General features: G+C 56.2%; 52 protein-coding genes. 35 read left to right on the top strand and 17 right to left on the bottom strand.

Annotated elements, in window-relative coordinates; translation table 11 throughout:
- Window positions 1-46 precede the first annotated feature (46 nt).
- Window positions 47-967 carry a Kdo(2)-lipid IV(A) acyltransferase gene (locus OQV00_RS16660; protein ID WP_004860485.1) on the bottom strand — a complete coding sequence of 307 codons (921 nt, stop codon included), beginning with the start codon at window positions 965-967 and terminating at the stop codon, window positions 47-49.
- Between the two features lie 210 nt (window positions 968-1,177).
- Here OQV00_RS16660 and trhO point away from each other — a divergent pair, with 210 nt between their 5' ends.
- Entirely contained in the window at window positions 1,178-2,242 is a 1,065-nt protein-coding gene (gene trhO, locus OQV00_RS16655) for an oxygen-dependent tRNA uridine(34) hydroxylase TrhO (protein WP_004860488.1), read from the top strand.
- Here the strand turns inward: trhO and OQV00_RS16650 are convergent.
- The 7 genes from OQV00_RS16650 to mdtH all read right to left on the bottom strand — a co-directional run bounded on the left by OQV00_RS16650 (window position 2,228) and on the right by mdtH (window position 7,676).
- The gene (locus OQV00_RS16650) at window positions 2,228-2,341 is read right to left on the bottom strand and encodes a YceO family protein (protein ID WP_004860490.1); all 114 of its coding nucleotides are present in this window, start codon (window positions 2,339-2,341) and stop codon (window positions 2,228-2,230) included. The two genes, trhO and OQV00_RS16650, sit on opposite strands and share 15 nt — an antisense overlap.
- Window positions 2,342-2,415: 74 nt before the next feature.
- On the bottom strand, window positions 2,416-3,534 hold the full coding sequence (gene solA / locus OQV00_RS16645; protein ID WP_015584656.1) for an N-methyl-L-tryptophan oxidase: 1,119 nt from the start codon (window positions 3,532-3,534) through the stop codon (window positions 2,416-2,418).
- A 125-nt stretch (window positions 3,535-3,659) separates the two neighbouring features.
- Window positions 3,660-3,914 carry a biofilm formation regulator BssS gene (bssS, locus tag OQV00_RS16640; protein WP_004860493.1) on the bottom strand — a complete coding sequence of 85 codons (255 nt, stop codon included), beginning with the start codon at window positions 3,912-3,914 and terminating at the stop codon, window positions 3,660-3,662.
- 386 nt (window positions 3,915-4,300) lie between these two features.
- Window positions 4,301-4,552, bottom strand: coding sequence for a DNA damage-inducible protein I (gene dinI, locus OQV00_RS16635; protein WP_004860494.1), 252 nt, complete (start codon window positions 4,550-4,552; stop codon window positions 4,301-4,303).
- 72 nt (window positions 4,553-4,624) lie between these two features.
- Window positions 4,625-5,671: a dihydroorotase gene (gene pyrC, locus OQV00_RS16630; protein ID WP_004860495.1), complete on the bottom strand. Its 1,047-nt coding sequence runs from the start codon at window positions 5,669-5,671 to the stop codon at window positions 4,625-4,627.
- 122 nt (window positions 5,672-5,793) lie between these two features.
- Window positions 5,794-6,354 (bottom strand): lipoprotein, encoded by a 561-nt coding sequence (locus OQV00_RS16625; RefSeq protein ID WP_004860496.1) that lies wholly within the window; start codon window positions 6,352-6,354, stop codon window positions 5,794-5,796.
- A gap of 113 nt (window positions 6,355-6,467) precedes the next feature.
- Window positions 6,468-7,676, bottom strand: a complete 1,209-nt coding sequence (mdtH, locus tag OQV00_RS16620) for a multidrug efflux MFS transporter MdtH (RefSeq protein WP_004860497.1) — start codon at window positions 7,674-7,676, stop codon at window positions 6,468-6,470.
- Between the two features lie 229 nt (window positions 7,677-7,905).
- Here mdtH and rimJ point away from each other — a divergent pair, with 229 nt between their 5' ends.
- The 4 genes from rimJ to murJ all read left to right on the top strand — a co-directional run bounded on the left by rimJ (window position 7,906) and on the right by murJ (window position 11,721).
- Window positions 7,906-8,490 carry a ribosomal protein S5-alanine N-acetyltransferase gene (gene rimJ, locus OQV00_RS16615; RefSeq protein WP_004860498.1) on the top strand — a complete coding sequence of 195 codons (585 nt, stop codon included), beginning with the start codon at window positions 7,906-7,908 and terminating at the stop codon, window positions 8,488-8,490.
- Window positions 8,491-8,499: 9 nt separating this feature from the next.
- Window positions 8,500-9,147, top strand: coding sequence for a YceH family protein (locus tag OQV00_RS16610; protein WP_004860499.1), 648 nt, complete (start codon window positions 8,500-8,502; stop codon window positions 9,145-9,147).
- 2 nt (window positions 9,148-9,149) lie between these two features.
- A complete protein-coding gene (locus OQV00_RS16605; RefSeq protein ID WP_015584654.1) occupies window positions 9,150-10,073 on the top strand; it encodes a Gfo/Idh/MocA family protein in 924 nt (307 codons plus the stop codon).
- A gap of 112 nt (window positions 10,074-10,185) precedes the next feature.
- Entirely contained in the window at window positions 10,186-11,721 is a 1,536-nt protein-coding gene (gene murJ, locus OQV00_RS16600) for a murein biosynthesis integral membrane protein MurJ (RefSeq protein WP_071359292.1), read from the top strand.
- A 54-nt stretch (window positions 11,722-11,775) separates the two neighbouring features.
- Here murJ and OQV00_RS16595 read toward each other — a convergent pair whose 3' ends face one another.
- Entirely contained in the window at window positions 11,776-12,990 is a 1,215-nt protein-coding gene (locus OQV00_RS16595; RefSeq protein WP_004860502.1) for an MFS transporter, read from the bottom strand.
- Between the two features lie 16 nt (window positions 12,991-13,006).
- Between OQV00_RS16595 and OQV00_RS16590 the strand changes: the two genes are divergently transcribed.
- The gene (locus tag OQV00_RS16590; RefSeq protein ID WP_160873617.1) at window positions 13,007-14,035 is read left to right on the top strand and encodes a LysR family transcriptional regulator; all 1,029 of its coding nucleotides are present in this window, start codon (window positions 13,007-13,009) and stop codon (window positions 14,033-14,035) included.
- A gap of 696 nt (window positions 14,036-14,731) precedes the next feature.
- On the opposite strand, the gene rne is transcribed toward OQV00_RS16590, so the two are convergent.
- On the bottom strand, window positions 14,732-18,028 hold the full coding sequence (gene rne / locus OQV00_RS16585; protein ID WP_069476086.1) for a ribonuclease E: 3,297 nt from the start codon (window positions 18,026-18,028) through the stop codon (window positions 14,732-14,734).
- A gap of 828 nt (window positions 18,029-18,856) precedes the next feature.
- Between rne and rluC the strand changes: the two genes are divergently transcribed.
- The gene (gene rluC / locus OQV00_RS16580) at window positions 18,857-19,810 is read left to right on the top strand and encodes a 23S rRNA pseudouridine(955/2504/2580) synthase RluC (RefSeq protein WP_015584649.1); all 954 of its coding nucleotides are present in this window, start codon (window positions 18,857-18,859) and stop codon (window positions 19,808-19,810) included.
- 465 nt (window positions 19,811-20,275) lie between these two features.
- Here the strand turns inward: rluC and OQV00_RS16575 are convergent, their stop codons facing one another.
- Window positions 20,276-20,860, bottom strand: coding sequence for a Maf family protein (locus tag OQV00_RS16575; RefSeq protein ID WP_015584648.1), 585 nt, complete (start codon window positions 20,858-20,860; stop codon window positions 20,276-20,278).
- A 141-nt stretch (window positions 20,861-21,001) separates the two neighbouring features.
- On the opposite strand from OQV00_RS16575, the gene yceD reads away from it, so the two are divergent.
- The 14 genes from yceD (at window position 21,002) to ptsG (ending at window position 33,618) form a co-directional block, all read left to right on the top strand.
- Entirely contained in the window at window positions 21,002-21,523 is a 522-nt protein-coding gene (yceD, locus tag OQV00_RS16570; RefSeq protein ID WP_004860507.1) for a 23S rRNA accumulation protein YceD, read from the top strand.
- A gap of 16 nt (window positions 21,524-21,539) precedes the next feature.
- Window positions 21,540-21,713, top strand: coding sequence for a 50S ribosomal protein L32 (gene rpmF, locus OQV00_RS16565; protein ID WP_000290724.1), 174 nt, complete (start codon window positions 21,540-21,542; stop codon window positions 21,711-21,713).
- Between the two features lie 201 nt (window positions 21,714-21,914).
- Entirely contained in the window at window positions 21,915-23,012 is a 1,098-nt protein-coding gene (gene plsX / locus OQV00_RS16560; protein ID WP_071824628.1) for a phosphate acyltransferase PlsX, read from the top strand.
- Window positions 23,013-23,065: 53 nt separating this feature from the next.
- Window positions 23,066-24,019: a beta-ketoacyl-ACP synthase III gene (locus tag OQV00_RS16555; RefSeq protein WP_004860509.1), complete on the top strand. Its 954-nt coding sequence runs from the start codon at window positions 23,066-23,068 to the stop codon at window positions 24,017-24,019.
- Window positions 24,020-24,034: 15 nt separating this feature from the next.
- On the top strand, window positions 24,035-24,964 hold the full coding sequence (fabD, locus tag OQV00_RS16550; RefSeq protein ID WP_004860511.1) for an ACP S-malonyltransferase: 930 nt from the start codon (window positions 24,035-24,037) through the stop codon (window positions 24,962-24,964).
- 12 nt (window positions 24,965-24,976) lie between these two features.
- On the top strand, window positions 24,977-25,711 hold the full coding sequence (gene fabG, locus OQV00_RS16545) for a 3-oxoacyl-ACP reductase FabG (protein WP_004860512.1): 735 nt from the start codon (window positions 24,977-24,979) through the stop codon (window positions 25,709-25,711).
- Between the two features lie 210 nt (window positions 25,712-25,921).
- Complete coding sequence (acpP, locus tag OQV00_RS16540; protein WP_000103754.1) at window positions 25,922-26,158, top strand: acyl carrier protein; 237 nt, start codon at window positions 25,922-25,924, stop codon at window positions 26,156-26,158.
- Between the two features lie 86 nt (window positions 26,159-26,244).
- The gene (fabF, locus tag OQV00_RS16535; RefSeq protein WP_004860514.1) at window positions 26,245-27,486 is read left to right on the top strand and encodes a beta-ketoacyl-ACP synthase II; all 1,242 of its coding nucleotides are present in this window, start codon (window positions 26,245-26,247) and stop codon (window positions 27,484-27,486) included.
- Window positions 27,487-27,618: 132 nt separating this feature from the next.
- On the top strand, window positions 27,619-28,428 hold the full coding sequence (gene pabC, locus OQV00_RS16530) for an aminodeoxychorismate lyase (protein WP_004860517.1): 810 nt from the start codon (window positions 27,619-27,621) through the stop codon (window positions 28,426-28,428).
- 2 nt (window positions 28,429-28,430) lie between these two features.
- Window positions 28,431-29,453 carry a cell division protein YceG gene (yceG, locus tag OQV00_RS16525; RefSeq protein WP_266279053.1) on the top strand — a complete coding sequence of 341 codons (1,023 nt, stop codon included), beginning with the start codon at window positions 28,431-28,433 and terminating at the stop codon, window positions 29,451-29,453.
- Window positions 29,443-30,084 carry a dTMP kinase gene (gene tmk / locus OQV00_RS16520; protein WP_004860521.1) on the top strand — a complete coding sequence of 214 codons (642 nt, stop codon included), beginning with the start codon at window positions 29,443-29,445 and terminating at the stop codon, window positions 30,082-30,084. Before yceG ends, tmk begins: the two co-directional genes overlap by 11 nt.
- Window positions 30,081-31,085: a DNA polymerase III subunit delta' gene (gene holB / locus OQV00_RS16515; protein WP_266279051.1), complete on the top strand. Its 1,005-nt coding sequence runs from the start codon at window positions 30,081-30,083 to the stop codon at window positions 31,083-31,085. The genes tmk and holB overlap by 4 nt, the downstream gene beginning before the upstream one ends.
- 10 nt (window positions 31,086-31,095) lie before the next feature.
- The gene (locus OQV00_RS16510) at window positions 31,096-31,881 is read left to right on the top strand and encodes a metal-dependent hydrolase (RefSeq protein WP_004860525.1); all 786 of its coding nucleotides are present in this window, start codon (window positions 31,096-31,098) and stop codon (window positions 31,879-31,881) included.
- 303 nt (window positions 31,882-32,184) lie between these two features.
- Window positions 32,185-33,618: a PTS glucose transporter subunit IIBC gene (gene ptsG / locus OQV00_RS16505; RefSeq protein WP_004860526.1), complete on the top strand. Its 1,434-nt coding sequence runs from the start codon at window positions 32,185-32,187 to the stop codon at window positions 33,616-33,618.
- 174 nt (window positions 33,619-33,792) lie between these two features.
- Here the strand turns inward: ptsG and fhuE are convergent, their stop codons facing one another.
- Window positions 33,793-35,988: a ferric-rhodotorulic acid/ferric-coprogen receptor FhuE gene (gene fhuE, locus OQV00_RS16500; protein WP_015584644.1), complete on the bottom strand. Its 2,196-nt coding sequence runs from the start codon at window positions 35,986-35,988 to the stop codon at window positions 33,793-33,795.
- A gap of 359 nt (window positions 35,989-36,347) precedes the next feature.
- Between fhuE and hinT the strand changes: the two genes are divergently transcribed.
- The 8 genes from hinT to OQV00_RS16460 all read left to right on the top strand — a co-directional run bounded on the left by hinT (window position 36,348) and on the right by OQV00_RS16460 (window position 42,489).
- Window positions 36,348-36,704, top strand: a complete 357-nt coding sequence (gene hinT, locus OQV00_RS16495; protein WP_004860530.1) for a purine nucleoside phosphoramidase — start codon at window positions 36,348-36,350, stop codon at window positions 36,702-36,704.
- A gap of 3 nt (window positions 36,705-36,707) precedes the next feature.
- On the top strand, window positions 36,708-37,082 hold the full coding sequence (locus OQV00_RS16490; protein WP_015584643.1) for a YcfL family putative periplasmic lipoprotein: 375 nt from the start codon (window positions 36,708-36,710) through the stop codon (window positions 37,080-37,082).
- A gap of 21 nt (window positions 37,083-37,103) precedes the next feature.
- On the top strand, window positions 37,104-37,739 hold the full coding sequence (gene lpoB, locus OQV00_RS16485; protein WP_160873623.1) for a penicillin-binding protein activator LpoB: 636 nt from the start codon (window positions 37,104-37,106) through the stop codon (window positions 37,737-37,739).
- Window positions 37,720-38,538, top strand: coding sequence for a thiamine kinase (gene thiK / locus OQV00_RS16480; RefSeq protein WP_015584642.1), 819 nt, complete (start codon window positions 37,720-37,722; stop codon window positions 38,536-38,538). Before lpoB ends, thiK begins: the two co-directional genes overlap by 20 nt.
- A 20-nt stretch (window positions 38,539-38,558) precedes the next feature.
- On the top strand, window positions 38,559-39,581 hold the full coding sequence (gene nagZ / locus OQV00_RS16475) for a beta-N-acetylhexosaminidase (RefSeq protein ID WP_015584641.1): 1,023 nt from the start codon (window positions 38,559-38,561) through the stop codon (window positions 39,579-39,581).
- 26 nt (window positions 39,582-39,607) lie between these two features.
- Window positions 39,608-40,150, top strand: coding sequence for an alpha/beta hydrolase YcfP (gene ycfP / locus OQV00_RS16470; protein ID WP_004860539.1), 543 nt, complete (start codon window positions 39,608-39,610; stop codon window positions 40,148-40,150).
- Window positions 40,151-40,390: 240 nt separating this feature from the next.
- Window positions 40,391-41,695 carry an NAD(P)/FAD-dependent oxidoreductase gene (locus OQV00_RS16465; RefSeq protein WP_004860540.1) on the top strand — a complete coding sequence of 435 codons (1,305 nt, stop codon included), beginning with the start codon at window positions 40,391-40,393 and terminating at the stop codon, window positions 41,693-41,695.
- A gap of 254 nt (window positions 41,696-41,949) precedes the next feature.
- On the top strand, window positions 41,950-42,489 hold the full coding sequence (locus tag OQV00_RS16460) for a glycine zipper 2TM domain-containing protein (protein WP_004860542.1): 540 nt from the start codon (window positions 41,950-41,952) through the stop codon (window positions 42,487-42,489).
- Window positions 42,490-42,544: 55 nt separating this feature from the next.
- Here the strand turns inward: OQV00_RS16460 and OQV00_RS16455 are convergent, their stop codons facing one another.
- The gene (locus tag OQV00_RS16455; protein WP_004860545.1) at window positions 42,545-44,731 is read right to left on the bottom strand and encodes a TonB-dependent siderophore receptor; all 2,187 of its coding nucleotides are present in this window, start codon (window positions 44,729-44,731) and stop codon (window positions 42,545-42,547) included.
- Window positions 44,732-44,975: 244 nt separating this feature from the next.
- Window positions 44,976-45,611: a TetR/AcrR family transcriptional regulator gene (locus OQV00_RS16450; RefSeq protein WP_015584639.1), complete on the bottom strand. Its 636-nt coding sequence runs from the start codon at window positions 45,609-45,611 to the stop codon at window positions 44,976-44,978.
- A 248-nt stretch (window positions 45,612-45,859) separates the two neighbouring features.
- Here OQV00_RS16450 and bhsA point away from each other — a divergent pair, with 248 nt between their 5' ends.
- Window positions 45,860-46,117 carry a multiple stress resistance protein BhsA gene (bhsA, locus tag OQV00_RS16445; protein ID WP_004860548.1) on the top strand — a complete coding sequence of 86 codons (258 nt, stop codon included), beginning with the start codon at window positions 45,860-45,862 and terminating at the stop codon, window positions 46,115-46,117.
- A gap of 213 nt (window positions 46,118-46,330) precedes the next feature.
- Here the strand turns inward: bhsA and ldtC are convergent, their stop codons facing one another.
- Both ldtC and mfd read right to left on the bottom strand, forming a co-directional pair.
- A complete protein-coding gene (gene ldtC / locus OQV00_RS16440; protein ID WP_064357790.1) occupies window positions 46,331-47,293 on the bottom strand; it encodes a L,D-transpeptidase LdtC in 963 nt (320 codons plus the stop codon).
- 169 nt (window positions 47,294-47,462) lie between these two features.
- On the bottom strand, window positions 47,463-50,909 hold the full coding sequence (gene mfd / locus OQV00_RS16435) for a transcription-repair coupling factor (RefSeq protein ID WP_004860551.1): 3,447 nt from the start codon (window positions 50,907-50,909) through the stop codon (window positions 47,463-47,465).
- Window positions 50,910-51,473: 564 nt separating this feature from the next.
- On the opposite strand from mfd, the gene lolC reads away from it, so the two are divergent.
- The 5 genes from lolC (at window position 51,474) to cobB (ending at window position 56,517) form a co-directional block, all read left to right on the top strand.
- Entirely contained in the window at window positions 51,474-52,673 is a 1,200-nt protein-coding gene (lolC, locus tag OQV00_RS16430) for a lipoprotein-releasing ABC transporter permease subunit LolC (protein ID WP_015584636.1), read from the top strand.
- On the top strand, window positions 52,666-53,367 hold the full coding sequence (lolD, locus tag OQV00_RS16425) for a lipoprotein-releasing ABC transporter ATP-binding protein LolD (protein ID WP_004860555.1): 702 nt from the start codon (window positions 52,666-52,668) through the stop codon (window positions 53,365-53,367). The genes lolC and lolD overlap by 8 nt, the downstream gene beginning before the upstream one ends.
- Window positions 53,367-54,611, top strand: a complete 1,245-nt coding sequence (gene lolE / locus OQV00_RS16420) for a lipoprotein-releasing ABC transporter permease subunit LolE (RefSeq protein ID WP_004860557.1) — start codon at window positions 53,367-53,369, stop codon at window positions 54,609-54,611. The genes lolD and lolE overlap by 1 nt, the downstream gene beginning before the upstream one ends.
- A 155-nt stretch (window positions 54,612-54,766) precedes the next feature.
- Window positions 54,767-55,678, top strand: coding sequence for an N-acetylglucosamine kinase (nagK, locus tag OQV00_RS16415; RefSeq protein ID WP_004860559.1), 912 nt, complete (start codon window positions 54,767-54,769; stop codon window positions 55,676-55,678).
- Window positions 55,679-55,692: 14 nt separating this feature from the next.
- A complete protein-coding gene (cobB, locus tag OQV00_RS16410; RefSeq protein ID WP_004860561.1) occupies window positions 55,693-56,517 on the top strand; it encodes a Sir2 family NAD+-dependent deacetylase in 825 nt (274 codons plus the stop codon).
- 182 nt (window positions 56,518-56,699) lie between these two features.
- On the opposite strand, the gene OQV00_RS16405 is transcribed toward cobB, so the two are convergent.
- On the bottom strand, window positions 56,700-57,662 hold the full coding sequence (locus OQV00_RS16405; protein WP_004860563.1) for a sugar-binding transcriptional regulator: 963 nt from the start codon (window positions 57,660-57,662) through the stop codon (window positions 56,700-56,702).
- Window positions 57,663-57,671: the final 9 nt, after the last annotated feature.

Here is a 57,671-nt window from a genome sequence, read left to right as displayed (position 1 = left end):
GCGGAAAGTGCCTCCGGCCAGCATCGGGCTGCCGGAGGAAGCACACTTAATAGCGTGAAGGTACGCCGGGCGGGCGGGTCTTAAAGCGGCGGTGCAGCCACATATATTGCTCCGGCGCCATCAGGATGCATTTCTCGACGATGCGGTTCATCCAGGCCGCGGTCGTTTCCGCATCATCAAGCGGCGGATCGCATTCCGGCGGCAGAATAATCAGCTCATAACCTTTACCGTCGGGTTTACGCCGCGGAACGAACGGAACAATGCAGGCTTTCGACATCTTTGCCAGCATCCAGGTCCCCGACGTCGTTGCCGCCTGGTCGACGGCAAAGAGCGGCACGAATACGCTGGCGGTCGGGCCGTAGTCGTGGTCCGGCGCATACCAGATCACTTCGCCTTTTTTCAGCGCGCGAATCATCCCTTTCAGATCTTTACGGTCGATCATGTCTTTATTCGAGCGCAGCCGGCCCCAGGTTTGCAGCCAGTCAATGACCGGATTGTCATTTGGACGGTAGACGCCGATGCCGGGTTCGTTGATACCAAACATCCGCGCCCCCATTTCCAGCGTGAGGAAGTGAATGCCGATCAGCAGAATGCCGCGCTGTTGCGCCTGAACGTCCCGGATATGCTCAACGCCGATGGAGTCGGTCCAGCGCGCAATACGCCGGGTCGGCCAGAACCAGGCCATCCCGGTCTCCATTAACCCCATCCCCACCGATTCGAAGTTTTGCACCACCATCTGATGGCGCTCTTCTTCGCTTTTGTCCGGGAAGCACAGCTCCAGGTTACGGTAAGCGATTTTGGCGCGGCGTTTCATAAAGCGCATTGCCAGGCGGCCAATCGCATTGCCAAGGCGGTAAATCAACGGATAGGGAAGCTGAACAACCAGCCACAGCAGGCCAATACCTAGCCAAAGCAGCCAGTAACGCGGATGCAGCAGCGCCGCGGAAAATTTAGGTAAATGGGTCATCTCATACCTGTTTAAATAAGCAACTCATTCTATTATCGCATTTTTTCATGCTTCAGCCAAAACGGCTGTCCCAGGTGGCATTTATTGTTAAACGCGAACGAACGGGAGTGAAATGAATGTAGCGCAAAATGTGGGGATGTAAATTAACGTCGTTTGCTATATGATGCCGGCCGTTTATTTACCTCATTTCCTATGTCGAGCAGGTACACCATGCCAGTGTTACATAACCGCATTTCAAATGAGACGTTAAAAGCGCAGATGTTAGCTGAGAGCGAACCGCGTACAACGATCTCGTTTTATAAATATTTCACCATCGTGGATCCAAAAGCCACGCGCGATGCATTGTGGATTGCCCTCACCAAATTAAACGTGTTTGGTCGTATCTATCTGGCCCACGAAGGGATCAATGCCCAAATCAGCGTGCCAGAAAGTCAGGTCGATGCGCTACGCGAGTTTCTCTACGCCTTCGACCCGGCGCTGGATGGCCTGCGGATGAACATCGCGCTGGACGACGACGGAAAATCCTTCTGGGTGCTACGCCTGAAAGTCCGCGATCGTATCGTGGCGGATGGGATCGATGATCCGACGTTTGATGCCTCAGACGTGGGTGATTATCTGAAAGCGGCGGAAGTGAATGCGATGCTGGACGATCCCGATGCGGTGTTTATCGATATGCGTAACCACTATGAATATGAAGTGGGCCATTTTGAGCAGGCGCTGGAAATCCCGGCGGACACGTTCCGCGATCAGCTGCCGAAAGCGGTCGAGATGATGCAGGAACATAAAGATAAAAAAATCGTTATGTACTGCACCGGCGGTATTCGTTGTGAAAAAGCCAGCGCTTGGATGAAGCACAACGGCTTCAGTAAGGTCTGGCACATTGAGGGCGGGATTATTGAATATGCCCGTCGTGCGCGCGAACAGGGGCTGCCGGTACGCTTTATCGGTAAGAACTTTGTCTTTGACGAGCGGATGGGGGAGCGGATTTCCGATGATGTGATTGCCCATTGCCATCAGTGCGGTACCCCGTGTGATAGCCATACGAACTGCCTGAATGACGGCTGCCATCTGCTGTTTATCCAGTGCCCGAGCTGCGCCGAGAAGTTCGCCGGCTGCTGTAGCGAGGCGTGCATGGAAGAGCATAAGCTGCCGGAAGAGGAGCAGCGTCAGCTGCGTGCCGGACGAGAAAACGGCAATAAGATCTTCAACAAATCTCGCGGCCGCCTGAACACGAAGCTGGGGATCCCGGACCCTGAGACCTCAGAAAAACCATAACCAGATAAGATCAACGATCGCCAGCAGCAGCCACAGTGCGAGATAAATCATAAAGTGCTCGCGGACGTTGTTGACCAGTAAATCGTACAGGCGACGCATAAACTCTCTCTGTGATGAACGGCCTCCTCTGAGGCCGTTTTTTATTGCTCAAATCAACACCGCGCGGCGGCCATCTAACCCTGAAAGCGTGCCAGCGAGAAGGGGGTCAGGTCGAAGGCGGGGGTTTCCCCCTGGGCAAACTGCGTGGCAATTTCTCCCAGCACCGGGGCGAATTTGAAACCATGACCGCTTAACCCGCTAATCAGCAACGTTTCAGGATGGCCGGGGAGGGTGTCGATAATAAAGTCTTCATCCGCCGTATTATCGTAGGTACAGGAGGCGCCATGCAGGCAGCCGCCGATACCGGGCAGCACGTTACGCAGGAAGCTGAACGACTCAGAGCCGTCGGTGGCCACCGCGCCAAATGGCGTGCGTTCTTCCGGCGCGGAGATAAGTTGCCCGCCGTTGTGCTTGCCGATCTTCAGTTCATTGTCTTCCGCCGGGAAACCATAGAACTGGTCGCCGTTTGGCAGCTCACCGGTAAATGCCGGGAAGTGGTTTTTAGTGCTATAGCGTCCATCAGCCTGGAACCAGGCGAAGATTTTGCGTACGGGCTGGACTGGCAGGTCGGGCAGCAGACGCGTTACCCATGTACCGGCGCTAACCAGCAGTTTCTTGCCGCTGTAGCTGCCATCGGCGGTGTCGATTGTCACGCCATCCGGGTGATGGTGTATGGCGGTAACCGGGCAATTAAACAGCTGAGCGCAGCCCGCCTCACGCGCGAGACGTATCCAGGTTTCGATGGCCAGCTCGCTACGTAAAACCCCGGATGCCGGTTCGAATATGCCACGATAATCATCCGGTACGCGAATCTCAGGCCAGCGGGCCATGATAGCCGGGGCATCCATCTCTTCGACGTTCAGTTGGAACTGGCGGGCGCTGTTCGCAACGTTGCTGAGAAACGTCGAGTTTGCCGGGCCGAGGTTAATCACCCCGGTGCGTTCGAAGACCGCCTCGCCGCTGAGGGTTGCAAGCTCATCCCACAGCGCCTGCGCACGCAGCACCAGCGGGACATATCTCTCTCCTTCACCGTAGGCGTGACGGATAAGACGCGTATTACCGTGATGGCTGCCCTCCTGATGCGGAGGCGTGTGCGCGTCGGTCATCAGCACGTTAAGTCCAGCCCGGCGGGCATAATAGCCGGCAGCGGCGCCAGTGGAGCCGCTGCCGATAATGATGAGGTCGTATTGCATGGTCTGTTCCGGTTTTTTGCTTTATTAGCAGGGTAATTAACAACCTGCACATATACAAGCCCGAAAATAAATCAGGCACCCGCAGGTGCCTGTTTAGTTAGCATATATCGATCGCGGCATAATCATTAATGCCTGCGGTACTCGTTTGCCTGGTATTCACCTGATTCTATCTTCGCAATACCTGCTTCCAGGATAGAAATAAATTGACGTGCGACTTCCGTCGTTAGCCAGAGCGTCTGGCCAATTTCAGCTTCGTTACTGCTTTCTTGAGTGGGGTTTTGGTAGTGCAGGCGCAACATCATTGCATCGTAGCTATCAACGGTGCTGATGTCCCATCCGACGAGGGGATGGGTCTGGATGACTTCATTATTCTTTTCCATCATAACCCCTTATTCATATGTTAAAAGACAACAATTCTCGAGGTTTAATGCATATTTTTTGAAGCAAGTTAATTATATCAGCTGTTAAGAATAAACTCGAGAAATTAAATCAAACAGGGCGAGCTTTCATCTGTTTGGTGCTTTTTTGCGCAAATTTAGTGCCGTGCATCGTTATTTTTAAAGGAAATAATCAGGAGGAAAAAGAAAAGTCTGAGATTGCAACGGGGATAAAAAAGCCGGGGCGACCCGGCAAAAAAAGCACAATGAGGGAGCAAATTGAATTTGCTGTGCCTGACGCGATGTTCCGGCAGCTTTTGCTTCAGACTGGCCTGCTCTGTTTGTTCAGAGCCCGTGCCATTCTGCTGCGGCATGCTGCCAGAGAGGCGTCAGGATGCGTCATGGACAAACCAGTCATCAGCGCTTTCCCAGGTTTCTTGCAGGATTTCGCTTATCCGGTCTTTATCTTCTTTCAGGCCGCCAATGACGGACAAATTGTTATTGGCGGCAAAGCGTACGGTTACCTGGCTTGGAAGAGCCGGGAACTGCTGTTCAATGCGTCGGGAGAGTTCATTATTTAGCGCTTCTAAGGCGCCGTGTGGTAAGGCTGTAGATTTGGCGATAGACACTTCGATGCGCATGATTGCCCCCTGTGTAATATACTGGTTATTTATACAGTATTCAGTTTGCGTTTACAACAAGGGGCAGCGCTTTTATTTTTTCATCGTCCAGCGCAGGGTTTCACCGGCAAGGAAAGGCACCAGGGTGTCGTCCGGCAGGGCGATGCTTTCAACGACGGTGCTCTCTTCGCGCACCAGCTCAACAAAGGTATCATTCACCGGCAGGCCGTAGAAGCGCGGGCCGTTGAGTGAACAAAACGCTTCGAAGTGCTGCAGGGCATTCATCTCTTCAAATACCGTCGCATAGCTGCCCAGCGCGGTCGGCGCGTTAAAGCAACCGGCGCATCCGCAGCTGGCCTCTTTACGATGGCGGGCGTGCGGAGCGGAGTCGGTTCCCAGAAACGCGCGGCTAAAGCCGCTGGCAACCAGCTCACGCAGCGCCTGCTGGTGGATATTGCGCTTCAGAATCGGCAGACAGTAAAGATGGGGACGCACGCCGCCAACCAGCATGTGATTACGGTTAAACATCAGATGCTGAGGCGTAATGGTCGCGGCCAGCAGTTCGTTACCGTCGCGAACGTATTCGGCGGCATCTTTGGTGGTGATATGTTCGAACACCACTTTCAGGCCCGGTAAACGCTGACGCAGCGGCTCCATTACCGTTTCGATAAAGCGCGCTTCGCGATCGAAGATGTCAATCTCGGCGTGGGTGACTTCACCGTGAACCAGCAGCGGCATGCCCAGCTTTTCCATGCGCTCCAGCACCGGCATGATGGCATCGATGCTGGTGACGCCGTGGCTGGAGTTGGTGGTGGCATTGGCCGGATAGAGTTTGGCTGCGGTGAATACGCCAGCGTGGAATCCACGCTCCAGCTCCGCCGGGTCGAGCGTATCGGTCAGGTAGCAGGTCATCAACGGCGTAAAGTCGTGCCCGGCGGGAACGGCGTCAAGGATACGCTGGCGATAGGCTATCGCAGCTTCAACGGTGGTGACAGGCGGCACCAGATTCGGCATCACGATCGCCCGGCCATAAAATTCACTGGTGTAAGGCACGACGGTCTTCAGCATATCGTCATCGCGGAGATGGATATGCCAGTCGTCAGGGCGGCGGATTTTCAATACCTGGGATTGTGCTGTCATGGAAAGCTCCGGCTAATAGGGTCAGTCATCAGGGCTGTTTTTGCCGGGCACTAAGGATAAGCGTAAACGTTTTCCTTTGCATCAATTTCCGTAAAAAAACGGGCGCGGCAGCGCCCGTCGTATTAATTGGTGAACGGGATGATAATTTCGCCCGGTTTCACCTCGATGCCTTTTGCGTATTTTTTCGCCAGCGCTTCGCCGGTGCTGGCATCTTCGCGCAGAACGTAGGCCGGCTGCTGGTTAAAATAGCTACGCAGAGACTGATTCAGATAGGGAATCAGGGTCTGTACGACGGACTGCAGTTTCTCAGGCGACACTTTCGCATCAACCACTTCCATCTCCTGCAGGAAGATCGCGCCTTTCTCTTTATTAAAGACCGGCAGCGCCTTGAGCTTCAGGTCGATGGTGGCTTTCTGATTGCCGAATAACGAGTTCAGATCCAGGTTGGCAATGCCGCTCAGCGTCACTTTATTCGGCTCTTCACGGCCAATCGCACTGGTCAGATCGTGTAACTCAATATGGGCATCCGCCACGCCCGGCAGGCCGATATCTTTGGCGAAATGGTTACGTTTCTGTAGCGCCTGGTTAATTTCCTGCTCGCTAACTGAATACTGTGTGAGCTGGTTACAGCCGCTCAGAAGGCCGCTGACAATGAGCGCGGCCACGATAAACATCTTTTTCATTAGATTCCTTAACGGTCATGCCAGGACTTATCCTGACATAAAGCAGTATGGCCTGCCAGCATTCGACGCACTAGCGGAAAATGCTGAAAACAGGCCTTACCTTAAATCTCTGGTCAGGTACGTGGCTCCAGCATGCCGGACGTCGACCGCTTCTGGCTGAACTGCCACCACAGAGCAATGAAGGTAAACAGGCCGATAACACCCAGCATCAGCCACGGCAGTTCGGGCTGATTCAGCGCTTTACCCGCATCGAACAACCATCCGCCGCCGGCGTAGCCAAATGCGCCGCCAAAGGCCAGCCCCAGCCGACTGAAGCCCATATAGCTGCCGCGCGCCCGGGCATCGGCTAAAGAGGCTCCCAGGGTTTCCCGCGCCGGTTCCGCAACGATCGATCCAATATAGAAGATACAAATCAGGGTAAACAGCTGCTGTAAATTGCTGGTCAAGCCAATAGGCAACATGGCGAGGGTCATCACCAGTAACCCGGCCATCAGCCGATGCTCCAGGCGAAATCGCTGTTCGCTCCAGCGGGCAATGGGATAGAGCAGGGTTAACGATATAGCGGCTTCAATGGCATACATCCATTTTACCGCGGTCGGTGAACCGGCGATGTCGTTAACCATAATGGGCAGCATGAGCATCACCTGGACGGCCAGCATATAGTAGCCGGTGAGCGTCAGAACGTAGGTGACAAAGCGCTTGTCGCGCAGCACCCGGCCCAGGCCTTCCCGCACCGGTGTTTTCACGGTGGAAAGCTTCCACGCCGGGAGATACCAGGCGTTGAACGCGGCGCAGGCGACAAACAACGCCGCGCCCACGCTGCAGACCAGGCGGAAGTCGTATTGCAGCAGCCAGCTGCCGAGCAGGGCGCCAATCACCGCCCCGGCGCTGTCCTGCATCATCAGAATCGAAAAGAATCGCCCGCGCTGATGCGGACGCACCAGCTTGACCACCAGCGCGGCGCGCGGCGGATCGAACAGGGTGCCGCCGAGCCCGGAGAGAATGCAGGAGAGCCACAGAACCCACGGTTCATGGGCCACGGCCATCGCCGCGAAACCGCCCGCGCGCATGAGCATGCCGGTGACGATCATCGGCTTGGCGCCAAAGCGATCGGCGACCGCGCCGCCAAAAATGCCTAATCCTTGCTGTACCAGCTGGCGCAGGCCGAGCGCAATCCCGACCATCAGCGCCGCCCAGCCCATCTGGTCAACAAAGCGAATAGAAATTAGCGGGAAGACGACAAAAAAGCCCAGAACCACCAGCATGTTGTCGACCAACAGGAAATATTTACCCAGGCTCCTTGCCTGCGATACGCGGGACATTTCCCCTCCAGGGAAAATAAAGAGTTACCCGGATAGTGTGCGGGGAAGATGCTGACTTTCCCAGCATCATTGCGACAATATTTTTTTATCAAAAAGCAAGATCGATAGAGTCTATTCATCGAAAAAGGGAGATGGTGCAGAAAATGGTATGTTGCTGTTTTCACACAACCGTTCAGGACAGGTATAGTGAAAGGAGCAGGGTAATCAGTCAGGGGAACAGGAGAAGGGAATGTTTGGCTATCGCAGTAACGTACCTAAGGTGCGTTTGACGACGGACAGGCTGGTGGTGCGGCTGGTATACGATCGTGACGCCTGGCGTCTGGCCGATTATTACGCGGAGAATAAAGGGTTCTTAAAACCCTGGGAGCCAGTGCGCGATGACAGCCACTGCTACCCCTCTGGCTGGCAGGCGCGTTTATCGATGATTTCCGAGTTTCATAAACAGGGCTCGGCATTCTATTTTGCGCTGCTCGATCCGGAAGAGAAAGAGATTATCGGCGTGGCAAATTTTTCCAATGTGGTTCGCGGGTCGTTTCATGCCTGCTACCTCGGCTATTCCATTGGCGAGAAGTGGCAAGGCCAGGGGCTGATGTTTGAGGCCCTGACCGCGGCGATTCGCTATATGCAGCGCACGCAGCATATCCATCGCATCATGGCCAACTACATGCCGCATAATCAACGTAGCGGCGATTTACTGGCTCGTCTTGGCTTTGAAAAAGAGGGGTACGCCAAAAATTATCTGCTGATTGACGGGCAGTGGCGTGACCATGTACTGACGGCGTTGACGACACCGGACTGGACTCCGGGTCGCTGAGGAGAGAGCATGAAATATCAGTTAACCGCACACGAAGCGCGCGTCATCGGGTGTCTGCTGGAAAAACAGGTAACCACGCCTGAGCAGTATCCGCTGTCGGTCAATGCGGTGGTGACCGCCTGCAATCAGAAAACCAATCGTGAGCCGGTGATGTCGCTGAGCGAAAGTGATATTCAGGATCTGCTGGATGCCCTGGTCAAACGCCATTACCTGCGTACGGTCAGCGGTTTCGGCAATCGGGTGACCAAATATGAACAGCGCTTTTGTAATTCCGAGTTTGGCGATCTGAAACTGTCTCCGGCGGAAGTGGCGATCGTGACGACGCTGCTGCTGCGCGGCGCGCAGACGCCGGGCGAGTTGCGCAGCCGAGCGCAGCGAATGTATGACTTTAGCGATATGGCGGAAGTGGAGAGCGTGCTGGAAACGCTGGCAACCCGGGATGACGGACCTTTCGTCGCTCGTCTGCCGCGCGAGCCAGGGAAACGAGAATCCCGCTATATGCACCTGTTCTGCGATGATATGGACTCGCTTATTACCGCCGTCGAGGCCGTCTCGCCGCCGGCCGATGATCTTCTCGCGCGGGTTGAGGCGCTGGAAGGCGAAGTCGCGGAACTGAAAGAGCGGCTGGCCTCGCTGCTGGCTCACCTGGGAGATTAATCGTGACCGCGAAATTACGCATTGGCGTGGTGGGGTTAGGGGGCATCGCGCAGAAGGCCTGGCTGCCGGTGCTGGGCGCCGCAGATGGTTGGACGCTGCAGGCGGCCTGGTCGCCGGGTAAAGAGAAAGCGCTACGCATCTGCGACGCCTGGCGCATTCCTTATGCCGACTCGCTGGAGCAGCTGGCGGCGCAGTGTGACGCGGTCTTTGTGCATACTTCAACGGCTTCGCATTTTGAGGTGGTGAGCCGCCTGTTGCATGCCGGGGTGCATGTGTGCGTGGATAAACCGCTGGCCGATAAGCTGAATGAGGCAGAGTCGCTGGTCGAACTGGCGGCGCGCCGCAAGCTCACGCTGATGGTCGGTTTTAACCGTCGCTTTGCGCCGCTGTATCGTGAACTCAAAACGCAGATGGGCGGCGCCGCATCGCTGCGCATGGATAAACATCGCAGCGACAGCGTCGGCCACGATCTGCGTTTTACGTTGCTGGATGATTATCTGCATGTGGTGGATACCGCGCTGTGGCTGGCGGGCGGTACCGCGCGCCTGAGCGGCGGCTCGCTGCATACCACGGCCCAGGGCGAAATGCTCTACGCCGAACACCACTTCAGCACGCCTCAACTGGAGGTCACCACCAGCATGCACCGGCGTGCCGGTAGTCAGCGGGAGTGGGTGCAGGCGGTGACTGACGGCGGACTGTACGCCGTCTGTGATATGCGTGAATGGCAGGAAGAGCGCGGTCAGGGGGTGATTATGCGCCCGGTTCCGGGCTGGCAAACCACGCTCGAGCAACGGGGTTTTGCCGGCTGCGCTCGCCACTTCATCGAATGCGTGCAAAATCAGACGGTTCCGGAAACTGCGGGTGAACAGGCGCTGCTGGCGCAACGGGTGGTCGAAAAACTCTGGCGCGAGGCAATGAGTGAATAATTGGTTGTAACATCTGGGAGTAGTAATTCATGACGAACCCGGTAGACTATCGCCACTTTCCAGCGCCCGCAATCGCGGGCGTTTTACTTCAGGGTTGTGGAATAACACGTTAATGAACCTTTTAAAATCACTGGCAGCAGTCAGTTCGATGACCATGTTTTCACGCGTTCTGGGGTTTGCGCGTGATGCTATCGTCGCCCGAATTTTTGGCGCAGGGATGGCGACGGATGCCTTTTTCGTCGCGTTTAAATTACCGAATTTGCTGCGCCGTATCTTCGCTGAAGGGGCGTTCTCTCAGGCATTTGTTCCCATTCTTGCCGAATATAAAAGCAAGCAGGGCGAAGATGCGACCCGCGTGTTTGTGGCCTATGTCTCTGGCCTGCTGACGCTGGTTCTGGCGGTCGTTACCGTTCTTGGAATGCTGGCGGCACCCTGGGTGATTACCGTGACCGCGCCCGGTTTTGCCGACAGCCCGGATAAATTTACCCTGACCACCCAGCTGCTGCGCATCACCTTTCCTTATATTCTGCTGATTTCACTGGCGTCGCTAGCCGGGGCGATTCTCAACACCTGGAACCGTTTTTCCGTTCCCGCTTTCGCTCCGACGTTCCTCAACGTCAGTATGATTGGTTTTGCTCTGTTTGCCGCACCCTATTTCCATCCGCCCATGCTGGCGATGGCGTGGGCGGTCACCGTCGGCGGCGTGCTGCAGCTGGCCTATCAACTGCCGCATCTGAAAAAGATTGGCATGCTGGTTCTGCCGCGCATTAACCTGAAAGATGCCGGCGCAATGCGGGTGGTCAAACAGATGGGGCCGGCGATCCTCGGCGTCTCCGTCAGCCAGATTTCATTGATTATCAACACCATCTTTGCCTCGTTCCTGGTATCTGGTTCGGTGTCGTGGATGTATTACGCGGATCGCCTGATGGAGTTTCCGTCCGGGGTCCTTGGCGTGGCGCTGGGGACTATCCTGCTGCCATCGCTGTCAAAAAGCTTTGCCAGCGGTAATCATGATGAGTACTGCCGCCTGATGGACTGGGGGCTGCGCCTGTGCTTTCTGCTGGCGTTGCCAAGCGCCGTGGCGCTGGGGATCCTGGCGAAGCCGCTCACCGTGGCGCTGTTCCAGTACGGGAAATTCAGCGCGTTTGATGCGGCGATGACCCAACGCGCGCTGGTGGCTTACTCCGTCGGACTGATGGGACTGATTGTCGTTAAGGTACTGGCGCCGGGCTTTTATTCACGGCAGGACATTAAAACCCCGGTAAAAATCGCGATCGTTACGCTGATTATGACCCAGGTGATGAACCTGATCTTTATTGGCCCGCTGAAGCATGCCGGGCTGTCGCTCTCTATCGGCCTGGCGGCCTGTCTTAACGCCGGTCTGTTGTACTGGCAGCTGCGTAAGCAAAAGATCTTTACTCCGCAGCCGGGATGGTTCTCCTTCCTGCTGCGTCTGGTGGTTGCGGTGCTGGTGATGTCGGCGGCGCTGCTGGGTATGATGTATATCATGCCGGAGTGGTCGCAGGGCTCCATGCCGTTCCGTCTGCTGCGCCTGATGGCGGTTGTGGCGGTGGGCGTAGTGGCGTATTTTACCACCTTAATGGCGCTGGGCTTCCGGGTAAAAGAGTTTGCCCGACGTACGGCCTGAGGTCATTCGCCGGATTGAAAAAGACCCGTTCCGCATGGCGGAGCGGGTCTTTTTTTATCGGACTGCGCGCGCTACGGATGCCAGACGGGCGCTTTCCCGCAGACGAATCGCGAGCGCAATCGCGCCGGTGACCACGGCCAGAACAACAACACCGTTCCAGCCGGCGACCACGTATAGCCGACTGCCGAGTACTGAACCGAGCGCCATCCCAATAAACACGCCGGTGAACAGCAGGGCGTTCAGGCGACCGCGAGCCTGCGGCTCGAGGCTATAAACCAGATTCTGGTGCGCGACCAGGCTGGACTGTAGACCGAGATCGAAGCCGATGGCCGAAAGACCGATTAGCAGCAGCTGACCATGTGGCGGCAGGACCGGCATCAGGAACATCAGGGCAAAAGAGAGGGTAACCAGGCCTGCACCCAGTTGAGTGACTCTTCCCGCGCCATATTTATCGGCCAGGCCACCCGCCAGCGGGGCGGCAAGGGCTCCGGCCGCTCCGGCGATGCCGAATCCCCCGGCCACGGCGCTGCCCATCTGATAATGTGCGAGCAGCATCACCGCCAGCGTTGACCAGAAGGCGCTGAAGGCTATGGATAAAAAGCCCTGAGCCAGTGCCGCGCGTCGCAGCGCAGGATAGCGTTGCCACAGATGCGCCATGGATTTCATCAGCTGCGGATAGCTTAGCGTGGAGTGAATCGCAAAGCGGGGAAGAATACGCCACATCAGCAGACCGATGAGAGCGATACTCACGGCTGCCGCCTGATACATCACCCGCCAACCGAACAGCGCCCCGACCAGGCCGCTGACGGTCCGCGAGAGCAGAATCCCCAGCAGCAGGCCGGTCATCACCGTCCCGACCATTTTTCCCTGCTTACCGGCCGGGGCCAGAATCGCTGCTGCCGGAACAATATCCTGCGCCATCGTCGCGGCCATCCCGATCAGTAAGCTGACCACCAGCAGTGAAGTGAGCTGGTCCGTCAGGCTACACAGCAGTAGCAGGACCGCCAGCGCCGCGCTTTTCAGCAGAATCAGCGTCCGCCGGTCGTGGCGATCGCCGAGCGGCAGCAGAAACAGAATGCCCAGCGCGTAGCCCGCCTGGGTCAGGGTCGGGACGAGACCCATCCCTTCAACGCTCAGGCGCAGGTTGGCACCCATCAGCGGGAGCAGGGGCTGGGCGTAATAAATAGAGGCAACGCTAAAACCAGCGCCAAGAGCGAGTATAAAAATGATCCAGCCTGCCTCGCGGGAGGATAGTGGAGTCGGGGTCATGATGAAGTCCTCGTAGATGAGATGGCGCTATTCTTCCCCGAATGCCGCTGGCGCGGTAGATAGCGTGGTGGTAAAACGGTTATACGTTTCACGTATAGAGAAAATGATAATGAAGAGGCAGGAGCGTATAGATCGCATCGAACTGATGCGGACCTTTATTCGAATCGTCGAGGCCGGTTCACTCTCTTCGGCGGCGCGGCAGCTGGAGACTACCCAGGCGACGGTCAGCCGCCGTCTGCAGTCGCTGGAGAGTATGCTCGGTAGCCGGCTGATCCTGCGCACAACCCATGCGATGAAGCTCACCGATGATGGCGAACGCTGTTACCAGCATGCGCGTCAGGTGGTAGATGCCTGGCTGGCGCTGGAGGACGAGATGAGTATCGCCGACGAGCGGCCGGTAGGGGTACTGCGCGTGCGTGCGCCTCATGCCTTTGGTCAGCAGCAGCTGCTGGGGCCGCTGGTCAGTTTTCTGCAGCGCTATCCGCAGCTGGCGGTGGAGTGGATGCTGAATGACAAAACCGTCGATTTTCTCAGTGACAATATCGATTGTGCGATTCGGGTGGGGGCTGAAGTTGACCCGGCCACGGTGTCGGTGCTGCTGGCCGAAGTTCCGCGTAGTCTGGTGGTCGCCCCGGAGCTGTTGTCGCGCTATCCGGCATTAGCGATACCTCAGGATCTGTCGCGGCTGCCGTGGGTGGCCATCAGTACCTTTTATCAACATGAAGTGGAGTTGCAGCATCAGGAGGATAGCCGGGAGCTTTCGTTTGGTATTGTGCCGTGCCTGAGCACCGATAGCGTGTATGTGGCCCGTAATACGGCGCTGGCGGGGCTGGGGGCTGCTATCGTGTCGAGTTGGGCTGTGACGGAGGATATCGCCGCCGGTCGGCTGATTGAGCCATTTCCGCAGTGGCGGGCCTCTCCGCTGCCGGTCCACCTGGTCTATCCGTGGGCGCGTTATTATCCGACCCGCCTGCGGAAGTTTCTCGATCTGATGCGCGAAGTGATGCCGCAGGTTGCCGGGATGCAGCGCCCGGAGGGGGAATAAAGAAACGGCCAGAGGCTAATATCGATTGTTTAAGGGGCGGCTGACCGATCCGGCAGAGGTGTAAGAATCCGTCATCTCACGGAGATTACCGTTTTTTATGCGGCGTGGTCAGGTTTTCAACATCTCTGCAGGAGTTTCTGTCCCGTCGTTCGCTGTTAAGCCAGGGATGTCATTTTTACGCTGGTTTATGCGAAAAGGGTCTTCGTACTCTGGCGCATGTGTTGTGTGGAATATTCCGTTCACGTGAGATTCCGCATGCTGCTGTTTCCTGCGCGACAGGCGAACGACCCAGGGCCGGTTTCGCCCGGCCCTGGGAACCCGGCATTGCGGCAGGAAAATCGTCGCGACGCGATACCTTTGTCTCCGCCGTCTGGCTGTTGGGGGACGGCAAGAGGTCACCTCCCTGTAAGGCTTGCCTCCGCCAGATGAAGACGGAGTGGAGCATACCGCGCAGCGGCCGTTTTCAGCGCAATGCCGTTCACCCGCAGCGGGGGGGAGAAAAGTGGCGGATTTATCGTGAACGGAACATGCCACAAAAGTGAACGGAATACTCCACTGCACCCCCGCGGCAGACCCCTTTCGCGCCAACCACCGTTTACCGGCATCACCCTGTCCGGCGATAAAGCAAAAAAAATGCGGGTTACCTTTAAGTAACCCGCATTAGGCCTGTGGCCGGTTTTTTATGACGTACCGCGTTTACTCGGCAGGTTGTGGACGGGTAGGTTCCGCCGTCGCCTGGTGAGTTGCGCTGTGGCCGCCTGCTGCGCCTTTGCCGTCAAAGGCAAACGACGGGCGAACCCAGTCGCTGTGACGCGGCGCTTCTGGCTCGTAGGCCGGCGCCGGAGCACGCGTCATCGGGGCGGTGGCGTGGCGATGAGACACGACAACCGCTGCCGCTGGTGTAGCGACCACGACCGGAGCAGGCGCTGATTCGACGACCGGCGCGGCTTCAACCACCGGAGCAGCTTCAACCACCGGAGCAGTTTCAACTACCGGAGTAGCTTCAACTACCGGAGTAGCTTCAACCACCGGCGCCGGTTCAATGACCTGCGGTGCCGGAGCTTCTGCTGCCACAACCGGGGCAGGTTCCTCAACAACGCCTTCTGCAGCCGTGTCTACCGCTACTGTTTCCGGCTCGGCAACAACCGGCGCAACAATGCTTTCTGCCTCAACTACCGGCGCTTCTGCGGCGATAATATCCTGCGGAGCAACCTCGGTTTCGCGGGCGACCTCCGGCTGAACAGTCTGCGCGGCTTCAGCGACGGTCGCTTCGGCTACGACAGGTTGTTCGGCGGCAACAGGCGCTGCTTCGGCAACCGCCGGGGCGACCACTTCTGCAATGGCAGCTTCAGCGACAGCAACAGGAGCGACAGTTTCAGTCACGGAGGCCTGAACCTGCTGTTCTTCCTGCTGTTGATCCTGCGGACGGGCAACCGGGTAACGAATCCACACTTTACCTGACGCCATTTCCGGAGATGCACAGGCTACGGTCAGCGGCATCGGCGACTGGGTCGGGTAACGCTCATCGCGGTAACGACGACGGCGCTGACCGCTGACGCGCAGATGACGCGGCGAGCGACGAGAGCGACGCGGCATACCGTTGGCTTCGCGAGACTCGTTGTTGTCGTCATGGTCGCCGTTACTTTCAACGACGGCAGGCAGATCGACTTTCGCCAGTTCCGTGCGCGGAGCGACAGCTTCCGGCTGGACCGCAGCCGCGGTTTCAACAACCTGAGCGGCCGTTTCTGCGACCGCAGACTCGATGCGAACCTTCTGGGATAACTGACGCGGTTTACGACGAGACATCGTCTGAACGCGTTCTTCCTGCTCGGCTTCCTGCTGGACTACCGGCTCTTCGCGCGTTTGTGGCTTAGCTTCCTGCGGCGCCTGGCGCTTCTCATCGTTACGACGACGATTACGCTCACGACGCGGCTGCTGCTCATCGCGCGCTTTGCCTTTTTCAGCATCCTCGGTCACCGTCTGGCGAGATTCACGCGGCTCGACATTCTGCTGCTGTTTCTCGCGACGATTACGGCGGTTTTCCTCGCGGGATTCACGAGGTTCACGGCCTTCGCTATTTTCAGCGCGGTTATCGCGGTTATCACGACCGTCGCGGTTATCACGGTTATCACGACGATCGTTGCGGTCGCGGCGATTGTTGGTCCGCGGTTTGCGACGTTCTTGCTGACGTTCCGGTTTCTCTTCGGCTTTCTTCTCTACCTGAGGTTCTGCCGGTTTAGCTTCTTCTGCACCGGAGAAGATGTTTTTCAGGGCACCAAAGAAGCGCGAGAGCAGACCAGGCTGCGCCGGCGCGGCAGCGGCAACCGCTGGTTTTGCGGCGGCAGGTGCGGCAACAGGAACTTCCTGCTCGGGTGCAGGCGGTACGTCCGGCATCACGAAGGTGGCCAGAGCCGGTTGCTCAGGGCGTTTACGCTCGGCCGGTTCTTCGTCCGCAGGCAGCGCCATCTCTTCTTCATGCAGTTTAGGCAGCAGATAGCTCAGGGTAGAGGTCTCTTCGCCTTTGCGTACGCGCAGCACGGAGTAGTGCGGGGTTTCCATCTGATCGTTCGGGACGATGATCACGCGAACGTCGCCCTGACGGGTTTCGATGGCGCTCACCGCAGCGCGTTTTTCGTTCAGCAGGTAGGACGCAATCGGCACAGGCACGATAGCGTGAACTTCCTGGGTGTTCTCTTTCAGCGCTTCTTCTTCAATCAGACGCAGGATCGAGAGCGACAGGGACTCGTTATCACGAACGGTGCCGGTACCGCTACAGCGCGGGCAGACGTGATGACTGGATTCACCCAGCGACGGGCTCAGACGCTGACGCGACATTTCGAGCAGGCCGAAGCGAGAAATATGGCTGATCTGGATACGGGCACGATCCTGACGTACCGCTTCGCGCAGGCGGTTTTCAACCGCGCGCTGGTGGCGCACCGGCGTCATGTCGATGAAGTCGATGACAATCAGGCCGCCGAGGTCACGCAGACGCAGCTGGCGGGCAATCTCATCGGCCGCTTCCAGGTTCGTGTTGAATGCCGTTTCTTCGATGTCACCGCCGCGGGTGGCGCGAGCGGAGTTGATATCGATAGCGGTTAACGCTTCGGTGCTGTCGATAACGATTGACCCGCCGGAAGGCAGGCGCACTTCGCGCTGGAAGGCGGATTCAATCTGCGATTCGATTTGGTAATGGCTGAACAGCGGGATTTCACCGGTGTACAGTTTGATTTTGCTGCTGAAATCCGGGCGACCCAGTGCAGCGATGTGCTGGCGAGCCAGCTCAAGCACTTTCGGGTTATCGATCAGGATTTCGCCGATGTCCTGGCGCAGGTAATCACGGAAGGCGCGCACGATGACGTTGCTTTCCTGATGAATCAGGAACGGCGCCGGGCGGCTATCAGCGGCTTTCTGGATGGCTTCCCAGTGTTTCAGACGGAAGCTCAGGTCCCACTGCAGCGCTTCGGCAGATTTGCCGACGCCCGCGGTACGCACGATAAGCCCCATGCCGTCCGGCAGCTCAAGGCTGGCCAGCGCTTCTTTCAGTTCGGTACGGTCGTCACCCTCGATACGGCGTGAAATGCCGCCCGCGCGCGGGTTGTTCGGCATCAGTACCAGATAGCTACCCGCCAGGCTGATAAAGGTGGTGAGCGCGGCACCTTTGTTGCCACGTTCTTCTTTATCAATCTGAACAATTACTTCCTGACCTTCACGCAGAACATCCTTAATATTCGGACGACCGTGAGAATTGTAGTTGGCAGGGAAGTATTCGCGGGCGATTTCTTTGAGGGGGAGGAAACCATGACGCTCGGCGCCGTAATCAACAAACGCGGCTTCAAGGCTAGGTTCAATACGGGTAATTTTGCCTTTGTAGATGTTCGCTTTTTTCTGTTCGTGCCCGGGGCTTTCGATATCCAGGTCGTACAGGCGCTGCCCATCAACAAGGGCGACGCGCAACTCTTCCTGCTGAGTTGCGTTGATTAACATTCTTTTCATCGTAACTTACTCATTATTCTTACATTGACGACTAAGCTGCGGGCAGAGTATTGCCTTGCCGGGGAAAACCGATGGCCTCGTGTCTGTTTCACGTCGCCAACCTCACGGTTGTCGCGCGCTTAAGAGGCGCAGAGTGTCGGTCGCCTGTATTTCAAACGGAAACACAGCGCAATTAGCAGGGGAACAGCCTGGGATGTATCACCAGAGAAGATTCCATTTATACACGTCATTTTTCAGGTTGCTTCTGCTTCGGCTTGCTCGTTCACCCCTGTTGCTGACCTACTGATGATGTCAGTTCCGGAGATTCTCTCTTTCGCCGCCTTGGCGCATCCTGAATAATTTTGCGTATATCTCGTCGTCTTTCACGTTACAGATGTAGTGGCTTAACCCGCTCATCTCAATCAGCGGACTGAGTAGAGCACCCGGGAATACCCGGAGTCGACGCCTTCCTGCGACGTGAAATCCATAGAGGCCTGTACCGGTAAGGACTGCAACCCGCAGCCCGCTAACTGTCTGAAAGATCAATACGTCTTACGCCATTGCTGCGTGGATGATCGGTCAGACAAAATTGGTCATTCCGCTAATTTCTTGTTCTAACAAGATTCAACACGGAAAACGGCATCATTATTCCATTGCTAACCTTGTTATAGCAAGTTGACTTTTACCTTTTATCACCCGGTTACTCACAGTTTTTTCACCAGCGCATACAGATTGTTCTAATAACAAACAAAACGCTGATGAAGCATTCAATGAAAACCGGATAATGATAAATATAAGCATATAAAAATGAGTGGCGCTAATGCGTCGGGCTATTTAGAATCGCGCACCATGAAAACTGAGACTCCAAGCGTAAAAATGGTTGCCATTACCGCCGATGAAGCGGGGCAACGCATCGATAACTTTTTGCGTACGCAGCTAAAGGGCGTACCGAAGAGCATGATTTATCGCATCCTGCGTAAAGGCGAGGTGCGGGTGAATAAAAAACGCGTCAAGCCGGAATACAAGCTGGAAGCCGGCGACGAAATCCGCATTCCTCCCGTTCGGGTTGCCGAGCGTGAAGAAGAAGCCGTCTCCCCGCATCTGCAGAAGGTGTCGGCGCTGGCCGATGTGATTCTGTATGAGGATGACCATATTCTGGTGCTGAATAAACCTTCCGGTACCGCGGTGCACGGCGGCAGCGGCCTGAGTTTCGGCGTCATTGAAGGCCTGCGCGCGCTGCGTCCGGAAGCCCGTTTCCTCGAACTGGTTCACCGCCTTGACCGCGATACCTCCGGCGTACTGCTGGTGGCGAAGAAGCGCTCCGCACTGCGTTCGCTGCATGAACAGCTGCGCGAAAAAGGAATGCAGAAGGATTATCTGGCGCTGGTGCGCGGGCAGTGGCAGTCGCACACCAAAGTGGTGCAGGCACCGCTGCTGAAAAACATTCTGCAGAGCGGCGAACGTATCGTTCGCGTCAGTCAGGAAGGAAAACCGTCGGAGACGCGCTTTAAGGTTGAAGAGCGCTATACGCACGCGACGCTGGTTCGCTGCAGTCCGGTTACCGGGCGTACGCATCAGATCCGCGTTCACACGCAGTATGCGGGCCACCCGATTGCTTTTGACGACCGTTATGGCGACCGCGAGTTTGACAAACAGCTGGCTGGCACCGGCCTGAATCGGTTGTTCCTCCATGCCGCCGCGCTGAAATTTACTCATCCGGGGACCGGGGAAGTAATGCGTGTCGAAGCGCCGCTGGATAACCAGCTGAAGCGCTGCCTGCAGGTGCTACGTAATAGCAAATGATCGTCCCGGCGGACGGTGAGTCCGCCGCTGTCATCTGCCGCGTCGCTGTGCCAGCCTTCACCGCGACCTTTACACCTCTCCGGGTCAATTCATCCGCAGCACGCCGCGCCTGCGCGATATGCCCATACCACAACCAATCAAGATTGCCGGTGTACTCCATCGCCAGACCTCCGGGTCAGGCGCCAGACAGCGGTCGACTCTCTCCCCGCAGCCACTGACCTGTTGTCAGCGCCATCCTGACTTCGGCAATAGCCGTGTTGTGTCGTCCACCAGCGGATGGATAAACAGACCGACAGTCCGCGCCATCTAATCAGGCTGGCGGGGTAATGGGCAGCCGGGGTCGACGCGTGAGTGAATCCACGGTCATTTCAGTCGACAGGGGAAAAGAGATGACTGGTTGAGACGGGAAAACCCAGGGCAAAGAAGCAGGCCAGAACGGCGGTTCCGGCCCGGCAGAATAAACGGCTAGCGCAACAGTGGATTACAGCCTTCCCGGCGTAGCATTTGACACAGGGCGATCAGCGGCAGGCCCACCAGCGCATTCGGGTCGCGTCCTTCCAGGCGTTCGAAGAGGGTAATGCCCAGTCCTTCACTTTTAAAACTCCCGGCGCAGTGCAGCGGACGCTCTTTGCGCACATAATTGTCTATTTCCTGCTCGCTTAAATGGCGAAAATGGACATCAAAGGGTTCACACTCGGTTTGTAGATGGCCGTTGGCGGAATTATAAAGCGCCAGCCCGGTATAAAAGGTCACAATCGTGCCGCTGGCTTTCCTTAACTGCAGGCGCGCATTCTCTTCGCTGTGCGGCTTGCCGGTAATTTCGCCATCGAGGACGCAGACCTGATCGGAACCGATAATTAAGTGCCGCGGATAGCGCTCGGCAAGAGCCTGCGCCTTTGCCTGTGCCAGACGGACCACCAGCTGGCGGGCGGGTTCGCCTGGATGAGGGGTTTCGTCGACGTCAGGCGCCGCGCAGTCAAACGGCATTGCCAGTTTTTCCAGCAACATTCGCCGCCAGGGCGATGTCGATGCCAGGATAAGCTCAGACATATTTTTTCATCCACATATAGCGCTTCGAAGAGCATCATTTTAAACTATGGGCCGCAATGTGTGCGAATAAATGGCGAAAGGCAACCTGAGGCTGCCTTTTTCTTTGACTCTATGACATTACAAAGTTAATATGCGCGCCCTATGCAAAAGGTAAAATTACCCCTGACTCTCGATCCGGTTCGCACGGCTCAAAAACGCCTCGATTACGAAGGTATTTATGCCCGTGATCAGGTTGAACGTGTAGCCGATTCAGTCGTCAGCGTGGACACCGATGTGGAATGCAGCATGTCGTTCGCTATTGATAATCAGCGCCTTGCCGTTATTACCGGCGATGCAAAGGTATCAGTAACCCTCGAATGTCAGCGTTGCGGGAAACCGTTCCCCCATCATGTCCACACAACGTATTGTTTTAGCCCCGTCAGAAATGACGAACAGGCCGAAGCACTGCCGGAAGCGTATGAGCCGATTGAGGTTAACGAATTCGGTGAAATCGACCTGCAAGCGATGGTTGAGGATGAAATCATTCTCTCCTTGCCTGTAGTTCCGGTGCATGATTCTGAACACTGTGAAGTGTCCGACGCGGACATGGTCTTTGGTGAACTGCCTGAAGAGGCACAAAAACCAAATCCATTTGCCGTATTAGCCAGCTTAAAGCATAAGTAATTGAGGAGTAAGGTCCATGGCCGTACAACAGAATAAACCAACCCGTTCCAAACGTGGCATGCGTCGTTCCCATGACGCTCTGACCGCAGTCACCAGCCTGTCTGTAGACAAAACTTCTGGTGAGAAACACCTGCGTCACCACATCACTGCCGACGGTTTCTACCGCGGTCGCAAGGTTATCGCTAAGTAATCACGCACTACTCCATGGATTTCGCGCGGCAAGAGGCGTAAGCGAGGACATCGCCGGCAGCATAGACAACTATGCGATCGGGATGAACAAGCGCAGTCAACATACTTGCAGCGTGAAAGACAAAGAGTATAAGCGTGATGAAGCTTAGCGAGGATTTCCCCAGGTGACTGGGGAATAACCGAACCGGGCAGCGACGATACCTTGACACGTCTAACCCTGGCGTTAGATGTCATGGGGGGTGATTTTGGCCCATCCGTGACAGTGCCTGCAGCACTGCAGGCACTGAACTCTAATTCGCAACTCACACTTCTTTTAGTCGGCGACCCCGACACCATCACGCCATTACTTGCCAAAGCTGATTTCGAACAACGTTCGCGACTGCAGGTGATCCCTGCGCAGTCAGTTATTGCTAGTGATGCGCGGCCCGCTCAGGCGATCCGCAGTAGCCGCGGAAGCTCAATGCGCGTGGCGCTGGAGTTAGTAAAAGAAGGGCGGGCGGAAGCCTGCGTCAGCGCGGGGAATACCGGTGCGCTGATGGGGCTGGCAAAATTATTACTCAAACCCATTGAAGGGATTGAGCGTCCGGCGCTGGTGACGGTCTTACCGCATCAGCAAAAGGGCAAAACGGTGGTGCTTGATTTAGGCGCCAACGTAGATTGCGATAGTACGATGCTGGTGCAGTTTGCGGTGATGGGCGCCGTACTGGCCGAAGAAGTGGTCGGCATTGAGAACCCCCGCGTCGCGCTGCTGAACATCGGCGAAGAAGAGATGAAGGGCCTCAGCAGTATTCGCGATGCCGCTGCGGTGCTAAAGACACTGCCGTCGCTGAACTATATCGGCTATCTTGAAGCCAACGAACTATTGACGGGCAAAACCGATGTGCTGGTTTGTGATGGATTCACGGGCAACGTCACATTAAAAACTATGGAAGGTGTTGTCAGAATGTTCCTCTCGCTGCTGAAATCACAGGGTGAGGGCAAAAAACGGTCGTGGTGGCTGCTGTTATTGAAGCGTTGGTTACAAAAAAGCCTGGCCAGGCGATTCAGTCACCTCAACCCCGACCAGTATAATGGCGCCTGTCTGTTAGGATTGCGCGGTTCCGTGATTAAGAGTCACGGTGCTGCCAATCAGCGCGCCTTCAGCGTGGCGATAGAGCAGGCAGTGCAGGCGGTGCAGCGGCAAATTCCTCAGCGGATCGCCGCTCGCCTGGAATCTTTATACCCAGCAGGTTTCGAACTGCCCACGGGCGACAGAAACGGGAACTCCCGGCAGCAAAGCGGGACGAACGAAGAAGGCTGACGACCAGCGGTTTGAACAAGGCGGGTATATTACCCAAGAGTGACTGAGCGTACATGTATACGAAGATTATTGGTACCGGCAGTTATCTGCCCGAGCAAGTGCGTACTAACGCCGACCTGGAAAAAATGGTAGAGACGTCTGACGAGTGGATTGTCACTCGTACGGGTATCCGTGAACGTCGTATTGCTGCACCGAATGAAACCGTTGCTACGCTGGGTTTTGAAGCGGCAAAAAATGCGCTGGATATGGCGGGCGTTAAACCGGAGCAAATTGGTCTGATCGTTGTTGCGACCACCTCGGGTACTCACGCATTTCCAAGTTCAGCGTGTCAGATTCAGGCTATGCTGGGTATTAATGGCTGCCCGGCCTTTGACGTAGCGGCGGCGTGCGCAGGGTTTACCTACGCGCTGAGCATCGCCGATCAATACGTGAAAAACGGAGCCGTGGACTATGCGCTGGTGATTGGCGCTGACGTTCTGGCGCGCACCTGCAATCCTGACGATCGCGGGACGATCATTATTTTTGGTGATGGCGCGGGAGCCGTCGTACTGGGCGCTTCTGAAGAGCCGGGGATCATCTCCACCCACCTGCATGCGGATGGCCGCTACGGCGAGCTGTTAACGCTGCCGAACGCCGATCGCGTAGAGCCGGAAAATCCGATCTATCTGACGATGGCGGGCAACGAAGTGTTTAAAGTTGCCGTGACCGAGCTGGCGCACATTGTTGATGAGACGCTGGCGGCGAACAATCTCGATCGCTCGGCGCTGGACTGGCTGGTACCGCATCAGGCTAACCTGCGCATCATCAGCGCGACGGCGAGAAAACTGGGAATGTCGATGGATAACGTGGTGGTGACGCTCGATCGTCATGGCAATACCTCCGCGGCTTCCGTTCCCTGTGCGCTGGATGAAGCGGTTCGCGATGGCCGCATCCAGCGTGGTCAGCTGATTCTGCTGGAAGCCTTTGGTGGCGGTTTCACCTGGGGTTCCGCGCTGGTTCGTTTTTAGTATAAGGATTTAGACATGACGCAATTTGCTTTTGTGTTCCCGGGACAAGGTTCTCAGACGGTCGGTATGTTGTCTGACATGGCAGCGGCGTATCCGGTTATCGAAGAAACTTTCCGTGAAGCCTCTGCGGCGTTGGGTTACGATCTGTGGGCGCTTGCTCAGCAGGGCCCGGCGGAAGAACTGAACAAAACCTGGCAAACTCAGCCTGCGCTGCTGACTGCTTCCGTGGCGCTGTATCGCGTCTGGCAGCAGCAGGGCGGTAAGACCCCGGCTCTGCTGGCGGGTCATAGCCTGGGTGAGTATTCCGCGCTGGTTTGCGCCGGCGTGATTGATTTTGCCGACGCGGTGCGTCTGGTCGAAATGCGCGGCAAATTTATGCAGGAAGCTGTTCCGGAAGGGACCGGCGCCATGTCAGCGATTATCGGTCTTGACGATGCGTCTATTGCCAAAGCCTGTGAAGAGTCTGCCGAAGGGCAGGTCGTGGCTCCGGTCAACTTTAACTCGCCGGGCCAGGTGGTCATTGCCGGCAACAAAGAAGCCGTTGAGCGTGCCGGTGCCGCCTGCAAAGCTGCCGGTGCTAAACGTGCGCTGCCGCTGCCGGTGAGCGTCCCGTCCCACTGCGCGCTGATGAAGCCTGCGGCGGAAAAACTGGCGGTTGAACTGCAAAACATCACCTTTAACGCACCGGTTATTTCGGTGGTGAACAACGTTGATGTGAAGTGTGAAACGGCGCCAGACGCGATTCGCGATGCGCTGATTCGCCAGCTGTACAGCCCGGTTCAGTGGACCAAAACCGTTGAGTTTATGGCATCCCAGGGCGTAGAGCATCTGTATGAAGTGGGGCCGGGTAAAGTCCTCACCGGTCTGACCAAACGTATTGTTGACACCCTGACCGCTTCCGCGCTTAACGAGCCAGCAGCGATGTCTGCGGCGCTTGAGCAATAAAAGAGGAATACCATGAGTTTTGAAGGAAAAATCGCGCTGGTTACCGGTGCAAGTCGCGGCATCGGCCGCGCAATCGCAGAAACGCTTGTCGCCCGTGGCGCAAAAGTGATCGGCACGGCCACCAGCGAGAGCGGTGCGCAGGCGATCAGCGATTACCTCGGTGCTAATGGCAAAGGTATGCTGTTGAATGTGACCGATCCGGCATCTATCGAATCTGTTCTGGGAAATATTCGCGCAGAGTTTGGTGAAGTTGATATCCTGGTTAATAATGCCGGTATTACTCGTGATAACCTGTTAATGCGAATGAAAGATGATGAGTGGAACGATATTATCGAAACCAACCTGTCATCAGTTTTCCGTCTGTCAAAAGCAGTAATGCGCGCTATGATGAAAAAGCGTCACGGCCGCATTATTACTATCGGTTCTGTGGTCGGTACCATGGGAAATGCTGGTCAGGCCAACTACGCTGCGGCGAAAGCGGGTCTGATTGGTTTTAGTAAATCGCTGGCACGTGAAGTCGCGTCCCGCGGTATTACTGTTAACGTTGTTGCTCCGGGCTTTATTGAAACGGACATGACGCGTGCGCTGTCTGAAGATCAGCGTGCGGGTATTCTGGCGCAAGTTCCTGCGGGTCGCCTCGGCGATGCAAAAGAAATCGCCAGTGCGGTTGCGTTCTTAGCTTCTGACGAAGCAGGTTACATCTCTGGTGAAACCCTGCACGTCAACGGCGGAATGTATATGGTCTGACCGAGATTTGCACAAAACGCTCAGGAACCGCGCAGTCTGTGCGATCCCGAATGCGGTTTTGTGCAAAATGATTTGCGTTCTGAGGGCAAACACCCGCAAAATAGCGTAAAATCGTGGTAAGACCTGCCGGGATTTAGTTGCAAATTTTTCAACATTTTATACACTACGAAAACCATCGCGAAAGCGAGTTTTGATAGGAAATTTAAGAGTATGAGCACTATCGAAGAACGCGTTAAGAAAATTATCGGCGAACAGCTGGGCGTTAAGCAGGAAGAAGTTACCAACAATGCTTCCTTCGTTGAAGACCTGGGCGCTGATTCTCTTGACACCGTTGAGCTGGTAATGGCTCTGGAAGAAGAGTTTGATACTGAGATTCCGGACGAAGAAGCTGAGAAAATCACCACTGTTCAGGCTGCCATTGATTACATCAACGGTCACCAGGCGTAAGTGAACATCTCCAGGCGGTCATTCGACCGCCTGAGTTTTATCTTTTTGTCCCACAAGAATCTATTTTCCCTCCCTGGAGGACAACCGTGTCTAAGCGTCGTGTAGTTGTGACCGGACTGGGCATGTTGTCTCCTGTCGGCAATACCGTAGAGTCTACCTGGAAAGCTCTCCTTGCCGGTCAGAGTGGCATCAGCCTGATCGACCATTTCGATACTAGCGCCTATGCAACAAAATTTGCTGGCTTAGTAAAGGATTTTAACTGTGATGACATTATCTCGCGCAAAGAACAGCGCAAGATGGATGCCTTCATTCAATATGGAATTGTCGCTGGCGTTCAGGCCATGCAGGATTCTGGTCTTGAAGTAACGGAAGAGAACGCAACCCGCATCGGTGCCGCTATTGGTTCCGGCATTGGCGGTCTCGGCCTGATCGAGGAAAACCACAGTTCGTTGACCAACGGCGGACCTCGTAAGATCAGCCCGTTCTTTGTACCGTCTACAATTGTTAACATGGTGGCCGGGCATTTGACCATCATGTTTGGTCTGCGTGGGCCGAGTATTTCTATCGCGACCGCTTGTACCTCTGGCGTACACAATATTGGTCAGGCTGCGCGTATCATTGCGTACGGCGATGCTGACGCAATGGTGGCCGGCGGTGCGGAAAAAGCCAGTACCCCGCTTGGCGTGGGTGGCTTTGGTGCCGCGCGTGCGCTCTCAACCCGCAACGACAATCCGCAGGCGGCAAGCCGTCCGTGGGATAAAGATCGTGACGGTTTTGTGCTGGGCGACGGTGCGGGTATGGTCGTGCTGGAAGAGTACGAACACGCCAAAAAACGCGGCGCGAAAATCTACGCGGAAATCGTCGGCTTTGGTATGAGCAGCGATGCTTACCATATGACGTCTCCTCCGGAGAATGGTGCCGGTGCGGCCCTGGCGATGGTGAATGCCATCCGCGATGCAGGGATTGAACCGGGCCAGATTGCTTACGTCAATGCGCACGGCACCTCGACGCCGGCGGGCGATAAAGCAGAAGCGCAGGCGGTTAAATCTGTCTTCGGCGATGCTGCAAGCCGCGTGATGGTCAGCTCAACCAAATCAATGACCGGGCACCTGCTGGGCGCCGCCGGAGCAGTAGAATCGATCTACTCCATCCTGGCGCTGCGCGATGGCGTGGTTCCGCCGACCATCAACCTGGATAATCCGGATGAGGGTTGTGACCTGGACTTCGTTCCGCACGAAGCGCGTCAGGTTTCCGGTATGGAGTACGCGCTGTGTAACTCCTTCGGCTTTGGTGGCACCAACGGTTCACTGATCTTTAAAAAGATCTAAGCCCGTCGCGCCTGCCGCTAAATCCTGACTCAGGCCTGCATAAAATGCGGGCCTTCTTTTTTCTTCAGCTTTCTCTGCTTGTCCTGCGTAATTCATCCTGAGACACTGACAGGCCACCGATAAGGAGCCGCTATGTTCTTGATTAATGGCATTGAACGGGACACCCTCGCCGCCAGTGACCGGGCAATCCAGTTCGGCGACGGGTGCTTTACCACCGCACGTATCGTGGGACATCAAGTGCAGATGTTGCCGGCCCATCTCCGACGTTTGCAGCTGGCCTGCGCAGCGCTCATGATTCCCTACGCGCAATGGCAGCAGCTGGAAGCTGAAATGCAGCGCCTGGCGCTTGAACAGCAAAGCGGCGTGCTGAAAGTGATACTGACCCGGGGGGCGGGCGGTCGCGGCTACAGCGGCGCGAGCTGTCAGAGTCCCACACGTATCCTCAGCGTTTCAGCTTATCCCGCCCATTATGCGCGCTGGCAAGAAACCGGCGTTGCGCTGACGCTAAGCCCGGTTCGCCTGGGGCGTAATCCATTGCTGGCCGGGCTGAAGCATCTGAACCGACTGGAGCAGGTGTTGATCCGGTCTCATCTTGAGCAGACGGACGCCGATGAGGCGCTGGTTCTTGACAGCGACGGGTGGCTTACGGAATGCTGTGCCGCAAATCTGTTCTGGCGCAAGGGGATGGATGTGTTTACGCCACGTCTCGATCATGCCGGAGTCAATGGCATTATGCGTCAGCATTGCATCGCGCAGCTGGCACAATCGCCGTTTCGCGTTGTCGAAGTCACTGCGGGCGCAGATGCCTTGCGTGATGCCGATGAAGTGCTGATATGCAATGCGCTGATGCCGCTGGTACCGGTTCGCCGCTGGGACGAGACATGCTGGTCCTCGCGAGAGCTTTATCATTTTTTAGCCCCACTGTGTGAGCTGTCTGGTTAGTCATGAAGAAAATGTTACGTTTTATCCTGCTGTTATTGGTCGTGCTGGGCATTGCTGCAGGCGCGGGCATCTGGAAAGTTCGTCAGCTTGCCCAGAGCAAGCTGCTGATTAAAGAAGAGACGATCTTCACCTTAGAGGCCGGTACCGGGCGCATGGCGCTGGGGGAACAGCTGTACGGCGATAAGGTCATTAACCGGCCGCGCGTATTCCAGTGGCTGCTACGTCTTGAGCCTGAATTATCCCACTTTAAAGCCGGTACCTACCGCTTCACGCCGAACATGACGGTGCGTGAAATGCTGCAACTGCTGGGCAGCGGCAAAGAGGCCCAGTTCCCGCTGCGGTTTGTGGAAGGGATGCGGGTGAGCGACTACCTGCGTCAGCTGCGCGATGCGCCGTACATCAAACATACGCTGGCGGACGATCGCTACGAAACCGTCGCCCAGGCGCTTAACCTCGAGCATGCGGACTGGGTTGAAGGCTGGTTCTGGCCGGATACCTGGATGTATACCGCCCATACCAGCGATGTGGCGATCCTCAAGCGCGCGCATCAGAAGATGGTCGCGCAGGTCGAAAAAGCCTGGGAAGGGCGGATGGATAATCTGCCGTACAAAGATCAGAACCAGCTGCTGACCATGGCGTCCATTATTGAAAAAGAGACGGCGGTTGCCGCAGAACGCGACCGCGTGGCGTCGGTATTTATCAATCGTCTGCGGATTGGCATGCGTCTGCAAACCGACCCGACCGTGATCTACGGTATGGGGGAGAGTTATACTGGCAAGCTGACTCGCAAAGATCTGGAGACGCCGACGGCCTACAATACCTACGCGATCGTCGGTTTGCCGCCGGGGCCTATCGCCGTACCGGGAGAAGCCTCTCTGAATGCCGCGGCGCACCCGGCGAAAACGCCTTATCTCTATTTTGTTGCCGATGGTAAAGGTGGGCATACGTTTAATACCAATCTGGCCAGCCACAACCGCTCGGTACAGGATTATCTGAAAGTACTTAAGGAAAAAAATGCGCAGTAACTATATCGTTATCGAAGGCCTGGAAGGCGCAGGGAAGACCACCGCGCGCAATCTGGTGGTGGAGGCGCTGCAGGAGTCGGGTATCAGCGATCTGGTGTTTACCCGTGAGCCGGGCGGCACTATTCTGGCCGAGAAGCTGCGCAGCCTGGTGCTGGATATTCAATCCACCGGCGATGAAGTGATTAATGACAAAGCCGAAGTGCTGATGTTTTACGCCGCCCGTGTTCAGCTGGTCGAGACGGTGATCAAACCCGCTCTGGCTCGCGGCCAATGGGTCATCGGCGATCGTCACGATCTGTCGACCCAGGCCTATCAGGGCGGCGGTCGCGGTATCGACCAGACGATGCTGGCGACGCTGCGTGATGCGGTACTGGGCGATTTTCGCCCGCACCTGACGCTGTATCTGGATGTGACACCGGAGGTGGGTCTGAAGCGCGCGCGCGCGCGCGGCGAACTCGATCGCATTGAACAAGAGTCGCTGGATTTCTTCAATCGTACCCGGGCGCGCTACCTTGAGCTGGCGGCGCAGGATCCTACTATTCACACCATCGATGCGACGCAATCGTTGGACGCCGTCGCAAGCGATATCAGGGCGGTTATCAGTCGGTGGGTCGCGGAGCAAAGCGCATGAAATGGTACCCGTGGTTACGCCCGTCATTTGAACAATTAGTCGCCGGCTATCAGGCTGGACGGGGTCACCATGCGTTACTGCTTCAGGCATTGCCTGGCATGGGGGGCGAGGCGCTGATCTATGCGCTGTGCCGCTATCTCATGTGCCGCCAGCCGGAAGGAAATAAAAGCTGCGGGCAGTGCCATAGCTGCCAACTGATGCAGGCTGGCACGCACCCCGATTACTACACCCTGGCGCCGGAAAAAGGCAAAAGCGCCCTCGGTATTGACGCGGTGCGTGACGTTAACGAAAAGCTGTATGAGCGTTCCCGGCTTGGCGGCGCCAAAGTGGTATGGATAGGCGATGCTGCCTTGTTAACGGATGCCGCGGCAAATGCCCTGTTAAAAACGCTGGAAGAACCGCCGAAAAACACCTGGTTTTTCCTCGCCTGTCAGGAACCCGCGCGGTTGCTGGCCACGCTGCGCAGCCGCTGTCGTCTCCATCACCTTGCGCCACCGTCAGAGTCCTACGGGCTGGCGTGGCTGGAACGCGAGGTGGCACTGCCTCAGGAGGCGCTGCTCTCCGCGCTACGCCTGAGCGCGAATGCGCCTGCGGCGGCGCTGGATCTGCTGCAGGAAAGTCACTGGGCTTCCCGGCAGCAGCTGGTCCAGACGCTGGCGAGCGTGTTAAGCAGCGGCGACTGGCTGGCGCTGCTGCCGATTCTGAATCACGAACAGGCCGCAGTTCGTTTGCACTGGCTGGCGTCGCTGCTGCTGGATGCACAAAAACGGCAGCAGGGAATCGCCCTGGTGAGTAACCCTGATGCCTGGACGCTGGTCAATCAGCTGGCGCAGGCGCTGCCTGCCGCCCGCTTGCAGGCGATCGCACGCGACGTCAGCGCCTGCCGGGACCAGCTGTTGAACGTGGTTGGCGTCAACCGCGAACTGCTGCTAACCGAGCGCCTTCTGCGCTGGGAACATTACCTGCAACCTGGGACGGTACTTCCCGTATCCCACCTCTGAGCGAGACATTATGTTTTTAGTCGACTCCCACTGCCATCTGGATGGCCTGGATTATCAAACGCTGCACAAAGACGTGGACGATGTGCTGGCAAAAGCCGCTGCCCGTGACGTGAAGTTTTTCCTCGCGGTGGCCACGACGCTGCCGGGATACCGCGGAATGCGTGAGTTGGTCGGCCCGCGCGACAATGTGGTTTTCTCCTGCGGCGTCCATCCGCTCAATCAGGATGAAGAGTACGATGTTGACGAGCTGCGCAAGCTGGCGGCGGAAGAGGGGGTTGTCGCAATGGGGGAGACCGGGCTGGACTATTTTTACACGCCGGAAACCAAACCCCGCCAGCAGGCTTCCTTTCGCGATCATATCCGCATTGGCCGCGAGTTAAACAAGCCGGTTATCGTGCATACCCGCGACGCGCGCGCCGACACGCTGGCGATTTTACAGGAAGAAAAAGTGACGGATTGCGGTGGCGTACTACACTGTTTCACTGAGGACAGGGAGACGGCAGGTAAACTGCTGGATATGGGTTTCTATATCTCGTTTTCCGGGATCGTCACCTTCCGTAATGCCGAACAGCTGCGCGATGCCGCGCGCTATGTTCCGCTCGACCGTCTGCTGGTGGAAACCGACTCGCCGTATCTGGCGCCGGTCCCGCATCGCGGCAAAGAGAACCAGCCGGCAATGGTACGCGATGTTGCGGAATACATGGCGGTACTGAAGGGGGTTTCGCTTGAGCAACTGGCGCAACAGACCACGCAAAATTTCGCCAGCCTGTTCCACATTGACCCCGCCAGACTGTAACCTGCCGATCTTTCTATTATTTTAAGGCTCGTAATTAATAGGTAAAGCGAGTAAAGTTCACCGCCACAAAATGGGCGGTGAAGGGTTTTTTGCAACATCCAGACACGGCTTATGTAAGTTGGTGTAAATTTTTCAACGCTGACTGATTGAAACGTGATAGCCGTCAAACAATGATTCCGTCAATTATTTTACTCTGTGTAATAAATAAAGGGCGCTTAGATGTCCTGTCCACGGCACGGTTCTCCCCCCGTGCCAATGCGTGAAAACGTAAAAAGCACCAAATACTCAGGAGCACTCTCAATTATGTTTAAGAATGCATTTGCTAACCTGCAGAAGGTCGGTAAATCGCTGATGCTGCCGGTCTCCGTGCTGCCTATCGCAGGTATCCTGCTGGGCGTCGGTTCCGCAAACTTCAGCTGGCTGCCAGCCGTTGTTTCCCACGTTATGGCAGAAGCAGGCGGTTCAGTCTTTGCCAATATGCCATTGATCTTCGCTATCGGTGTGGCGCTTGGCTTCACCAATAACGACGGCGTATCTGCGCTGGCTTCCGTTGTTGCTTACGGCATCATGGTGAAAACCATGGCGGTCGTTGCGCCGCTGGTTCTGCATTTACCTGCTGAAGAAATTGCGGCCAAACACCTGGCTGATACCGGCGTACTCGGCGGTATTATCTCTGGTGCTATTGCAGCGTACATGTTCAACCGCTTCTACCGTATCAAGCTGCCTGAATATCTGGGCTTCTTTGCGGGCAAGCGTTTTGTTCCGATTATCTCCGGTCTCGCCGCTATTTTCACCGGCGTGATCCTGTCCTTCATCTGGCCACCGATCGGTACTGCTATCCAGACCTTCTCTCAGTGGGCGGCATACCAGAACCCGGTTGTGGCGTTCGGTATCTACGGCTTCATCGAACGCTGCCTGGTACCGTTTGGTCTGCACCACATCTGGAACGTTCCTTTCCAGATGCAGATTGGTGAATACACCAACGCGGCAGGTCAGGTCTTCCACGGCGATATCCCTCGTTATATGGCAGGCGACCCGACTGCGGGTAAACTGTCCGGTGGCTTCCTGTTCAAAATGTACGGCCTGCCGGCTGCTGCTATCGCGATTTGGCACTCCGCTAAGCCGGAAAACCGCGCGAAAGTGGGCGGTATCATGATCTCCGCAGCGTTGACCTCGTTCCTGACCGGTATCACCGAGCCGATCGAGTTCTCCTTCATGTTCGTTGCGCCGATTCTGTACGTTATCCACGCAATTCTTGCCGGTCTGGCCTTCCCGATCTGTATCCTGCTGGGTATGCGTGATGGTACGTCGTTCTCTCACGGTCTGATCGACTTCATCGTCCTGTCTGGTAACAGCAGCAAGCTGTGGCTGTTCCCGATCGTCGGTATCTGCTATGCCATCGTCTACTACGTTATCTTCCGCGTGCTGATTAAAGCACTGGACCTGAAAACTCCGGGTCGTGAAGATACCACTGAAGACAGCAAAGCCGGTGCGACCAGCGAAATGGCTCCGGCACTGATTGCAGCGTTCGGCGGTAAAGACAACATCACTAACCTTGATGCATGCATCACCCGTCTGCGCGTCAGCGTGGCCGACGTAGCGAAAGTTGATCAGGCTGGCCTGAAAAAACTGGGCGCTGCTGGTGTGGTTGTTGCAGGTTCAGGTGTTCAGGCAATCTTCGGGACCAAATCCGATAACCTGAAAACTGAAATGGATGAATACATCCGCAGCAACTAAGTCGTGATGTGGGGAGACTAAGGCAGCCAACTGGCTGCCTTTTTTATTGCTGCCTTGGGCCGCGGATGAACAGGTGAATAAGAGACGAGATGGATGATATCGGGGATGAAACAGCCCCCGCCATATTATTCACGAGCGGGGACTGACTGGTAGAGAACAGCTTAAATCGATAGATCAGAAGCTGTAGCTGGCATTAACTGAGAAGTTGCGTGGCGCACCATACACGCCGTAGCTACCCAGATAGTCGTAGTACTCTTTGTCGAACAGGTTGTTGACATTGCCCTGCACGGCAAAGTTTTTACTCACCTGGTAGCGGGTGAACAGATCGATAATCGTGTAACCGCTTTGGGTAATCGTGCTGACGTTGTTCGGGCCATTATCAAGCTCTTGCCAGGTTTTATTCTGCCAGCGCGCGCCGCCGCCGATGGTCAATGCCGGCAACACTGGCAACTGGTAACGGGTGAACAACTTCAGTGAGGTACGCGGCTGGCTTGGGTTAACCGCATTTCCGTCTTCATCTTCTGCAACGTAGCGACTGCCGCCAAAGGTTAATTGCCAGTTATCGGTCAGCGCACCGTTCAGCTCAAATTCAATCCCTTTGCTGACGGTGCCATCGACAGATTTATATGCCGTCTGGCCGCCAGAACCTGGAATTGTTGTCCCGGTATTCACGGCGACGTTGTCCTGTTCAATACGGAAGAGGGATACCGTTGCTGTCAGACGAGTGTCGAACCAGTCACCTTTCACGCCTGTTTCATAGCTCTTACCGGTCGTCGGATCGAGGAACACACTATTGATATCGCGCTGGCCGGTCGGCTGGAAGATAGAGGTATAGCTGGCGTAAACGGACCAGGTATCGTCGATGTCATAAATCAGGCCGGCATACGGGGTCACGTCGTCGAATTTTGCGTGACGGATTTCATCCGGCTGGCGCTCGAGGTTATATTTAGCGCTCCACTCTGTATAGCGGGCGCCAAGGATCAGGTGCAGCGGATCCGCAAGGGAGATGCGCGACGCGGCATACAGGGATTTCTGCCGGATCACGTCGCGCTGATAGAGCGCAAAATTGGACCATGCCGGGTCGGACAGCTTACCGTTATAGTCGTAAATACTGCCAACGTCCATCAGGCCATAGTTATCGTTAACCGGATAGGCGTTGTCATAGTTATTGCGCTGGCGGCTATAGCTGCCGCCGAACATGACTTCATGCTGGCGGCCCAGCAGGTTGTACCCGCCGCGTACGAATGCGTCCACTGAGTCCTGTTTACGTTGACCCTTGTTCCAGCCGCCCCAGGCGCCATACCATTTGGATGCGTCATACAGTCCCGTTGCTTTATCGGGATAACCGTCGATATACATTAACTTGCTGTCAAAGTTGGTTTCCGCGTGCATGGTATTGATTTTGGCTTCCCAGCCGTTATCAAAGCGCTGTGTGAGGTTGGCGAAGATTTTGGTTGAATCGACGTTAGAGTAGGTCCAGTCGGCCGCGGTGTTAAAGCCTCGACGGAAATGGGTCTTGCTGCCATCGCTGAACATTGACGGGAAACCGCCCCAGGTCGGGCTGTCTTCCTCACTCTCCTGATAGTCATAGCCCAACGAAAGAGTGGTGGAATCCGTGACGTCCGCATCCACGACGCCGTAGATGAATTTTTTACGATAGTGGTTACGTTCAACCCACGAATCCTTATCCTGGTAGCCGGTGATGACCCGTCCCCGGACGTTGCCCGACTCGGTTAACGGAGCCTGGAGATCCAATACATAACGTTGATTGTTCCAGCTGCCATAGGTGGCAGAAACCGAGCCTTTAAATTCTTTACTGTCGGCATGCTTACGTACCATGTTGACATAGGCTGAAGGGTTGCCCGTGCCGCTCATTAACCCCGCCGCGCCGCGTACTACTTCGATTTTGTCATAAATTGCCGTATCGCCAGCGGTATCGCCGAAGTTCCATCGGTTATCGAGGAACGTTGGCATATCTTCATACGCAAAGTTGCTGACGAAGAAGCCGCGGGAATAAAAGTTAGTACGATGGGTGTCAACGCGGGATGCGCTCACGCCGGTCGTATTATCCAGAACCTGTTCGATAGTGTTGAGTTCCTGGTCCTGCATGCGCTGCTGGCTGATGACACTGACGGATTGTGGGATATCCCGTTGTACTAATAGCAGTTTAGTGCCAGTGGTGGTGGTTTTAACGCTGTAATCCTGCTGCTGGGCATCAGGCCTGATTTCCGTTGTACCTTCTACAATGATGGTATCGTCGGTATCGGCGGCGGCAATGCTGAGGCCGGGATGAAGCGCCAGCGCAATACCAACGGCCAGCAGGGACGGCGCGATACGCCGATCCCGGGAATTAATCGTGAGAAGCATCATAAACCCTTAATCAAATAGTTATTGTTATGTGCCGGGACTCTACGGCCACGGTCATATCGTGTCTGGAAGCGCACCGCATCCAATAGTGAATACAAATGAGAAATATACGCATTAGTATTTAATGTGTAAACAGAAGTAAGAAGTGTTATCAGAAACGGCAATTAGCGCTTCGGTTAAACGCATTCACCGGAGATATGATTAATCCATCAGCAGCTAACAGCGCCGCGGGATAAGAAAAAGCGCATTCAGGTTGAAAGAGGAGGAGTAACTCGCTCATACTCTTAGGCGAATCCTGTGCATCCGCGTTTATCTGCAGAGGCAGGCCAGAGCACGGTATAAAAATTAATAAGGAATCAGTCATGGCAGAAGAAACGATTTTTAGCAAAATCATTCGCCGGGAGATCCCGTCGGATATGGTTTATCAGGATGAACTGGTGACCGCTTTTCGCGATATTTCCCCGCAGGCGCCGACCCACATTCTGATTGTCCCCAATATCCTGATTCCTACCGTCAACGATGTGACCGCTGAACATGAACTGACGCTGGGGCGCATGATGACCGTGGCGGCAAAAATTGCGCGTGATGAGGGTCTTGCTGACGATGGCTATCGTCTGATTGTCAATTGCAACCGCCACGGCGGCCAGGAAGTCTACCATATCCACATGCACCTGCTGGGCGGTCGCCCGCTAGGTCCGATGCTGGCTCACAAAGGTTAATCGATGCGCGCAGCTCATTTCGGCCCGCTTCTGGCGGCTGTGCTCCTGGTCGGGTGCGGTTCCCATGCGGAAATCCCCGTGGGTGAACAGCAGACTCTGGTGATGGAATCCAACGTGCTGGCGGCGGGCATCAGCGCCGATGCGCCAGAGGTCACGGCCTCAGAGATTCAGGCAACCGCCACTTCCAGACTGTTTAATGAACGACAGGAACCGATCACCGTGCATTACCGCTTCTTCTGGTATGACGCCAGAGGACTGGAAATGCATCCGCTGGAGCCGGCCCGGAGTATCACGGTGCCTGCGCACTCTTCTGTCACCTTGTACGGTAGCGCGAATATTTTGGGGGCGCATAAGGCCCGCCTGTATCTTTATCTGTAAGGGGTAATTGTAATGATTAAAATGTGTCGCTACGCGTTAATCACGGCACTGGCGATATTCCTTGCTGGGTGCGTGGGGCAACGTCAGGAGCCCGCTCCCGTTGAGGAGGCGCAGCCGAAGCCAACGCAGCCCGCCCAGCCGCAGCCGACGGTACCAACCGTACCTACGGTTCCGACTATTCCGGGGCAGCCCGGGCCGATTGAACACGAGCAGCAGCCGGCACAGCCAGCGCCGCGCGTGCGTCATTATGACTGGAATGCGGCGGTACAACCGATGGTGGGGCAAATGCTGCAGGCAGGCGGCGTCAATGCGGGAAGTATTCTGCTGGTCGACAGCGTGAATAACCGCACCAACGGCACGCTAAACGCCGGAGAGGCGACGACAGCGTTGCGCAATGCCCTGAGCGGCAATGGCAAATTTACGCTGGTGTCTGCCCAGCAGCTGGGCGTGGCAAAACAGCAGCTGGGTTTATCCCCTCAGGATAGTCTCGGCAGCCGCAGCAAAGCGATGGGGATTGCCCGTACCGTGGGAGCTCAGTACGTGCTGTACTCAAACGCGACCGGCAACGTCAATTCACCTGAGCTGAAAATGCAGCTGATGCTGGTTCAGACCGGCGAGATTATTTGGTCAGGTAAAGGTGCCGTTCAGCAACAGTAAACTGACGCGCGATGAGGTGTTGTCGCGCTTTTTTCCCCGCTATTCACCTGTCGCCGGCCTGGGCCAGAATGGCCTGAGCGGCGGCAGCTGTATTATCAGCGACGGCGTCCGGCGGCTGGTCCTGCGCCAGCCGCACGACCCCGACGCTCCCGCCCGTGAATTCCTCCGCCAGTACCGCACCCTGTCTCGCCTGCCGAAGACCGTCGTCCCCGCGCCGCTTTTCTATTCGCCGGGATGGTTGGCGGTGGAATATTGCGACGGCGAGATGAAAAGCACGCTTCCGGAGTGCCCGCGGCTGGCAGGGTTATTGTATCATCTGCACCGGCAGCCGCGTCTGGGCTGGCGTGTGGCGCTGGCACCGCTGCTTGAACGCTACTGGCTGGCCTGCGATCCTGCGCGGCGCACGCCGCTGTGGTTGCGTTGGCATAAACGTTTGTTGCAGCGCGGCGAGCCTCGCCCTCTGCGGCTGGCGCCGCTACATATGGATGTGCACGCCGGCAATATTGTCCATACGAAAGCGGGGCCGCGGTTGATCGACTGGGAATATGCGGGCGATGGCGACATTGCGCTGGAGCTGGCCGCGGTGTGGATTGCGCCGACGGCGCATCGCCAGCTGGTCACCGCATATGCCCGGCTGGCACATATTGATGAGCGGCTGCTGTGGCGACAGGTACAACGCTGGCGTCCATGGGTCATATTGCTGATGGCGGGCTGGTATGAACGCCGCTGGCAGCAGACCGGCGACCGGCAATTTATCACGCTGGCAGATGAAACATGGTGTCAGTTAGGCAAAGAATGAAAAGGATAAGAGAGGTCAGTGTGGGTCCGGTAATGTTGGATGTCGAAGGGTTTGAACTGGATGCGGAAGAGCGTGAGATTCTCGCTCATCCGCTGGTGGGCGGGCTGATTTTATTCACCCGCAACTATCACGATCCGGCCCAACTGCGGGAGCTGGTGCGCCAGATCCGCGAGGCTTCGCGCAATCATCTGGTGGTGGCCGTCGATCAGGAAGGCGGTCGCGTTCAGCGCTTTCGCGAGGGGTTTACCCGACTGCCGGCCGCGCAATCTTTTGCGGCGCTACTGGGGATGGAAGAGGGCGGCGCGCTGGCGGCTCAGGCCGGTTGGCTGATGGCCAGCGAGATGATCGCGATGGATATCGATATCAGCTTTGCGCCGGTTCTCGATGTCGGCCACATCAGTGCCGCGATCGGTGAACGCGCTTATCATGACGATCCGGATAAAGCGCTGGCTATCGCCCGCCGCTTTATCGACGGAATGCACGAGGCGGGAATGAAAACCACCGGGAAACACTTCCCGGGACACGGCGCAGTGACCGCGGATTCGCATAAAGAGACGCCGCGAGATCCGCGTGCTGAAGCCGAGATTCGGGCCCGGGATATGGCGGTTTTCCGCACCCTGGTGGCGGAAAATCGTCTCGACGCCATTATGCCTGCCCACGTTATCTACAGCGATGTGGATCCGCGCCCGGCCAGCGGTTCAGCGCACTGGCTCAAGACGGTGTTGCGCGGTGAACTGGGTTTCGATGGGGTGATCTTCTCTGACGATCTGTCGATGGAAGGGGCGGCGATCATGGGCAGCTATGCCGAACGCGGGCAGGCATCGCTGGATGCAGGTTGCGATATGATCCTGGTCTGCAATAATCGTAAGGGTGCGGTCAGCGTGCTGGATAACCTGTCGCCGATCAAAGCAGAGCGTGTTACGAAATTGTATCATAAAGGTTCATTTACCCGTCAGGAGTTAAGGGATTCTGCCCGTTGGAAGACGGTTAATGCGCAGCTGGAGCAGCTCCACGCGCGTTGGCAAGAGGCGAAGTCTGCGTAATTGACCTGAAGTCTGGTGAGGATGCGATGATTATCTATTTACACGGTTTTGACTCAAACAGTCCCGGAAACCATGAGAAAGTGCTGCAGCTGCAGTTTATCGATCCCGATGTGCGTCTGATAAGCTACAGCACGCGGCACCCAAAACATGATATGCAGCACTTGTTAAAAGAAGTCGATAAAATGCTGCAGCTTAATACTGACGATCGGCCGCTGATTTGCGGCGTCGGTCTGGGCGGCTATTGGGCGGAACGGATCGGTTTCCTTTGCGATGTGCGTCAGGCTATTTTTAACCCCAATCTGTTTCCTGCGGAAAACATGGAAGGGAAGATCGACAGGCCTGAAGAGTATGCTGATATCGGGACCAAGTGCGTCAACAATTTCCGCGAGAAAAACCGCGATCGTTGTCTGGTGATACTCTCCCGCCAGGACGAAGCGCTGGACAGCCAGCGTTCCGCCGACCTGCTGCATCACTACTATGAAATCATCTGGGATCATGAGCAGACCCACAAATTCAAAAACATCTCACCCCATCTGCAGCGGATAAAAGCCTTTAAGACGCTAGGCTGATCTGCTCCCGGCCTCCGGCCCGTCGTATGTGAATACGGCGGGCTTTTTTTATGTCGCCGGTGATGGCATGGTTAAAAAACAGGCGGTAAAACTTGATGCATATCAATTTTGGTATGACCAATGACCCGTTCATGGTATTCTCAATTTCGCTGGATGGTTTCACTGCTGTAACTTGTTGTTAAATAAGAGCTATTTATATAACTTTTAATTAACAATTGGTTAATATTTTTAGGGGGTCTCGTGACTACACCATTGAAAAAAATCGTAATCGTAGGTGGCGGTGCCGGTGGACTGGAACTGGCGACTCAGCTGGGGAGAAAGCTGGGGCGTAACAAAAAAGCGAAAATCACGCTGGTGGACCGTAATCATAGCCATCTGTGGAAGCCGTTGCTGCATGAAGTGGCGACCGGTTCGCTCGATGAAGGTGTCGATGCGCTGAGCTATCTGGCCCACGCCCGCAACCACGGTTTCCAGTTCCAGCTGGGTTCAGTGGCGGATATTAACCGTGAAGCGAAAACCATTACGCTGTCCGAGCTGCGTGACGAGAAGGGCGAGCTGCTGGTTGCCGAGCGCAAACTGCCGTACGACACGCTGGTGATGGCGCTGGGCAGTACCTCTAACGATTTTAATACTCCGGGCGTCAAAGAGAACTGTATTTTCCTTGATAACCCGCACCAGGCGCGTCGTTTCCATCAGGAAATGCTGAACCTGTTCCTGAAATACTCGGCTAACCTCGGCGCCAACGGCAAAGTCAATATCGCGATCGTGGGCGGCGGGGCAACCGGCGTTGAGCTCTCGGCTGAACTGCACAACGCGGTGAAGCAGCTGCACAGCTACGGTTATAAAGGGCTGACTAACGAGGCATTGAACGTGACCCTGGTTGAAGCGGGTGAGCGTATTCTTCCTGCGCTGCCGCCGCGTATTTCCGGCGCCGCTCACAATGAACTGACAAAGCTTGGCGTGCGCGTCCTGACGAAAACCATGGTGACCAGCGCCGATGCCAACGGTCTGCACACCAAAGACGGCGAGTTCATTAATGCCGACCTGATGGTCTGGGCGGCGGGGATCAAAGCGCCGGACTTTATGAAAGAGATCGGCGGTCTGGAAACCAACCGCATTAACCAGCTGGTGGTTCAGCCAACGCTGCAAACGACGCTTGACCCGGATATTTATGCGATCGGCGACTGCGCATCCTGCGCGCGTCCGGAAGGCGGATTTGTGCCGCCGCGCGCCCAGGCGGCTCACCAGATGGCGACCTGCGCGCTGAATAATATTCTGGCGCAGATGAAAGACAAACCGCTGAAGTCCTACGTCTACAAAGATCACGGTTCGCTGGTTTCGCTCTCCAACTACTCGACCGTCGGGAGCCTGATGGGCAACCTGATGCGCGGTTCAATGATGGTTGAAGGACGTATTGCGCGCTTCGTCTATATCTCTCTGTACCGTATGCACCAGATCGCGCTGCACGGCTACTGCAAGACCGGCCTGATGATGCTGGTAGGTCGCATCAACCGCATCATTCGTCCCCGTCTGAAGCTGCACTGATTATCTGTTTGCCTCATTCCCGGATTGTGCCGCCAGGCGCGTTCGGGATTGTGACAAGGCTAACGTTGAGCCGGTAATCTCCTTGCCGGCTCAACGACAGAATTTCTGTCTGTCATTGAGCGCATAACATCTCAGATTCCTCTGAATCCACTCCGTTTTCCGCTTTTCCTCGCATTTTTCATCCGCTTTCTCATTTGCAAGGTTCCCGGGTCGATAGCAGAATTGTTTCTATCAGCAACAAGGGAGGATACCCCGTGAATAAATCAATGTTGGCGGGTATAGGGATTGGCGTGGCTGCCGCGCTGGGTGTTGCAGCTGTCGCTGGTCTTAACGTCTTAGATCGTGGCCCGCAATATGCGCAAGTGGTGTCCAGTACACCGATAAAAGAGACCGTAAAAACTCCGCGTCAGGAATGCCGTAACGTCACCGTGACCCATCGTCGTCCGGTGCAGGATGAAAACCGCATCGCCGGCTCCGTTCTTGGCGCCGTTGCCGGCGGGGTCATCGGTCATCAGTTTGGCGGCGGTCGTGGTCGCAGCGTGGCGACCGTAGTGGGCGCGTTGGGCGGCGGTTATGCCGGTAACCAGATTCAGGGCTCGATGCAGGAAGGGGATACCTACACCACCACCCAGCAGCGCTGTAAAACGGTGTACGACAAGTCGGACAAAATGCTGGGCTACGATGTGACCTACAAAATCGGCGATCAGCAGGGAAAAATCCGCATGGAACACGATCCCGGTACGCAGATTCCGCTGGACAGTAACGGCCAGCTGGTCCTTAACAACAAAGCGTAAAAAAGACGTGACTGTTATTTGCCCCTCCTGCACTCAGGCTGAGGGGCTTTTTTTATCAGAAGCTGACGGCGTAGTTCAGGCCAAAGGTACGCCCGCGACCTTTGTATTCATACAGTGAACTGCTGCCGTAGGTCGGGCTGTAGAGCAGCGGGGCGCGCTGTCCCCAGATGGTGACATAGTCTTCGTTCAGCAGGTTCTCGATGCTGAAGGTCAGTTTGCCAACCGGGAGCGCATAGCTGCCGATAAAGTCTACGGTATTGTAGCCGTCGAGCTTATTACCGCTGGCATCGCTCAGGTCGAATACCTGCTGAGTCTGCACGCGCAGCGACCACGGATCCGGCGCCCAGCCGACCCAGGCGGTGGCTTTGGAAGGCGAAGCGAGAGTCACATCCCATTTCTGCCAGCTACCGTCACTCTTCACCTGGGATTTCAACACGTTGAAGTTTGCACCTGTGCTCCAGTCGCTATCCGGGAAGAAGTAATCGACGGCCCCTTCCACACCGTAAATACGCCGCTTGTCGGATTGTACGTCGATCGTCATATCGGTACGGTTAACAACAATGGTTTTGTCCGAGGTGGAGTAGTATGCCGCCAGCTGGGTACGCAGATTATCGCCGGTGTAACGCCAGCCCAGTTCGTAGGAGTTGACTTTGATCCCCTGCAGCGGCGAATCACCCACGTTGACACTCGACAGCAGGGGATAGTTGCCGTTGACCGCCGCGCCGTATTTGCCGATACCATAGTATTTACCCGGGTCCGGCAGCTCGACGCCCTGCGAGAAGTTAAACCAGGTCTGCTGGCGGTCGGTGAGGTGGGCGACAATACCGGCGTTAAACAGGAAGTTATCATAATCCGTTTTACCACCCGGGATGGCATCGGCCGAGTTCACCTTGCCGCTGGCGACATCCTGCTGCTGGGCGTAGCCGACAAAATCATCAACCCGGTTTTCCGTCCACTGATAGCGCACGCCGCCGCTCAGGGTGAAAATATCATTCAGGTCATAACTACTCTGCAGGAACGGCGCCAGGTTTGTAATGCTATAGCCCGGATAACGTCCTGTTGTATAGATAGACTCGTTGTGCAGGCCGCCTGATGCCATCGAGGTGTTCAGATCGAAGAACATCTGGTTGGCATTAAAGGTCTCATGATCGGCATCCAGCCCCCAGGTCAGATCCCAGCCGTCAAGCGGTTGGCTGTTGAGGGTAATCTTCGCACCGTACTGATCGGTATCCTGTTTAGATGAGGAGAAGCTGCTGACCTGACCTTTGGTGAGCGTCGGGAAGGGGTAAAAGGTCAGCGACTCGTCGCGATAATAGATCTGGCTGACCAGATTCTGGCCATAGAAATCGGCATCGGAGTATTGCAGGCTAATCAGATGCCGTTCGGTGCCAGGAACGCGGTCGGAATTGAGTCCGTCGGTGGTATAGGCTTTACCCTCGCCGGTGACGGCCGACATGTTTTTGCCGAGATACAGGCCGTAATCATCGCCCTGGCTTTTATAGTATTGCGTTACCAGCTGCAGCTGACGGTTATCGTCAATGTTGATGGTGCCGGTGCCCATGACATCCAGACGATCCGAGTGCTGCAGGCCGGTCTGCGTATTATCGAGGACCAGCGCATCGTTATTGCCATCATACCAGCCGCCAAAACGCTGATAAGCCACCGATAACCGGCCGGAGGCATGGTCGGTGCCGCCGCTGACCGCCGCCGCTACGCGTTCGTCGTGATCGTTGCTGTTGGCAAACCCGCTTTTGCCACCTAATTCCAGATCCACCTGGCGTTCCTGCTGCCCTTTTTTGGTCACGATATTGATCAGGCCGCCGGTACTGCCGCCGCCATACAGCGAAGTGGCGCCGGAGATGACTTCAATATGCTCAATGTTGAACGGGTCGATGGCGTCGAGCTGACGGCTGTCGGTACGGGAAGAGTTGAGGCGAACGCCGTCGATCAGCACCACGATGGCCCGCCCACGCATGTTCATTCCGTAGTTGGTTCGTCCCTGGCTGCTGACATCAATGCCGGGAATCAACTGGGCCAGGACGTCTTTGAACTCCTTTCCACCCTGAACCTGTTGTTCTATCTCCTGACCTTCGATAACCCACGTGGTTTGCGCCATTTCGGCGACGGTGCGGTGAGTTCGGTTGGCGCTAACGATAATGTTTTCTTCATCCGCCTGCGCGACAAAGGCGGGCAGGGCGGTGGCCAGCAGCAGTGGGTTAAGCACCCAGAGACGCTTGTTCATACGCATTCCTTTTATGAGTTAACGGCATTCATATTGTTTTTAGTGTTCGATGCGGGCGCATCGGATGTTACAGATGGAAATAAGCAGAAAAACTTAAGAGCGGATTTTGCACGTAGTGATTATTGTTATCAATATCATTTACAACAAAATTGACACCTAACAGCGTGAAAACATGAGTAAAATTGGGGTTAATCAGGAAAGAAGGGTGAAAACCCGGTGGCGATCGTCACCGGGGAAGCGCAGATTAGTGCTGGAGGATTTGCGGCCACAGCCGCAGAGTGGTATCGGCGATTTGCATCAGTCTGGTGAAATCAGCCCCTTCGCGTGCGCTGATGGACATCCCTTGCAACACGCAGTTTAAGAACTGCGCCAGCTGTCGCACATCGCCGTTTTCCGGCAGCTCGCCGCGCAGCTGACGCTGCTGGAGGAACTGGGTCAGCGTTTGTTCCTGCATCGCGTGCCGCGACTTAATGGTATTGGCGATCGCGGTAGATGATGCCGCCAGCGCCGCGGAAGTATTGATCATAAAGCAGCCTGCCGGCGTGTCTTTGCTGGTAAAGCAGGTGGCAATGGCGGTGAAATAGTCCCGCAGCGCCTGATCGACTGATTTTTCTTCGGCAAACAACAGCGCTTCATGTCTGGCGGCAAAACGTGAAATATAGCGATCCAGAACCGCGCGAAATAACCCTTCCTTGTTGACGAACTCAGCGTACAGCGTCGGTGCTTTTGCCCCGGTCGCCTCCACCAGATCGGCAAGAGAAGTTGCCTCGTAGCCGTGCTGCCAGAAAAGTGCCATAGCCTTATCCAGCGCCGCTTCCTTGTCGAACACTTTAGGTCGGCCACGGCTTTTTTTTGTGCAACTTTGAACGTCAGTTGTCATGATGCCGCTGTACCTATGTTGGTTTGTTGAAGGGGCATTATAAAAACAAACGTTACAACCTTCCAGCGCTGAACCCGCAAAAATAAATAATTCATATATGTATGAATTTTAAGTTGTTTATAAATAAATAAACGATCGTTATAAAAATTCATTGACGTGTGATATAGGTCACATTATTATTTACCTATCGATCGTTAGTTAATTCTTGCGACCCTACTAAAAAAATCATCTGCATAGGTATAATAATCATGAAAAACATCAAAACGCTGACGCTGGCCGCCGTGCTAAGCTCTCTTTCTTTCGCCAGCTTCGCGGCTGTTGAGGTGCAATCCACACCTGCCGGCCAACACAAAATAGGTACTGTTTCTGCCTCCGCCGGGACAAACCTGGGCTCGCTGGAAGACCAGCTGGCGCAGAAAGCGGAAGAAATGGGCGCAACCTCTTTCCGTATCACCTCAGTCACGGGTCCAAACACCCTGCATGGCACTGCGGTTATCTACAAATAAGTTTCGTTTTACCCCTGTCATGCCACTGACAAAACGCGACCCCTGACCCCTTTATCAGGCCGCGAGCAGTAAGTTGTTCCCTGTTATGCCACTTACGTGACGCGGTTTTCACCCCTTTATGAAACCGCGAAGCGTCGCACTATCGTTTTACCCCTTTGTTATCCCATAAAAAAACCGCCCCCAGGGGCGGTTTTTTTATTTCAGTCTACGCACTTACAATGACTGCTCGCCAGCAGTATGGTAGCGGGTAACGTCAATTGGCATACCTGAACGCAGCGTCATCGCACGATCCATCACCGTCTGGTCGGTCTGCGCGGCCTGCTTAAACGCCGTCATCTCACTATTCAGGACTATCGGCAGCGTCTGCGGATCGTCATTTAAGTGTTTGGACAGCGGCTGATGGATTTCCACCAGACGTCTACCGTCAGGCTCCACGGAGACTTTCACTGGCGTGTTGATAATATTGACTTTTGTCCCTGGGGTGACGTGCTTAAACAGGGTTTTGATGTCGTCATCGCGCAGGCGGATACAGCCGGAGCTGACGCGCATTCCGATGCCAAAATCGGCATTCGTGCCATGCAGCAGATAGACGCCGCCGTAGGCCGCAAGGCGGATAGCATGGTGGCCCATCGGGTTATCCGGCCCGGCAGGTACCACGCCCGGGAGTTCTATCCCCATCGCCTTATACCGTGCGCGAATATTCGCCGTCGGCGTCCAGGTTGGATTTGCGCGCTTGTCGGAGACGGTGGTGATCATCGTAGGGGTCAGGGTATCGCCTCCCAACTGGCCGATACCGATAGGGTAGACGGTGACCTCGTTTTTCCCCGGCGGGTAATAGTAGAGGCGAAGCTCGGCGAGATTAATCACCAGCCCTTCGCGCGGCGCTTCCGGCAGTAGAGTCTGGAGCGGAATGGTCAGCACGCTGCCGGCACGCGGAACGTAAGGGTCGACGCCGGGATTAGCCTGAAGTAATGCCAGAAAGCCCACGTTGTATTTTTTGGCGATAGCTTCCAGCGAACCGCCGTTATTCTGGACGACGTGAAACTGATTTTGCCCGACGAGGCGGCTGCCTGACGGCGGTAAGGGCCAGGTATTGGCGCGGGCAGGAAGGGCCAGGACGCCAGCAACGGCCACCATTATCAGCCACAGTGAGAAACGCGATATGAGAGTAGTCATAATAAATAAGTGGTTATTTTTTATGAGGAAACAGACGGGGATTATCGCGCGGGCATCTGTGGGGAAACCCTGGTGAATTGCAAAATGTTTGTAAAGTTTACCGGGTGTGACCGCGACGGAAGAAAAACAGGCGCGGAAGACGGCGACGGGCACCGTCTCCGCGCTGCGATTATGCGGTCGCGTTCTCTTCTAACTGACGCATAAACTGGCGAACCCACTCCATCCGCGTTTTACGCTCGCCAAGATCCTGCATGAACTTCAGTCGCGTCGGACCATCCAGGCGGAAGTGCTGTGGCTGTTTTTGCAGCAGGCCAATCAGCCATACCGGGTTGACGTTGTTCTTTTCATTGAACTCAATCACGCCGCCTTTCTCATTGCCCTCCAGCTTCCGGATACCCAGCTTCTGCGCCTGTTGACGCAGGCGGGCGATATCCAGCAGGTTTCTCGCCGCATCCGGCAGCGGGCCGAAGCGGTCAATCAGTTCGACTTTAATCTCTTCCAGGTCGTGCTCATTCCTGGCGCTGGCAATCCGCTTGTAGAACGAGAGTCGGGTATTCACATCAGGAATAAAGTCGTCCGGCAACAGTGAAGGCATACGCAGCTCAACTTCAGTCTGCTGGCTGGTCAGATCCTCAAGCGAAGGTTCGCGTCCGGCTTTCAGCGCATCGACAGCATTCTCCAGAAGCTCCATATAGAGCGAAAAACCGATGGTGGTCATCTGCCCGCTCTGATCTTCGCCCAGCAGCTCGCCGGCACCGCGGATTTCCAGGTCATGCGTAGCCAGCGCGAAACCGGCGCCGAGATCCTCCAGCGAGGCGATGGCTTCCAGACGCTTTTGCGCATCGGTGGTCATCGCTTTCGGGTGCGGCGTCAGCAGCCAGGCATAGGCCTGATGATGCGAGCGGCCAACGCGTCCGCGCAGCTGGTGCAGCTGAGCCAGACCGAAATGGTCCGCGCGCTCGATGATAATGGTATTGGCGGTCGGGATATCGATCCCGGTCTCAATGATGGTGGTACAGACCAGCACGTTAAAGCGCTGGTGGTGGAAATCATTCATCACCCGTTCCAGCTCGCGCTCGCGCATCTGCCCGTGACCGATGGCAATACGTGCCTCCGGCACCAGCTCCGCGAGTCGATCCGCCGCTTTCTGGATATTCTCCACGTCGTTATAGAGGTAGTAGACCTGGCCGCCGCGCAGCACTTCACGCAGAATCGCCTCGCGAACCACCAGCGAGTCATACTCCCGGACGAAGGTTTTCACCGCCAGACGGCGGGCGGGCGGCGTGGCAATAATGGACAGATCCCGCATTCCGCTCATCGCCATGTTCAGCGTTCGTGGGATCGGCGTGGCGGTCAGCGTCAGAATATCGACGTCGGCACGCATCGCCTTGATTCGCTCTTTGTGGCGAACCCCGAAGCGATGCTCTTCATCGACGATCAGCAGCCCAAGGTCGCGCAGTTTGACTTCGCTTTGCAGCAGCTTATGCGTGCCGATAAGAATATCGATTTTACCCTCGGCGGCCTGTTCAAGAATCTGCGCCTGCTCTTTCGCGCTGCGAAAGCGTGACAGCATTTCAATGCGTACCGGCCAGTTGGCAAAGCGGTCGCAGAAATTATCGAAGTGCTGCTGCGCGAGCAGGGTGGTTGGCACCAGGACCGCGACCTGCTTGTGGTTCTCCACTGCCAGGAACGCGGCACGCATCGCTACTTCGGTTTTACCGAAGCCGACGTCGCCACAGACCAGGCGGTCCATGGCCAGCGGTTGACACATGTCGCTGAGAACGGCGTTAATTGCCTGCGCCTGATCCGGCGTGGTCTCAAACGGGAAACCGTCGCAGAATAGCTGGTACTGTTCGCGATCGTGCTTAAAGGCAAAGCCCGATTTCGCCGCGCGCTGGGCGTAAATATCGAGCAGTTCCGCCGCCACGTCGCGCACTTTTTCCGCCGCTTTCTGCCGCGCGCGCGCCCAGGCATCGCCACCGAGTTTATGCAGCGGGGCGCTCTCTTCTGCCCCGCCGGCGTAGCGGCTAATCAGATGCAATGATGACACCGGCACATACAGTTTGGCATCGTTGGCGTAGGTCAGCATCAGGTATTCCCCTTTGATGCCGCCAGCTTCCAGCGTGGTCATACCGGCATAACGACCAACGCCATGCTCCAGGTGCACCACCGGCTGGCCGATATGCAGTTCCGCCAGGTTACGGATTAAGGTGTCGGGGTTAATGGTGCGGCGTGAATCCTGGCGACGACGCGCCACGCGCTCGCCCAGCAGGTCGCTTTCGCAAATCAGTGCCAGATTACGCGGGCTATCGATAAACCCGTGTTCGGCGGCGCCAATCATTAAATAGCGGCCGTTGCCGGTGGCTTCTTCCAGCCGCAGAATATGTTTCGGCGCAATTTTGATGCGCGCCAGCACTTCGCCCAGCGCCTCCCGGCGACCTTCGCTCTCAACCGAGAAAATAACCGGGCCGTTAAAGGTTTCGAGGAAACGACGCAGATTGTCCAGCGGCGCTTTGTTCTGTGCCTGCACCGAAAGGTCCGGCAGCGTTTGATAGCCGAGGTTAATATTGGCGGCTTTCTCGGCCAGACGCTCCGTTTTTAACTGAATACGCGGCCATTTTTTCAGCTCGCTGAACAGTTCGTCGATCCGCAGCCAGAGCTGTTCCGGCGGCAGCAGCGGACGCATCGGGTCGACGCCGCGGCTTTCGAAACGGGCGCGGGTTTCGTTCTGAAAACGCCCGGCGCTGGCTTCCAGATCGCCGGTATTGACGATCAGGGCGTTTGCCGGGAAGTAGCTGAACAGCGGCGGCAGCGGCTCACTGAAAAACAGCGGCTGCCAGTATTCAATCCCGGTCGGTAAGGTCCCTTTGCTGACCTGCTGATAGATATGTTCGGCGTCCCGCTTGACCTCAAAACGGTCGCGCCACTGGCTACGGAACAGCTCAATCGCCGCCTGATCGGTCGGGAACTCATGTGCGGGCAGCAGATTAATGGCGGCCACCTCTTCCAGCGTACGCTGGCTGTCGACGTCGAACAGGCGCAGGCTGTCGATTTCATCATCGAAGAAGTCGAGGCGGTAGGGTTGCTCGCTACCCATCGGGAACAGGTCAAGCAGGGCGCCGCGGGTGGCGTACTCCCCGTGTTCCATTACCTGATCCACATGGCGATAGCCGGCGCTGTCCAGCTGAGTGCGCAGGGCGTCACGCGACAGACGCTGGCCTTTTTTCATCACCAGCGCGTGTCCGTGGAGGAAATTATGCGGACAGACGCGCTGCATGAGTGTGCTGACCGGCACGATCAGCACGCCGCGCTGCATGGTGGGTAATTGATAGAGAGTGGCGAGGCGGGAAGAGATAATGTCCTGATGCGGCGAGAAGCTATCGTAAGGTAGCGTTTCCCAGTCTGCCAGGCCCGTCACCATGCTGTCGGTAAACTGGCGAACTTCATCGTTCAGGCGCAGGGCATTTTGCATATCGGGGGCGACGAGTATAACCGGCCCACCGTGGCGCTCGGCCATTTCCGCAACCAACGTGGCACAAGCCGCGCCGGTTAATTCACCGAGGTGCCGCTGTTCGCCGGGCTTGACCGGCAGTGTGTATCGGTATTGTTGAGGCATAGCTGTTATCAGGATCCCTTCTTGATTCGCTCGATATGTGTACCCTAAATATTTCGAATTGCTGCTCAAAAACACCTCAGGCATTGTTGAACAGCGCTTGCACTGACCCCGAAGGGACAAGGCCACAGGCCAGGTTACGCGGCAAGTGAGCGACAAATTCGCCAGGAACGAACCTGAACAGTCGACGATGCCTCTGGCGAGGGACAAAGAGGTCCCTCATTTTGCCGATTGCGACCCGATGAGCTTACGCAGGTAAGTGATTCGGGTAAATCAGCGTCGCCAATGCACATGCAGCTTGAAGTATGACGGGTATATAAGGGCAAACCGCTAATATTCAATGTTGATGATTATCCGCGATTGACCCGTATTCGCCAACCTGATTGACGGTGAGAGGACCCGCCACGGGAAAGATTCTGATAGATATGCGCTGACTAATCAAATATCCATTTGATTTATCTTTACTTTTTTCTTATTACGCGACAAAAACTTACCGTTTCAGTGATTTACGCGTTGTGCTATGCCATATATACTCGTGCATCGGCTATCAGCAACCAGATGGATTACATGTACCAACCTGCCGCACTCTTTATCGGCCTTCGCTACATGCGCGGGCGCGCAGCCGACCGCTTCGGTCGTTTCGTCTCCTGGCTATCCACCATCGGCATTACGCTTGGCGTGATGGCGCTGGTGACCGTGCTTTCGGTCATGAACGGCTTCGAGCGCGAGCTGCAGAACAACATCCTGGGGCTGATGCCGCAGGCCATGATCAGCGCACAGCAGGGCTCGGTGAACCCTCAGCAACTGCCGGAAAGCGCCATCAAATTACAGGGCGTTACGCGTATTGCGCCATTAACGACCGGCGATGTGGTGCTGCAAAGCGCCCGCAGCGTCGCAGTTGGCGTGATGCTGGGTATCGACCCGACGCAAAACGATCCGCTCACTCCCTATCTCGTTAACGTGAAGCAAAGCGATCTTCAGGCCGGGAAATATAACGTTATTCTGGGCGAACAGCTTGCCGGTCAGCTGGGGGTCAACCGCGGCGATCGGATTCGGGTCATGGTGCCCTCAGCCAGTCAGTTCACGCCAATGGGGCGGGTGCCCAGCCAACGACTGTTTAACGTTATCGGCACCTTTGCCGCCAACAGTGAAGTGGACGGCTATCAGATGTTGACCAATATCGACGACGCCTCGCGCCTGATGCGCTACCCGCTGGGTAACATTACCGGCTGGCGTCTGTGGTTGAGTCAGCCTTTGCAGGTGGATACCCTCAGCCAGCAGGCGCTGCCGCAGGGAACGAAGTGGCAGGACTGGCGCGAGCGGAAAGGCGAGCTGTTCCAGGCCGTGCGTATGGAAAAAAATATGATGGGCCTGCTGCTGAGCCTGATCGTGGCCGTTGCGGCGTTTAATATCATTACCTCGCTGGGGATGATGGTCATGGAAAAACAGGGCGAGGTGGCGATTTTGCAAACCCTGGGGCTAACCCCGCGACAGATTATGCTGGTCTTTATGGTCCAGGGGGCCAGCGCCGGGATCGTCGGCGCTTTGCTTGGCGCCGCATTCGGCGTACTGCTTGCCAGCCAGTTAAATAATTTAATGCCGATTATCGGCGCGTTCCTTGACGGCGCTGCGCTGCCGGTCGCAATCGAGCCTTTACAGGTGACGATTATCGTTCTGGTGGCCATGGTGCTGGCATTGTTATCAACGTTGTATCCTTCCTGGCGCGCTGCCGCCACTCAACCCGCTGAGGCTTTACGTTATGAATAAGATCCTGCTGCAATGCGACAATCTGTGCAAACGCTATCAGGAAGGCACTGTGCAAACCGACGTGTTGCACAATGTCAGCTTCAGCATTGAGGAAGGGGAGATGATGGCGATTGTCGGTACCTCGGGTTCCGGGAAAAGTACGCTGCTCCATCTGCTCGGCGGACTGGATACGCCGACCTCCGGCGATGTGATCTTCTCCGGGCAGTCGATGAACCGGCTCTCTGCGGCCGCGCGAGCCGACCTGCGTAACCGTGAACTGGGTTTTATCTATCAGTTCCACCACCTGTTGCCGGATTTCACCGCCCTTGAAAACGTGGCAATGCCGCTGCTGATTGGCAAACAGAAAGCAGCGGATATTGAACGTCAGGCTAAGGCGATGCTGCATGCCGTGGGGCTGGAACACCGCAGCAACCACCGCCCGTCAGAGCTATCCGGCGGCGAGCGCCAGCGGGTGGCGATTGCCCGGGCGCTGGTCAACAAGCCGCGGCTGGTGCTGGCGGATGAGCCGACCGGTAACCTCGATGCCCGCAACGCCGACAGTATTTTTCAGCTGCTGGGGGAACTGAACGTTGCCCAGCGCACCGCTTTTCTGGTGGTGACCCACGACCTGCAACTGGCCAAACGGATGAATCGCCAGCTGGAGATGCGTGATGGCCATCTGGACGCGGAACTGACCCTGATGGGGGCCAGGTAATGACTTCTCCGTTATCGTTATTGATTGCCCTGCGTTTTAGCCGCGGGCGGCGGCGTGGCGGCATGGTGTCGCTGATTTCGGTGATTTCAACCATCGGGATTGCGCTCGGGGTGGCGGTATTGATCGTCGGCCTCAGCGCAATGAACGGTTTTGAACGTGAGCTGAACAACCGAATTCTGGCCGTGGTGCCGCATGGCGAAATCGAGCCGGTGAAGCAGCCGTGGACCAACTGGAACGACGCGCTGGCGAAGGTGGAAAAGGTTAAAGGGATCGTTGCCGCGGCGCCGTATATTAACTTCACCGGGCTGGTGGAGAGCGGCAGCAACATGCGCGCCATTCAGGTCAAGGGTGTCGATCCGCAGCAGGAAAGCCGCCTGAGTTCGCTGCCTCAGTTTGTTCAGAATAACGCGTGGGCTAATTTTAAAGCCGGCGAACAGCAGGTCATTCTCGGTAAAGGGGTGGCGGATGCGCTGCACGTGAAGCAGGGCGACTGGGTTTCCATCATGATCCCCAACTCTGACGCCGAACATCAGCTCCTGCAGCCGAAACGCGTCAGGCTGCATGTGACCGGGATTTTGCAGCTCAGCGGCCAGCTCGATCACAGTTTTGCGATGATCCCGATGAGCGATGCCCAACAGTATCTGGAGATGGCTGGTAGCGTGACCGGGATTGCGATTAAAGTTACCGATGTGTTCCACGCCAACACGCTGGTGCGTGATGCCGGCGAAGTGACCAACAGCTACGTTTACATCAAAAGCTGGATCGGGACTTACGGTTATATGTATCGTGATATTCAGATGATCCGCGCCATTATGTACCTCGCGATGGTGCTGGTGATCGGCGTGGCCTGCTTTAACATCGTTTCCACCCTGGTGATGGCGGTGAAAGATAAAAGCAGCGATATTGCGGTACTGCGCACGCTCGGGGCGAAAGATGGCCTGATCCGCGCCATTTTTGTCTGGTATGGTTTGCTTGCCGGTTCGGTCGGGAGCCTGATTGGCGTGGCGATCGGCGTCATTTGTGCGCTGAATCTGACGTCCATCATCAACGGCCTCGAATACCTGATCGGGCACAAATTCTTGTCCGGCGACATCTATTTTATTGACTTCCTGCCGTCTGAACTGCACTGGCTGGATGTTATTTATGTGCTGGTGACGGCACTGTTGCTGAGTTTGCTGGCCAGCTGGTATCCCGCCCGCCGCGCCAGCCGCATAGACCCGGCGAGGGTGCTGAGTGGCCAGTAATTCAGTGGATTGCGGGGGATGAACTCGTAGGTCGGGTAAGGCGAAGCCGCCGCCTGACATTGCGCCCGCTGGCGCTTCGCTTGCGCGGACCTACAAGAACTTCTGTCGTCCACTCTTTACGTCCTGACCTTTTCGGTCAGTAAAGAGGAATTGCTATGTACTACGGATTTGACATTGGTGGCAGCAAAATAGCGCTGGGCGTGTTTGATAGCGCGCGGCGATTGCAGTGGGAAAAACGCGTTGCCACGCCGAAGGAGAGTTATGCCGACTTTCTGCAGGCGGTAGAGGCGCTGGTCCATGAAGCTGACAGCCGCTTTGACTGTCAGGGGACGGTGGGGATTGGGATTCCGGGAATGCCGGAAACTGCGGACGGCACGCTGTATGCTGCCAATGTTCCCGCAGCCAGCGGTCAGTCGCTGCGCAGCGATCTGAGCGCCCGGCTCGGGCGTGAAGTCCGTCTGGATAACGATGCCAACTGCTTTGCTCTCTCCGAAGCCTGGGACGATGAATTTACGCAATATCCGCTGGTCATGGGGCTGATTCTCGGTACCGGAGTGGGCGGCGGCCTGGTCCTCAACGGTAAATCGATTACCGGACATAGCTATATTACCGGTGAATTTGGCCATATCCGGCTGCCGGTGGATGCGCTGGAGGTGGTGGGGCGTGATTTCCCGCTCACCCGCTGCGGCTGCGGCCAGCTGGGCTGCATTGAAAACTATCTCTCCGGCCGCGGTTTTGCCTGGCTCTATGAACATTTCTATCAACACACCCTGACTTCACCCGACATCGTGGCGCTCTGGCAGCAGGGCGATGCGCGGGCGCGTGAGCACGTCGAACGCTATCTTGACCTGCTGGCGGTCTGTCTGGGTAATATTCTGACTATCGTTGATCCGGATCTGCTGGTGCTTGGCGGAGGATTGTCTAACTTTACTGCCATAAGCGAAGGGCTGGCGCAGCGCCTGCCGCGACATTTACTTCCGGTTGCCCGGGTACCGCGTATTGAACGTGCGCGCCATGGCGATGCCGGAGGTATGCGCGGTGCGGCCTTCCTTCATTTGACTCATTAACCACAGGGGGAGCTATGTTGTCGCGCCGCTTACACCGATTGAGCCGTTTTCGTCGCAATAAACGTCGCTTGCGTGAACGTCTGCGCCAGCGGATTTTTTTTAAAGAGGATAAGGCGGCTGTGGAAACAGTAGATAAACCCAGGGTTGTGGTGCTGACCGGCGCCGGCATTTCGGCGGAGTCAGGTATTAAAACGTTTCGCGCGGCCGATGGTTTGTGGGAAGAGCACCGGGTGGAAGATGTGGCGACGCCGGAAGGCTTCGCCCGCGATCCTGCGCTGGTGCAGGCATTTTATAACGCCCGTCGCCGGCAGCTGCAGAGCCCCGAGATAGCGCCGAATGCGGCACATCAGGCGCTGGCGCGGCTGGAAGCGGCGTTGGGCGATCGATTTGTGCTGGTCACCCAGAACATTGATAACCTGCACGAACGCGCGGGAAACCGCCGGGTGATTCATATGCACGGCGAGCTGTTGAAGGTGCGCTGTTCGTGGAGCGGACAGGTGCTGGAGTGGACCGGAGACGTCACGGCGGAAGATAAGTGCCACTGCTGTCAGTTCCCGGCGCCGCTGCGCCCGCACGTGGTCTGGTTTGGGGAGATGCCGCTGGGGATGGATGACATTTACAACGCGCTGGCCGATGCCGATATCTTCATCGCCATTGGCACTTCCGGGCACGTTTACCCGGCGGCAGGTTTCGTGCACGAAGCCCGTCTGCAGGGAGCGCATACCGTGGAGCTCAACCTCGAACCCAGCCAGGTCGGCAGCGAATTTGCCGAAAAACACTACGGTCTGGCGAGCGAGGTTGTACCGGCATTCGTCGACCGGCTGTTGAAAGATCTCTGATTCCGTCGCGCGATGGCGTTGATTGCCGGGCGCGAAAGACACCAGGCCGCTCTATGTTTTTCATAGGCGGCCTGTTTCATATCGGCCCGATCGTTCCCGCCGGGTATGACAGCAGAGCAGGCGGCAAACCGGAGCAACGGCCAGCGCTCCCCGGTTATGCAGGCCGCGCCACGCGCCACGTTTTATAACGCTTTGTGCATATTGATGACCGCGCGGGCGTTGGACGCGCTGGTGGCGAGGACATCGATGACGCCAGTGCGCAGGGCGCCGAGTATCGCCGTTGCTTTGGTACTTTCCGAGGCGATGGCAATGACGCAGGGGATGGACCGCAGTTGTTCAAGACTCAGGCCGATAACCCGATCGTTCATAACGGTATCGACCGGTTTCCCCTGGATATTGAAAAAACTGTATCCGGCGATATCTCCCACCACTCCCTGATCCTGCCGGGCTGTCGCAATCTCTTTGGGGGAAAACCAGCCGAGCTGAACCATAAAGCTGTTCTCATTCATATCGCCGAGACCAATTATCGCAACGTCAGCTTTGCTGGCCTGCTCAAGGGTCGCTTTGATGAGGCGGTTTTGCATAAATGCCGCTCGCAACTCCGGAGTTTCAACATATGCAGGGGCGTAGAGCGTTTCACTGAAGCCGTTAAATTTACGTGCCAGGTTACGGCTGATGTGATCGGCATCTATGAGCTGGTTGTCGCGTTTGGTTCCGCCGATTCCACAGATAAAACGGCAGTGCCGCTCCGGGAAGATCCCAACGTGGTTGGCGACGGCAGCCACATTGCGCCCTTGTCCGACGGTCACCGTCATATCATTCTTTAAGATGCCGGCAAGGTAGTTACTGACCAACGCCGCCACCTGCTGACGCTGTTCGTCTTCATCATGGTGGTCCAGGGCGATTAAGGCGCGTTTGATGCCGAAATGGGAAATAAACTGCTGCTCTATCTGCGAGCTAAAGACCGGGTGATATTTCACGCTGATCTCCACAATCCCTTCCTGTCGGGCTTTTTTCAGCAGCCGACCGACTTTAATCCGTGAAATGCCGAATCGCTGGGCAATCTCTTCCTGAGTTTGTTCCTGGTCATAATAGGCCACGGCAATTTCGGTCAGCAGTGCATAATCTGGGTCTTGTTCAGTCATCGTTTGGTG

This window comes from Klebsiella sp. DY2415 (assembly GCF_026314315.1).
GTDB classification, from domain to species: domain Bacteria; phylum Pseudomonadota; class Gammaproteobacteria; order Enterobacterales; family Enterobacteriaceae; genus Klebsiella; species Klebsiella ornithinolytica.
This window is presented reverse-complemented; position numbering and strand designations above follow the sequence as displayed.

Excerpts from the sequence above, each read along its gene's own strand:
- OQV00_RS16660 (WP_004860485.1), bottom strand. The coding sequence starts at position 967 with ATGACCCATTTACCTAAATTTTCCGCGGCGCTGCTGCATCCGCGTTAC.
- trhO (WP_004860488.1), top strand. The coding sequence starts at position 1,178 with ATGCCAGTGTTACATAACCGCATTTCAAATGAGACGTTAAAAGCGCAG.
- OQV00_RS16650 (WP_004860490.1), bottom strand. The coding sequence starts at position 2,341 with ATGCGTCGCCTGTACGATTTACTGGTCAACAACGTCCGCGAGCACTTT.
- solA (WP_015584656.1), bottom strand. The coding sequence starts at position 3,534 with ATGCAATACGACCTCATCATTATCGGCAGCGGCTCCACTGGCGCCGCT.
- bssS (WP_004860493.1), bottom strand. The coding sequence starts at position 3,914 with ATGGAAAAGAATAATGAAGTCATCCAGACCCATCCCCTCGTCGGATGG.
- dinI (WP_004860494.1), bottom strand. The coding sequence starts at position 4,552 with ATGCGCATCGAAGTGTCTATCGCCAAATCTACAGCCTTACCACACGGC.
- pyrC (WP_004860495.1), bottom strand. The coding sequence starts at position 5,671 with ATGACAGCACAATCCCAGGTATTGAAAATCCGCCGCCCTGACGACTGG.
- OQV00_RS16625 (WP_004860496.1), bottom strand. The coding sequence starts at position 6,354 with ATGAAAAAGATGTTTATCGTGGCCGCGCTCATTGTCAGCGGCCTTCTG.
- mdtH (WP_004860497.1), bottom strand. The coding sequence starts at position 7,676 with ATGTCCCGCGTATCGCAGGCAAGGAGCCTGGGTAAATATTTCCTGTTG.
- rimJ (WP_004860498.1), top strand. The coding sequence starts at position 7,906 with ATGTTTGGCTATCGCAGTAACGTACCTAAGGTGCGTTTGACGACGGAC.
- OQV00_RS16610 (WP_004860499.1), top strand. The coding sequence starts at position 8,500 with ATGAAATATCAGTTAACCGCACACGAAGCGCGCGTCATCGGGTGTCTG.
- murJ (WP_071359292.1), top strand. The coding sequence starts at position 10,186 with ATGAACCTTTTAAAATCACTGGCAGCAGTCAGTTCGATGACCATGTTT.
- OQV00_RS16595 (WP_004860502.1), bottom strand. The coding sequence starts at position 12,990 with ATGACCCCGACTCCACTATCCTCCCGCGAGGCAGGCTGGATCATTTTT.
- OQV00_RS16590 (WP_160873617.1), top strand. The coding sequence starts at position 13,007 with ATGAGATGGCGCTATTCTTCCCCGAATGCCGCTGGCGCGGTAGATAGC.
- rne (WP_069476086.1), bottom strand. The coding sequence starts at position 18,028 with ATGAAAAGAATGTTAATCAACGCAACTCAGCAGGAAGAGTTGCGCGTC.
- rluC (WP_015584649.1), top strand. The coding sequence starts at position 18,857 with ATGAAAACTGAGACTCCAAGCGTAAAAATGGTTGCCATTACCGCCGAT.
- OQV00_RS16575 (WP_015584648.1), bottom strand. The coding sequence starts at position 20,860 with ATGTCTGAGCTTATCCTGGCATCGACATCGCCCTGGCGGCGAATGTTG.
- yceD (WP_004860507.1), top strand. The coding sequence starts at position 21,002 with ATGCAAAAGGTAAAATTACCCCTGACTCTCGATCCGGTTCGCACGGCT.
- rpmF (WP_000290724.1), top strand. The coding sequence starts at position 21,540 with ATGGCCGTACAACAGAATAAACCAACCCGTTCCAAACGTGGCATGCGT.
- OQV00_RS16555 (WP_004860509.1), top strand. The coding sequence starts at position 23,066 with ATGTATACGAAGATTATTGGTACCGGCAGTTATCTGCCCGAGCAAGTG.
- fabD (WP_004860511.1), top strand. The coding sequence starts at position 24,035 with ATGACGCAATTTGCTTTTGTGTTCCCGGGACAAGGTTCTCAGACGGTC.
- fabG (WP_004860512.1), top strand. The coding sequence starts at position 24,977 with ATGAGTTTTGAAGGAAAAATCGCGCTGGTTACCGGTGCAAGTCGCGGC.
- acpP (WP_000103754.1), top strand. The coding sequence starts at position 25,922 with ATGAGCACTATCGAAGAACGCGTTAAGAAAATTATCGGCGAACAGCTG.
- pabC (WP_004860517.1), top strand. The coding sequence starts at position 27,619 with ATGTTCTTGATTAATGGCATTGAACGGGACACCCTCGCCGCCAGTGAC.
- yceG (WP_266279053.1), top strand. The coding sequence starts at position 28,431 with ATGAAGAAAATGTTACGTTTTATCCTGCTGTTATTGGTCGTGCTGGGC.
- tmk (WP_004860521.1), top strand. The coding sequence starts at position 29,443 with ATGCGCAGTAACTATATCGTTATCGAAGGCCTGGAAGGCGCAGGGAAG.
- holB (WP_266279051.1), top strand. The coding sequence starts at position 30,081 with ATGAAATGGTACCCGTGGTTACGCCCGTCATTTGAACAATTAGTCGCC.
- OQV00_RS16510 (WP_004860525.1), top strand. The coding sequence starts at position 31,096 with ATGTTTTTAGTCGACTCCCACTGCCATCTGGATGGCCTGGATTATCAA.
- ptsG (WP_004860526.1), top strand. The coding sequence starts at position 32,185 with ATGTTTAAGAATGCATTTGCTAACCTGCAGAAGGTCGGTAAATCGCTG.
- fhuE (WP_015584644.1), bottom strand. The coding sequence starts at position 35,988 with ATGATGCTTCTCACGATTAATTCCCGGGATCGGCGTATCGCGCCGTCC.
- hinT (WP_004860530.1), top strand. The coding sequence starts at position 36,348 with ATGGCAGAAGAAACGATTTTTAGCAAAATCATTCGCCGGGAGATCCCG.
- OQV00_RS16490 (WP_015584643.1), top strand. The coding sequence starts at position 36,708 with ATGCGCGCAGCTCATTTCGGCCCGCTTCTGGCGGCTGTGCTCCTGGTC.
- lpoB (WP_160873623.1), top strand. The coding sequence starts at position 37,104 with ATGTGTCGCTACGCGTTAATCACGGCACTGGCGATATTCCTTGCTGGG.
- ycfP (WP_004860539.1), top strand. The coding sequence starts at position 39,608 with ATGATTATCTATTTACACGGTTTTGACTCAAACAGTCCCGGAAACCAT.
- OQV00_RS16455 (WP_004860545.1), bottom strand. The coding sequence starts at position 44,731 with ATGAACAAGCGTCTCTGGGTGCTTAACCCACTGCTGCTGGCCACCGCC.
- OQV00_RS16450 (WP_015584639.1), bottom strand. The coding sequence starts at position 45,611 with ATGACAACTGACGTTCAAAGTTGCACAAAAAAAAGCCGTGGCCGACCT.
- bhsA (WP_004860548.1), top strand. The coding sequence starts at position 45,860 with ATGAAAAACATCAAAACGCTGACGCTGGCCGCCGTGCTAAGCTCTCTT.
- ldtC (WP_064357790.1), bottom strand. The coding sequence starts at position 47,293 with ATGACTACTCTCATATCGCGTTTCTCACTGTGGCTGATAATGGTGGCC.
- mfd (WP_004860551.1), bottom strand. The coding sequence starts at position 50,909 with ATGCCTCAACAATACCGATACACACTGCCGGTCAAGCCCGGCGAACAG.
- lolC (WP_015584636.1), top strand. The coding sequence starts at position 51,474 with ATGTACCAACCTGCCGCACTCTTTATCGGCCTTCGCTACATGCGCGGG.
- lolD (WP_004860555.1), top strand. The coding sequence starts at position 52,666 with ATGAATAAGATCCTGCTGCAATGCGACAATCTGTGCAAACGCTATCAG.
- lolE (WP_004860557.1), top strand. The coding sequence starts at position 53,367 with ATGACTTCTCCGTTATCGTTATTGATTGCCCTGCGTTTTAGCCGCGGG.
- nagK (WP_004860559.1), top strand. The coding sequence starts at position 54,767 with ATGTACTACGGATTTGACATTGGTGGCAGCAAAATAGCGCTGGGCGTG.
- cobB (WP_004860561.1), top strand. The coding sequence starts at position 55,693 with ATGTTGTCGCGCCGCTTACACCGATTGAGCCGTTTTCGTCGCAATAAA.
- OQV00_RS16405 (WP_004860563.1), bottom strand. The coding sequence starts at position 57,662 with ATGACTGAACAAGACCCAGATTATGCACTGCTGACCGAAATTGCCGTG.